The sequence below is a fragment of the Chitinophaga filiformis genome, from assembly GCF_900102545.1.
GTDB lineage: Bacteria > Bacteroidota > Bacteroidia > Chitinophagales > Chitinophagaceae > Chitinophaga > Chitinophaga filiformis.
Genome location: NZ_FNBN01000006.1, coordinates 403,701 through 461,371 on the forward strand (window position 1 = coordinate 403,701; position 57,671 = coordinate 461,371).

Consider the following 57,671-nt stretch of genomic DNA (forward strand, 5'->3'; position numbering starts at 1 on the left):
ATATTTCCTGATCCATCCTATTACGATGTCCAGTCCCTTCTGTGTCATCAGGTTGGTAAATACGAATGGTCTGCCCTGACGCATCTTACGGGCATCCCGCTCCATCACTTCAAGACTGGCGCCTACATAAGGCGCGAGGTCGATTTTGTTGATGACCAGCAGGTCTGAACGGGTAATGCCCGGTCCCCCTTTGCGGGGTATCTTGTCACCCTCTGCTACATCTATGACGAAGATGGTCAGATCTGCCAGATCCGGACTGAAAGTGGCAGACAGATTATCCCCACCGCTTTCGATAAAGATGATCTGCACATCCGGAAACCTGGTGGCTATTTCTTCCACGGCTTCCAGGTTCATGCTGGCATCTTCGCGTATGGCAGTATGCGGACAACCGCCTGTTTCCACACCAATGATCCTTTCTGCAGGCAGTAAGCTGTTCTTCACCAGGAATTCAGCATCCTCTCTTGTGTAGATATCATTAGTGATCACTGCCAGGCTATACTGCTCATGCAGCTGCCTGGAAAGCCTTTCTATCAGTGCTGTTTTACCAGCGCCTACAGGGCCGGCTACACCTATCTTTATGTATGTGCGCGATTGCATCTTCAATCTGTTTACGTAAATCAATTCATATGAAATACACACTAAGACATATACAATCTTGAATATAGTCTTTCGTGCTGCATACTCCTGATGTCAAATCCAACACTGCAACGTCCGGCCAGTTCGCGAGGTATGTTGAATGTCTGCTCAACTAATGCAGGCAGTTCAGGCAAGAGCTCAAACAGGATCTGCTGCCCCTGTTGCTGACCCAGTGGCACCAGCTTTACGCTATTGGTCACCATACCGGTAGCCGCATTATAATAGAATGCAGTAAGTGCTTCTGATAAGGGGATGCCTGAGAGATAAGCATACGCCCCGAATACCAGGCAGTAATGCCCTGTCGCTTCGCCTGATCTGATATGCGCCATATAGGCATTGCCGGTAGCATGTATGACCAGCGGAGACAACAACTTCAACAGACGCATACCTAATTTCTGACTTGCCATCCTCCCTTCCTGTGGTGCTTTCAGTGCTGTGCATTCCTGGTCCAGTTGCAGCAATTGCTGTATATCTCCTGCTGCTGCTGCACGATATGCGAGTACAGCAAAAAGAGCATCATTGTATGGCAGGTTATGCATCAGCATATTCCTGATAAAGGCAGCTGCATCTCCGGCATCTTTTATCAGCCCCTGCTGCACATAGGTTTCCAGTCCGCCGGAATGCGTATAAGCGCCTATCGGCAATGTAGGATCACTCAGGTGTAACAGGTATGGTAGCCAGGTATGCATCATGGTTTATTTGGAGGCGAGCTGCATGATCTTACTGAAAAGCGATCCTGAGCTGCCATGTTCATGTGGTATAATATTGCTCCGCAGCATATTGGTCAGTATACGCTGTTCTTTCGCAGGCTGGTATCCCTTTGCTTCCAGCCAGCGGAACAAGGGCTCTTCGTATGGCACCAGTACTTCGTCTCCGGCAAGGAATAATGGCAGGTGTTTATTGCCGATCTCGTAACAAACGGTGGCCATATCTTTCATAGTAGCTGGCTTCAGCACGATCGCCGCCGCAGGTATTATATCGATCACGATGGCTTTTTTATCATCCATCCACACGATATCCCCCTGTTGTAACATAGGCGCTTCGCGCATGAAGCGCAGCGCTACTTCCTGTCCGCCCTGCGTATGCCGGCGCAACAAGCGCTTGCCTGTTTCAAACCATTCCAGCAGCATGGGGTCTATGCCCCTGTTTGCAGCGGAACCGTTTACAACATTGCCTTCTATCTTTTCTACGATGATCATATCTATGATTAAAACAGGAAATACCGTTGTGCCAATGGCAATACCGCCGCAGGTTCACAGGTCAGCACCTTCCCGTCTATGCTTACTTCATATGTTTCCGGGTTGACAATTATTTCCGGTGTACTGTTGTTATGCACCATATCCTTCTTCCCGATATTCCGGCAGTTCTTTACCGGCAGTATGGTCTTCTGCAAGCCATATTCCTGTGCGATATTTTTCCCTGCTGCGGCCTGTGATACGAAGGTCACACAGGTCTTGTGCAATGCACCGCCAAAAGCACCGAACATCTCCCTGTACATCACAGGCTGTGGTGTGGGAATAGAGGCATTAGGATCGCCCATACGGCTACAGATGATCATACCTCCTTTGATGATCATTTCCGGCTTAGCCCCAAATAAGGCTGGTTTCCATAGCACAATATCTGCCAGCTTACCCGGTTCCAGCGAACCCACATGTGTGGCAATACCATGTGTGATGGCAGGATTGATCGTGTATTTGGCCACATAACGTTTAGCCCTGAAATTATCATTGCCTTTGTCATTATCCTCTGTTAATGCACCGCGTTGCTTCTTCATCTTGTCCGCCGTTTGCCAGGTGCGGATGATCACTTCTCCAACACGGCCCATGGCCTGTGAATCGGAGCTCATCATACTGAACACACCCATATCATGCAGGATGTCTTCCGCAGCAATTGTTTCCGGGCGAATGCGGGAGTCAGCGAAAGCAACATCTTCAGGTACACTTTTATCCAGGTGATGACATACCATCAGCATGTCCAGGTGTTCATCAATAGTATTGACAGTATATGGTCTGGTAGGATTGGTAGAGGAAGGCAGGATATTCGGATACATAGCCGCTTTAATAATATCGGGCGCATGCCCTCCGCCAGCGCCTTCCGTATGATAGGTATGGATCACACGACCATCGATCGCCTTGATAGTATCTTCCAGGAAGCCGGATTCATTCAGTGTATCTGTGTGTATAGCTACCTGTACATCGTATTTGTCTGCCGCCTTCAGTGAAGCATCGATAACAGCAGGAGAAGCGCCCCAGTCTTCATGGATCTTTAATCCCAACGCGCCGGCTTCTATCTGCTCCCACAGAGGTGCTTCAGTAGCGCAATTTCCCTTGCCAAGAAAGCCCAGGTTCATAGGGAAAGCATCTGCTGCCTGCAGCATTCTGCGTATGAACCATTTACCGGGTGTGACAGTAGTTGCATTGGTGCCATCTGCCGGACCAGTACCACCACCGATCATCGTGGTAATACCACTATGCAAGGCATGAGTGATCTGCTGCGGACTGATAAAATGGATATGTGTATCAATACCACCAGCGGTAGCTATTAATCCGGCGCCGCCATGCACTTCTGTGCTCGCGCCGATAATCATATCGGGGTCTACACCGTCCATGGTATCAGGATTACCAGCTTTACCTATCTTCACGATCTTCCCGTCTTTAATACCGATATCCGCTTTCACAATCCCCCAGTGGTCGATGATCATGACGCTGGTGATGACCATATCCAGTACCCCCTGATCGCGGGTGGCAGTGGAAGACTGCGACATACCATCGCGGATGGTCTTGCCGCCGCCGAATTTGGCTTCATCACCATATACAGTATGATCGTGTTCTATTTCGATGATGATATCTGTATCTCCCAGGCGTATTTTATCGCCCGTGGTAGGACCATACATCGCCGCATAGCGGTCGCGGTTTATCTGAAGACTCATTCCGGCTGATATTTAAATTGTTGTGCTTTTACCTGTTCCATGGCTTTACGACGGGCTTCTTCCCCAATGGTGGCGCCATTCACCAGGTTGTTCATGCCGAAGGCTTTTCTGTTACCGCCCAGCGTTACCAGGGTGACTGTCTTTTCTTCTCCGGGTTCGAAACGCACAGCAGTACCAGCTGCAATGTTCAGGCGCATGCCAAAGGCTGCTTCCCTGTTGAAAGACAGCATACGGTTCACCTCAAAAAAGTGGCAATGAGAACCAATCTGCACGGGTCTGTCGCCGGTGTTGACCACCTTTACCTGTGCAACAGCCCTGCCTTTGTTAGCGTCAATCACACCGGGAGTAATAAAATATTCACCTGGGATCATAATTGAAGAGGATTTGGATTTTGGTTGATAAGCCGTCGTTATCTGATAGGATGATGTACTGTTACCAGTTTGGAACCATCCGGGAAAGTAGCTTCTATCTGTATCTCATCGATCATTTCAGGAATGCCCTCCATCACATCTTCCCGGGTCAGGATAGTAGCACCATACTGCATCAGCTGCGCAACTGTCTGTCCGTCTCTGGCAGCCTCCTGCAAGCGGCTGCTGATCAGCGCTATTGCTTCCGGATAATTGAGTTTGAGTCCCCTGGCCTTTCTCTTCTCAGCAAGTTCTCCCGCCAGGTATAACAATAGTTTTTCAGTTTCCCTTGCCGTTAAATGCATAATATCTTGGTTTAAATGTGTCTTATAGCTCCTGACAGCTTATTACAGGAAATGGGTTAATGATGTTAAGTGTGCTCTTCCCTTGCGTTAATTTACGCAAAAAATACAGAAAGTAAAACGCTCAATGCGGAATGCATTGAGCGTTTGTATAACAAGTGTAAGTAATCGTATTAAGCGGAGTTCCTGCCGGCATTGATAATACCGAAAGAGCAACGTACAACCAGTTTCTCATACGTTTCTTTCAGCCCATCACCATTACCTGCTTCATTGAGCTCACGTATACGGGCCAGTGCTCCCTGCTGAACAGTCAGCAGTGGCAATACGATACGTTCACGCATCTGGATAGACAACTGGTCTACAGGCGATGCGCTCATCAGCTCTGTTTGTCCGGTCAGGCGCACTATATAGTCGCGGGTACGTTTGTACTCGTCATGTATCATATTCCATACCTCTCCAAAACGGGGATGTTTCCCGTAGGCAGCGGTCAGCGGGAAATAACTCTTCTTCATCGCCATCTGGCAGTTGTCCAGCAGTGTGCGGAAGAACAGTGAGTTTTTATACAGTTTCTCCACTGCATCCCATTTACCTGCTTTATCCAGCGCTTCCAATGCTGCCCCTACGCCATAGTAACCAGGCACGTTCTGTTTCAGCTGACTCCATGCACCCACATAAGGCACTGCTCTCAGGTCATTGAGGTTCAGTTTAGCGGCGGCATTTCGCTTGGATGGACGGCTGCCGATATTGGTTTCTGCATAGTAGCGCAGCGGACTTGCAAAGTCCAGGTAATCCAGGAAGTCAGGATGTAACTTCAGTTTATTGAATGACTTAAAGCCTTCATCTGCCAGTTCCTGCAATATTGCATCCTCTTCATCTGTAAGGGTCACCTCACGGGAAGAGAATATCTCATTGGCAATACCTGCATGTACCAGTTGCTCTATGTTGAACTGTGCCGAATCCACTGTTCCGAAGTTAGAACTGATGGTCTGCCCCTGTATGGTCAGCTGAATTTCTTCATTGGCAATATCGTGCCCCATGGATGCATAGAACTGGTGTGTTTTACCACCACCTCTTGCAGGAGGACCTCCACGGCCATCGAAGAAGACAACATCTATATCATATTCCCTGGAAATGCGGGTTAATTCCTGTTTAGCCTTGTGGATACTCCAGTTGGCCATCAGGTAACCACCATCTTTGGTACCGTCAGAAAAGCCCAGCATGATGGTTTGTTTATTGGAACGCTGACGCAGATGTTCCCTGTAAGCAGCATTATCATACAACTCGCGCATTACGTTGCCCGCCTGGCGGAGATCGTCTATTGTTTCAAACAAAGGCACAATGTCAATGCTCATAGACTCTTTCTGCCAGCCAGCCAGCAGGAACATGCCATACACTTCTATCACATTCAGCGCGTTCATACTATGGCTGATAATATAGCGATGGCAACCAAACTCACCATTGTTCTGCTGTATCTCTTTTACACCAGCGATCGTAGCGATAGTGTCCTTATGCAGCGGATCTTTCAGCACATCCGGATTCAATGCACCTTTTATGTTCAGCAGACTATTTATTTTCTCTGCCTCAGAGAGTGATGCATAGTTAGATGGTAACAGATCTGAGTTGGCAGCCACTGCATCCAGCAATGGTCCATGTACTGAGCTATCCTGCCGGATATCCAGTGTGGCAAAGAACAGCCCGAACAGCTCTACGCGGCTTACCAGGTCATCAAGCAGGTTCAGGAAGAGGGCATTGTTTTCTTCAATGAGTACAATGCGGATACGTGCCAGTGTGTCCAGGATATCTTTCTGAGAGATATTGGTTTTATGGCCCGGAATAAACAGGTTGTTGTACAGCTGCTGTTCCAGTGCAGCCAGTTCCTGCTCAATTCCTTTAAAGGTGAGACGGCGCTTCAGCCTGCGTACATCCAGGTAATAACACTTCAGGATACCTCCGCGCAGCGCTTCCGCCACCCGTAAGGTAATGTCAGCATTCACGAAGGGATTACCATCGCGGTCACCACCGGGCCAGAATCCCATTCTGATCACCGGGTTACTGCTGTTGATGGAGGAAGGGAACTGTGCTTTTAATTTAGAGATAATACGTCCGGCAGCAGGATAGAATGTATTCTCCAGGAACCATAACAGGCTGATAGCCTCGTCGTATGGCGTTGGTTTTTCCTTTTTGAAGAATGGTGTTTTACCCAACTGCTGCAGATAAGAGTTCACCTGGGCGGTATTGTCGTTGATCAGCGCCCTAGACAGGTCATTGATGATGGTGAGTACACTACCCGGGTAGAACTGGGTAGGATGAGCTGTTAATACCAGTCTCACTGAAAAATCCTGCAGCTTCTTGGCCAATTTCTCTTCTGCCTGTTCTGCAATAATCTCTGACTGCAGGTGACTGAGGGAGCCGGTGCCATGCATGTCATGAATATTGCGGAAAGCCGCATCTTCCAGTGCGTCAAACAACACTACCTGTCTTTCGGCATACTGCACAAAGCGGAACATGAGGTCCAGCTTTTGCTGTTCATTACTACATGAAGTGTATTGCTGAAAATAAGAGTTGAGAATTTCCTGGGGACTCTTTTCCTTTTCATACCCCTCTTCACAATGGATCAGGAACAATGACAGAAATACGCCGGTTCTTTCTACCTTATGAAAAGGCAATGCCGTAAAGAGACTATTGTATAACTGGAACTTGGTACCAACCAGGTTCTTGAATAACTGCAAGGTATTATTAACCGGTGCTTCCATAACTAAATTTCGTAATTTAAAAGAGCCTTTGCCAACCGGGAGCTAAAAATAATATAAAATAGTTACAAAGTAGAATGGAAAGTTCCTGAAAAAAGTAAGGCCGCAGCTACTAGCCACGGCCTTTTGCAAGTCCCCCCTCAGTTTGAGAGTGTTGAGAGAATGAATCTGTTAATTGAGTAATATGATCTGGTAAAAAGAAATCAGCATTTTTTATTGAGCCAGGAAGAAGCCAATAGGCAGGTTATATCTTACGCTCACATTGCGTCCGCTTTGTCTGCCAGGTTTCCAGTTTGGCATTAACTTCACCACTCTTATTGCTTCTTCTTCAAGACCACCGCCTTTATGGGCACCTACCGTCTGCACTTCGCTTACTTTTCCTTCAGGATCTATAATAAACTGTACAAATACTCTTCCTTCAATCCCGTTTTCCTGTGCCATATGCGGATAGCGGATATTCCTCTGCAGGAACCTTGATAAGGCATCTTCACCACCAGGGAATGATGGCATAATTTCCACAGTAACAAATGGCTCATCCCTTACCTCAGCTTTAGGCGGTTCTATCACATTATTACCGCCTTTTAAACCGTTCTCAAAAGGATTGTCAGCACCATCTACGTCGTCCCCCTGAATATTGGCAACGCCAATACTTTTGTTACCTATGCTGTCAATCTTCGGCACTTCATCTTCTGTGCGTACAAGTTCGTCATCGGTGATAACAGGTGGAACCAATCTAATGGATGAAGCGGCCGGCGGAGGTGGTGTTGTTACCGGAGGAGGTGGTGGGGTTAACGGTTTCTCCTCCGGAATTTCAAGTTCTTTTAAAATAGTTTCTTTCACTGCTACATCTTTTCGTGTATGCATGTCCGCAGCCATCAATTTATTACTGAGTACATATCCACCGATGATGACCAATGCGATGGAAGTCGTACCAATAATGGCGTTGCGCACACGCTTATCTTCGCTTCTCCTTAAGTCATAGGCGCCGTAGTCTTTATTACGACCATCAAAAAGAATGTCGAGAAAGTCTGATTTAATAATGTTCGTTGCATTCATGGGATAAACATTTACAATATAGATGCGACGTCATTATTTTTCCATAAGAGATTTTAAAAAAACTTTAAGAGGAGATTAAATTTACCAGCCCAGATTGAAATCCGGATCGGGATCACCTATTTGCTAAAGGAAGTATTCACTATCTTTTAATGATAACGATCGTTATCATTACCATGCAGGTATAGTAATGTTGTAATAAATCAATTTGGTAGATAAAAGGTAAGGAGGTTTAATGCCAGGGGGCGCGGGAGGTATATTACATTATAATTTACCACCAATAAATCTGCAACACACCTTCCCCGCTAGCCTGACCGGGCATTTTATTTACAGCTTATAGCAACACAATATCTTTTAGTGATCAGCAACAGCTGTTGCAAACAGCCGCACTATAGCATTGAGTATGATAAATCTTTACCACTACACCCATTTTCCTATGTCTCAATAATCCATTATGCTGATGCATATAATAATCAGTTTTTGATTTTTACGTTGCTGATAATATTGTTTTGCAGGTGGGACAAAACAAGGAGAATACTCAGCGCTCATCTCCGGTAGTGGCAAATCCTATTAGTCTACTGAATCTGTAGACAAATATACAGCATGAAATCATATTTCCAAATTCACGGCCATACTTTTTTTTCAGGCAACATTATTGTACAGATTTTATATGTAGCAAATAGCTGATTATCACATTGGAAAAAACTGTTGGCAATGATATTGAACAGACCATCTTTATCGTATAATAAAGCATGCGATAACATCCTTTAACGTTATAATGAATAACAGTAGCAGTAACAGGTAATACCGGTGATCCCAATTAGCCTGTCAGATAAGGAAAATACAAGTAGATTTGAAATAACAGAAGACACTATCTGATGAAAAAAATTTTACTGGCCCTTAGTATATTACCGCTGGCCGTTTATGCACAATCATCATCTGACACTACCCGCCGTCTCCGGGAAGTAGTGATACAGGCATACCCCGGCAAACAATTTACCCTGCTCCAGGTGCCTACCAGCAGTACTGTACTTACCGCCCGCCAGTTACAACTGCAACAGGGCGTTACATTATTACCTGCATTGAATACCGTACCCGGTGTGCGCATGGAAGAACGTTCTCCCGGCAGTTACCGCCTGTCTTTAAGAGGTAGCCTCTTACGCTCTCCTTTTGGTATCCGGAACGTAAAACTGTACCTGGATGAGATTCCGCTGACAGACGCCGGTGGCAATTCTTACCTCAATCTTACTGACCCTGGAAGTTTTCAGGGGATCGAAGTATTAAAAGGTCCTGATGGCAGCCAGTTCGGCGCCAACTCAGGAGGTGTGGTACTGCTCCATCCGGCAGGCACACTACCTGATAGCAGTCGCCTGAAAGCAGATATACAGGGTGGCAGCTATGGCCTGTTTCGCGAGCAAGTCGGCTGGCAGCAACAGTGGGGAAATTATAAACTGCACATCTACGAAGCCATACACCACTCCGACGGCTACAGGGATAACAGCGCTATGAAAAGGTATTATGTGCAGACAGCCCAGGAATGGCAGTATACTCCTCGCAACCAGCTCAAACTGATCGCATTTTACAGTGATCTTGATTACCGCACGCCCGGCGGTCTGACGGCAGCACAGGCAGCAGCTAATCCTAAAGGCGCACGCCCTGCTACTCCTACATTGCCCGGCGCTATCACCCAGAAGGCCGGCATCCGGAATAAAACAGCATTCGGCGGACTGGTACATACCTCACAGCTTGCTACTCACTGGCAGCATGTGATCACCGTATTTGGCAGCAATACCCACTTCGAAAATCCATTCATAACCAACTTCGAAGCAAGGGACGAAAATACCTTCGGCGCCCGTACTTATATCGCCCTGCAGGACCAACCACTGGGTAACAGCAATATGCGACTGGATTGGACAACAGGCATAGAATGGCAGCAGACCGGCTCCAATATTGATAACTATGGCAACAGGGCCGGCGTAAGAGATACCTTACAGGCAGCCAGCGACATTACCGCACGGCAATACTTCTACTTTACCGGTGTGACCTTACGTCCTGGCAAGCAATGGGTGGCAGAAGCAGCAGTCAGCGTGAACTATTACCGCTACCACTTCAATGATGTAGCAGCCAATGTGGATGGTAAAAAGAAATTCAGCGCAGAACTAATGCCCCGCTTCTCCCTTTCATATCTGATCACACCCGACCTGTCGGCACGCGCTACTGTAAGCAGGGGCTACTCCCCTCCTTCCATCGCGGAAGTACGCGCTTCAGACAATATCATCAATACTGCCCTGCAGGCAGAAACCGGCTGGAACTATGAAACAGGCCTGCGCTTCAATAGCCGGAATAACCGTTTTCAGGCCGATGCAGCTGTATTCTATTATGAGCTGCAGGATGCCATCGTCCGTAAGCTGCATGACAACGGTACAGAGTTCTTTACCAATGCAGGCGGCACACATCAGACAGGTGTGGAATTCCAGGGATCTGCATGGTTGCAGTCGCCCAGGCATCAGGGCTTTACCCGTGGTATACAACTCCAGGGAAGTTACACCTACAGTCATTTCCTCTTCAGCAACTATATCAGCGCAGGCAAAGACCTTTCCGGGAATACCATAACAGGTGTTCCGAAAAATATTGCTACAGCGTCACTGCTGATTGAATTCCCTGCACATGTGTCGCTGTATGGTCAATATACCTACACCGACCGTCTACCGCTGGATGATGCCAATACTGCTTTTGCAAAGGAATACCACCTGGTGCAGGCAAAGGTCAGCTGGGGTGTCAACAAGTGGCTGGCATTATATGCAGGCGCCGATAATCTGCTGAACCAGCGTTATAGCCTGGGGAATGACCTGAATGCAGTAGGCGCGAGGTATTATAATCCGGCGCCGGGAAGGAATTATTACGGAGGACTAAGAGTAAGCTTATAGTAAACGCTAATACCTGATCATACTCAGTTAAATATATTAACAAAGAAGGGGGCCGCTAAAAAGCGGCCCCTGCACATTTTGGTTCAAAAAAAGAATAAACAAAAAACAAGTCTATGCAGGCACCCCTGCTTTCTTATAATGCACTACCGGCAACTCTCTCAAGCGTGCGGCAGCGTATTCTGGTGTAATATCCCTTTGAGGATGCGCCAGCATTTCATATCCTACCATAAACTTCTTCACGGTAGCAGAGCGCAGCAATGGCGGATAGAAGTGCATATGCCAGTGCCATTCAGGATGACTGTCGCCATCATTAAAAGGCATCTGGTGCATACCCGCTGAATAAGGGAATGATGTTTCAAACAGATTGTCGTATTTGGTGGTCAGCTCTTTCAGGATAGCCGCCAGTCCATCACGTTCTGCAGGTGTAAACTGTAACAGGTGCTGTACATGACGACGGCTGATGATCATCGCCTCATAAGGCCATACTGCCCAGAAAGGCACCACTGCCACAAAATGTTCATTCTGTGCGATGATACGCTCCTCCTGTTTCAATTCCTTCTCCAGGTAAGCAGACAACAGGCTGCGGCCATGCTGCTGATAATAGTTACGTTGCTGGCGTGTTTCCTTCTCTATTTCCATCGGCACATCTTCAGACGCCCATATCTGTCCATGCGGATGCGGATTACTGCATCCCATGATCTCTCCCTTATTTTCGAAGATCTGTATATACTTGATGAAAGGTACTGCTGCCAGCGATTCCAGTTCGGTATGCCAGAGGTCTACCACTTTACGGATATCCGGCAGTTCCATTTCAGGTAATGTAAGGTCATGACGCGGACTGAAGCAGATCACACGACAGATACCCTTTTGTGAACGGGCTACCAGTAGTCCGTCTTCATTCTCGCCTCCCTGTGGCGTATCAGCCAGTAGGGCAGAAAAATCATTTGTAAAAGCGATAGGACCGGTATAGGCCGGATTCTTAGTACCGTCAGCACGGGTATTCCCCGGACATAAATAACAATCCTCCACATAAGCCGGACGCTGTACCAGCGAAGGTGATTCCACCTTACCCTGCCATGGACGTTTAGAGCGGTGTGGAGATACCAATACCCATTCTCCGGTCAGGATATTTAAACGGGTATGAGGATGAGCTGTAAGATCAAAGGTATTTTCAGACATTCTCTCAGAACATTTATCAGAACACTTAATGAAGGACTGCCCCTGGATATGGTAGGGCCAGTCCCTTATAATATCGGCGTTTAATTTGCTTAATTGTTTACAAGATTATTGACAGTACGGCATCCATCTTCAATACTGGTAACGTATGCCTTCAGCGGAGTCTTAAACTGCTGCTCATAACCCGCAGCTGCTTTCTCCAGCAAAGCCGGCACCGCTGATTTCTTCACGATATTGATAGTACAACCACCAAAACCGCCTCCCATCATACGGGCGCCCAGCACTCCCTGCTGACCTGCGGCAAATTCTGCCAGCCAGTTCAGTTCAGGACAGCTCACATTATACAGCTTATCCAGCCCTTCATGTGTAGCGAACACTTTCTGACCGAATGCATGCAGGTCATTACGCTGCAGATCTTCACATGCATCCTGCAGGCGCTGTATTTCTTCCACCACATAGCGACAACGGTTATATACAGTCGCATCATGTCCTTTCACATAAGCGTCCAGCATATCCATGTTGGCGTCGCGGAGGCTATTCACATGCGGGTGATGCTTTTTGATCAGCGCCACACCGGTTTCACATTCTTCTCGGCGGGTATTATATTCTGATGACGCCAGGGAGTGTTTTACCTGTGTATCCAGCAGTACCAGGCTTACATCATCAAAGTTGAAAGGAATATATTCATAGTCCAGCGAAGCGCAATCCAGTTTGATGAGCTGTTGTTTTTTACCGAACATGCTCGCAAACTGGTCCATGATACCACAACGCACACCCACAAAATGGTTTTCCGCAGCCTGTGCCAGCAGCGTCATATCCTTACGGCCTATTTCCAGTCCGAAGAGTTCATTCAGGGCAAAAATAGTAGCGCATTCTACTGCAGCAGAGGATGAAAGGCCAGCGCCCAGGGGAACGTTACCACAGAAAGCACATTCAAAACCGCCAATAATATGCCCTGCCTGTTGCAGTTGCTGTACTACTCCCAGCAGGTAATCCGGCCATCCTTTGGGGGAACGTACCAGGCTATCCAGTGTACCTTCATAGCGGTCATTTACATCCAGTGCATGTAAGACGATCTTCCTGTCATTACGTTTCACAATAGCCAGGTAAATGGCTTTGTCTATAGCTGCGGGCAATACAAACCCGTTATTATAGTCGGTATGCTCTCCGATCAGGTTAATACGCCCTGCCGCTCTTACCATAATTGGTTCCTGGTCAAAATGCTGCTGTGAAAAGGCGTTTAATTTAGCTTGCTCCACTGTGTATTTTTTTAATTGTTGATATACTGGGAAAGGTTATTACGCTTTCCTCAAAGATTTAACTGTATTGACTGTATTTAACTTTATTAGTTTATGATGAAGACACCCTTGTTGACATTAAAATCTAACCGTGGATATACTCATGGAATTCTATTTATGTGGAATAATACTCAAAGTTAAAAGATTTACGTAAACGATTACAATACTTCTCTCTAAAATCCGGTTCAGTACGCTTAACCTATTGGCATTTATTACAATAAATTATTGATAAACAACGCAGTATAGAAAAAAGGATGTGGAATAGACATTAAATGTAATCGTTTACTTTCAATTTTGCAAGCGTCAGGGTGCTTGGATTTCCTTTCCGAGGACTTTCTGAATGCCTCGAATGGGGATACGCGGCTTTCAGGTGGTATCCCCGGCTGAGTTCTTTGAAGTTTCCTGCTACGGAGCATAGGAATGGCGTATGAGACTTTATATACCTATTAAACCCCTGGCGGGTCGCATCAGCTACTTCAAAGAACTTAGGCCGGGGATATCCACCTGAAACCGCCGGCACCTCAGCTGTTCCACTTAATTCATGAAGTGTTATTTCTATGAGGTATTGGTATCCTTCCTTTTGGCAATTATTTAAGCGGAAGTCCTGAACCACGGCAGCAGCAGATGGAGCTTGCTGGCCTAAGTTCTTTGAAGTATGCTGACGCGACCTCCCAGGGGTTTAATAAACATTCAAAAGCTAAATACGCCTATAACCGTCCCATAGAAAAGGAACTTCAAAGAACTCAGCCAGCAAGCTTCATCTGCTGCTGCCGGTACGCCCTTCGCAATAATTATTGAACGTTAAAAAGAAAGCGGAACTCCTGAACCTCGGCAGCAGCAGATGGAGCTTGCTGGCCTAAGTTCTTTGAAGTATGCTGACGCGACCTCCCAGGGGTTTAATAAACATTCAAAAGCTAAATACGCCTATAACCGTCCCATAGTAAGGAACTTCGAAGAACTCAGCCAGCAAGCCCATACTGCCAGCTGCCGGTATGCCCCTCTCAATAATTATTGAACGTTAAAAAGAAAGCAGTATAAAGAGAAAGAAAAATCACTGTTTCTGAGAAGACTGCCTGAACCTCGGCACCGGCTTAAGCACAACTTTCGTCCGCGTCTGCTGACTAACAACCCCATTCCCCTCAATCAATTCCATGAGCAACCGGAACGCCTCCTTCCCCATCTCCACGGTCTGCTGATCAATACTGGACAAACTCGGCGTAATATGCTCATCAAAAGACTCATTCGCAAAACCTACAACCCCAAACGCCCCAGGTATATCTATATGCTTATCTTTCAACTCTTTCACCGCACCCAAAGCCGTAAAATCCTCCACTGCAAAGACAGCATCCGGCGGCTGGGGCAAAGAAAGTAAATACTGAATCGCCTGACGACCAGCATGAATAGAAACATCCCCGAAATACACCAACTCCTCCTCAACAGGAACACCATTATCTGTCAACGCAGCCTTATACCCCTCCAAACGATCCTTGAAGATCTTGAGATGTTGCTGCCCCGCAATATGCGCAACCCGCTTATACCCTTGCTTTAGGAGATGCTCCGTTGCATAATACGCCCCCTTAAAGTCATCCACTACGACGGATGGAATATTGAGACTATCATTCGCACGGTCAAAGAACACCAGCGGCACCCCTCGCTCCTTGATCTCCAGGTAGTGACTAAACTCCATGGTCTCTTTGGCAATAGACGCCAGAATACCATCTACACGGGTACTCAGGAAGGTCTCGATCGCCTTCTTCTCATACTCCGGCTGCTCATTAGACTGGTAAATCAGCACATTGTAGCCGTGCTGGTTCGCCATGGTCTCAATACCATGAACAACGGATCCGAAAAAGTTAATTTCTGCACTGGGAATGATCACACCGATGATATTGGTGCGTCCCGATCTGAGCGACCAGGCGATCCTATCCCGCCTGTAATTCATTTTTTCCGCAGCAGCCTGCACCAGTTTACGTGTTTCCTCACTGGTACCTTTGCGGTTGTTCAGTGCGCGGGATACGGTAGCACCCGTTAAATTCAGCTCTTTAGCGATGTCTGCTATGGTGACTTTGTTATTCAACAAGGGGTAGCTTTGCCACTAAAGTTAAAAATTCATTCCGGATACGCCAAAATTTCTGGCTATGCGTAGTAAAATGGTTGTATTATATTTATAGACAACATATTTTACAGGCAACCAATTTCTATTTTCCAGGCAACTAATTATGACTATGAGCAAAGCTACACCACAGCGCTTTTTACCGCTGGACGTTTTCAGGGGATTAACCGTATGTTTTATGATCATTGTGAATACGCCGGGATGGGACACGGCCTATTCCATTCTCAACCACGCCAAATGGCATGGCTGTACACCGACCGATATGGTATTCCCTTCCTTTCTGTTTGCCGTGGGAAATGCCATGAGCTTCAGTATGCGCAAGTTCGCAGAACTGGATAACACCACCGTATTGGCCAAAATTTTCCGCCGTACCATTCTCATTTTCCTGCTGGGTTACCTGATGTACTGGTTGCCCTTTGTACGGCATACGGATACCGGCCTGGAATTTATCCCTATTTCAGACACCCGTATCCTGGGTGTACTACAACGCATTGCCCTCTGCTATTGCTTTGGCTCTCTGCTGATCCACTACCTGCCTAAAAAGGCGGTATGGATAGTAAGCGCGGTGCTGCTGCTGGGTTATTGGGCTATTATGTATGCCTTCGGCCAGCCAGGCGATCCTTACAGCCTGACAGGTAATGCTGCCATAAGCTTTGATAAACTGGTACTGGGCGACAGCCACCTCTATCATGGTGAAGGCATCGCATTCGACCCTGAGGGACTGCTAAGCACCCTTCCTGCAATTGTGAATGTCATTGCCGGTTATTACACCGGTCTGTTTATCCAGGAACATGGTAAAACAGCCCTGGGCCGCACCCGCCTGTTACAAATGGGCGGATTGCTGATACTGGTGGCACTGGTGTGGAATACGGTATTCCCGATCAACAAAAAGCTCTGGACCAGCTCTTATGTGCTCTTTACCGTGGGAATAGACCTCTGGATCCTCGCGATACTGATCTATGTGATCGACTATAAAAAACAGGAACGCTGGACCAGCTTCTTCACCGTTTTTGGCAAGAATCCGCTGTTCCTCTATTTGCTGTCTGAAGTACTGGTTATTTTCCTCTATTTCTTCCAGGTGGGCGACATGAGCGTGCACCGCTGGATCAATACCTACATTTTCCAGGCGATACTTCCGGGTAAACCAGGCTCCCTGCTGTTTGCCCTGGTGTATATGTTACTTTGCTGGTCGGTGGGCAAGATACTTGATAAAAAGCGTATATACATACGTGTTTAAGTCAGGATGTCCTATCTTAGCTAATAATAAGACAACGGCTTTTGCAGATCATTGTGTAATTATTAGTTATCTATTAGTATGGAACTATCTTTAAAGGGGAAAACCGCCGTTATCTGTGGAAGCACTCAGGGAATAGGATTGGCAACAGCCAGGGAACTGGCAGCGTTGGGAGCAGAATGCATTCTGCTGGCCCGGAACAGAGAAACACTGAAAGCCGTTGTGCCCACACTAGCAACCGATCACTTACAGGAGCACAGTTACAAGGTAGCTGACTTCCGCGATACACAGCAGGTAGAACAGACCATCCAGCATATTGCTGAAAGTAAAACAGTACATATCCTGGTGAACAATACCAGCGGCCCTAAGACAGGCCCAGTAATGGAAGCCGATATACACGAATTTACTGATGCCTTTCAGCAACATCTGATCATCAATCACATACTTGTACAAGCTGTCATAGCCGGCATGACCGCCGCCGGCTATGGCCGCATTATCAATATCATTTCAACATCGGTAAAAGCACCGCTCAGAAACCTGGGCGTCTCTAATACCATCAGGGCAGCAGTGGCCAACTGGGCAAAGACGATGGCCAGCGAACTGGCGCCTTATGGCATTACTGTAAACAATGTCCTGCCTGGCACTACCAATACGGCCCGCCTGCAGACCATCCTGGAACAGAATGCCGCCCGGCGCAATACCGCCATCACCACCATAGAAGAAGAACTGCTGAACGAGATACCCATGAAACGCTTTGCTGACCCGAAAGAGATTGCTGCAGCTGTTGCTTTTCTGGCCACACCGGCCGCAGGATATATTACCGGCACCAACCTCTGTGTAGATGGAGGGAAAACACCGGTGTTATAACAACGCTATCCCCGTCCTCACATCAAAAGAAGTCGGTTCCACCTGATAACATACAAACCAATTAAGATATTCTCAAAAAGTAAAGGCCCCGGCAAAAACCGGGGCCTAATTCATCACTTTTTACTATTACAAATTGAACAAGTGTGTATCTGATCTTACAAAACTCCACAATCCTGTCCCAACCTGTAAAGCAAAAACGGAAATTCATTTACGCAAGCGGGAAAACTGTCCCGCTTTTATATTACTCCTTGTCAAACCATAAACGGGTAACCAGTTGGTCCGGGCCCTGATTGGCTACGGCTTTCTTGTAGTTAACTCCGTTCAATGCCTGCTCGGAAGATGGATAAGTCAGTCTCAGTGGCATCTTACCTGCTCCAAGTGCACCGGAATATGCAGGTGCCAGTTTAGGATAGTCCAGTCTGCGCCATTCCGCAAAACCTTCCAACCCTTCTCCAAACAACGCCAGCCATTTCTGGTCACCGATGGATTGTTTGTAATTAGCAGGATTGTATACTACAGAAGGTTGCGCCACGTAAGTCGCTACATTCACGTCACTTACATTGTACTGCTTCAGTGAAGTTGTCACCGCTTTTGTATACAGTGTAGCTGCATCACCTGATAATAATCCGACCTGCGCCGCTTCTGCCTTGATGAACCACAGTTCAGCCGCATTGAATAACACTGCCGGAGCTGCAGTAGCAGTGAACACTGCTCCTACATCAGAAGTCTTGTTCAGGCCCAGACGGGATGCAGAATCAGTACGCAGACCATTCGTAACACCCACGATCTTATTAGTATCTCTTGGCAGTGCACCATAGATAGACAAGCGTGGATCATTCAATGCATTCAGTTTATCTACCACACTCTTACTGATCCTGTAGTCGTTACGGGTTTCCCTGTTCTTTGCTACCGGGTTCTGGTTAGGAGATGCCTGGTAGATCAGTTGTGCGTTATCTAAGTTGTCAGTGATCAGGTTATTGTCGTCAGCACCTATTTCATCAAATACTGCTTTCGCCGCGGCAAACTCTTTATCAGATATACGCAAAGCGATACGCAGTCTTAAAGAGTTGGCAAATTTCTTCCAGCGCAGCATGCTTCCATTATACAGGATATCGCCGGCAATAGGATTATCTGACGGAGAGATCAGTCCTACAGCTGTTTTCAGCTCAGCCAGCAGTCCCAGGTAAATATCACGCTGTGCATCATATTCAGGTGTCAGGTACTGTTCAATCTGGGAAGTCTGTTTATAAGGCACATCACCATACAGGTCTGTCAACACCTGGAAGATCCATGAACGCATGATGATACCCACTGCCTTGTAGTTTGGATTGTGCAGGGTATCGCCCAGCTCTATCAGTTTGGTAAAATCAGATACGCCCTGTGCATAGAAGTTATTCCATACAGTCTGGATACTGGTAGCAGCAGGAATATACCTGTCGGGATCAGTGTACTGGATCTTAGCCCAGTACTGCACATACAGCAGACTGGTTTCCATAGAAGCATCAGTACCCCAGTAAGTGTCCACATTGGTTTTGATACCATTGGTCAGCAGGTAGTCCGGCTGTACTGATTCAGATTCATTTGGGTTCTTGTTGATGTCTTCCAGTTGTTTCGTGCAACTGCTCAGTATCACTGCTGCACCCGCCAGACCCAATATATATTTAACTAATTTCATGATTGCTACGTTTAATCTGTTCAATTAAAAGGATACCCTCAGGTTAAGACCTACACTACGCACTGTCGGGATCTGTAAGGTTTCAAGACCTTGTCCGTTACCAGTGTTGAATGCTGTTTCAGGATCAATGTTAGGTACCTTCTTGTCTATATACCAGAGGTTACGTGCAGTTACCGTCAGATTAACTGCCTGCAGGCCCCATCTGTGGATCAGCTCCTGTGGCAATGCATATCCCAGTCTTACTTCACGCAGTTTGATGAAAGAAGCATTGTATACACTGCTCTCATTCAGGGAAGAGCTATACACAGATTTGTAATAAGTCTGTGCTGACACGATCTGCTCATTCTTTTTACCATCTGCAGTTACACCATCGAAGACCATACCATCATGGTATACAGTTTCTCCACCAGGAGCTGCTGCATTGTGGTCTGCCAGGCGGATTGCTTTGGTAGCACCGTTATTGCCGGCATAGTAATAAGGAAGACCTCCATGTTCTGCATCACGGCCAGGCAGGCTCGCTGCCAGTACACCTGTATAGATACCGGTGTAATTAGTACCGGACCAGATCTGGCCACCCTGTCTTGTATCGATCAGGAAGCCTAATGTGAATCCTTTAAAGGAGAAGTTGTTGTTCACACTTCCCGTCCATTTCGGTGTATAGTAACCCAGTACTTTTTTGTCGTCAGCGATCTGCGGCGTACCTGCTGCAGTACCTGTTTCATTTACCAGGATACGTCCCTGTGCATCGCGTTTGAAGGCTTTACCATACAGTGCACCATAACGTTTTCCTTTGCTGGCCAGTACCTGTATATTACCAGAGCTACCCAGCACATAATCATTCAGGAATCCTTCTTTATCCAGCTCTACAACCTTACTGATGTTCTTCGCATAGTTGAAGTTGATATCCCAGCGGAAACCGGAAGCAGTAGTGATTGGCGTACCACCTAAGGTTACTTCCACACCATGGTTGTTGATCTTACCTGCGTTCAGCAGTTTTTTCAGATAACCGGTAGTGGCACTTACGTCAGCCAGCAGGATCTGGTTGTAACTGCTGGATGTATAATAGGTCACATCAGTACGGATACGGTCATCGAAGAAACTTGCTTCCAGACCTACTTCTGATGCTTTGGTGATCTCTGGTTTCAGATCTTTCTTCAGGAACTTATCATTCACGGTCAGCATTGGATTGCTACCGAAAGGCTGACTGAATGGATAAGTATTGATCAGCTGATAAGGAACTGCATCATTACCAACCTGCGCCCATCCACCTCTGATCTTCAGGAGAGACAATACATCACCTTTGACACCAAGCGCATCGCTCAACACCACAGACGCATTCACAGAAGGATAGAAATAAGAGTTGTTTGCAGCAGGCAGTGTAGAAGAGCGGTCGTTACGTGCAGTAACGTTCAGGAAAGCCCAGTCCCTGAAGCTCAGCTGAGCAGATGCAAATGCACTGTATACTCTCAGTTTGGTGAATAAACTGGTAGAGATTAACGGATCCCTGGAGTTGTTCAGGGTATACACATCTTTTACAGCCAATTTAGGCGCCTGCTGATAGTTCTGTTCGAACTGATTGGTACGCTCGTTGGCACCGATCAATCCATCAATAGAGAAGTCGCTGTTAAGTTTCTTCTTTGCATTCAATGTAAACTCAATGTTGGTTTCTGTTACGAGGTAGTTATCTTCTGTATAGGAACCAAATGGAGTACCATTAGTATAGTATGCAACTTTGTATTTACGCTTGTCATTGTAAGTATCTGTACCCACGCGCAGATTAGCAGAGAGCCAGTTGGTGATTTCGTAAGAGAGACGGGCATTTCCGAAGAAACGGTTACGTACCTGTCCTACTGTATTTTCGTTCTGGATCCAGTAAGGATTGCTGTAATAGCTGTGGTTCCAGTTGTAATCTGTACCATCTGCATTCTTGTAATTGCGCAGCAGTTTGGTATCTACCTGGCGGCCAAACCAGATGAACTGCAGGGTCACACTGTTGCCTCGACGACCATCCACACCCGGCAGGTTGTCTGCACCGCCCCTGGTATAGTTGGCAAATGTACTCAGGGTCAGTTTAGGCGCGATACGGTAAGTACTGTTCAGTGTAAATGAGTTACGGGTGATACCTGTATTAGGCAGGATACCGGTCTGTTTGGTATTATTGTAAGAGAAACGGTAATCGAGTTTCTCATTGCTGCCACCTACTGATAAACCATTATTCAGTGTATAACCTGTTTCATAGAAATCTCTTACGTTATCAGGATGCGGCACAAAAGGAGCCGGCTGACCATTAGAGAAGAACTGGGGAATGAGGCGGCCATCCATTTTCGGGCCCCAGCTTTCATCTGTACCATCATTCAATCCACCACCTTTACCATCTACATAAGAGAACTGTCCGCCAGAACCCTGTCCATATACATCCTGGAACTTAGGCAGTACCAGCAGGCTCTCGAAGGTAGCGCTGGAATTTACAGTAATACCCAGGCCTTTGGCGCCTTTACCGGTCTTGGTTTTGATCACCAGTACACCGGCGGCTGCGCGTGAACCGTACAAAGCCGCAGCGTTAGGGCCTTTCAGTACGCTCAGCGATTCGATATCGTCGGGGTTCAGATCGGAGATGGCATTAGCGAAGTCACGACCAGTACCCACACCCAGCTGACTGTTATCTACCGGCACACCATCTATAATGAACAGTGGCTGGTTGTTACCCGCGATAGAAGTTTCACCACGGATGATGATACGGGAAGAACCCAGGTTACCCTGGCTGTTGGTCACCGTTACACCGGCGATCTTACCTGCCAGTGCATTTACCAGGTTGGTTTCTTTGGCTTCCGCGATATCTTTCGACTTCAGTTCCTGTACGGCATAACCGAGGGAACGTTTTTCTCTGGAAATGCCCAGCGCAGTTACCACTACTTCATTCAGCTTGCTTTCAGCGCTTTCCAGTGCAATATTGATCACCTTACCAGTACCCACTACCTGGTCTACCGGACTATAACCTATGAAAGAGAAACGAAGTGTGTCGGTTGGTTTTGCTGTGATAGAGAACTTACCATCAGCATCAGTGGTTGTACCACGGTTGGTTCCCTTGATAGTAACGATCGCACCCGGAATACGTTGTGCATCGGAGCGGGAGGTAACAACACCGGATACTTTGTTATCCTGCGCCTGTGCCCATTGCAGACCCAGTACCAGGAACAGCAGTATGCCAGCTGTTGCTTTTAAATGTTTGATCATTGTATCAGATTTACGAAGTGTTTTAAGATGATTGCTGGTCTGTCCGGGCAATGAAATGTCCCTCTGCCGGACGACCCGCAGTTACGACGATTAGATGGTTTCTGTTAATTAATTATCTGAAACAGGTTTTACATGCACATGTAAGAGGAACAATGCATGCCGGTACAACACCGGGACATGGTTTCGGCTGATTTACTACAGACTCCTGCTGCTGTACCCTGATTGAACATATAGGCTATGACCATTTAACTGTTGGCTTTAATACTGCGCCAAAATTAACATATATTTAGTAACCTACAAAACAAGTAGACTTAATAGGCTGAATAATATTTATATTCGTTTAAATACTATCAATAGCGGGAGAAATAAGTATCTATTGGTCCTCTCCGGGCAATAATCCTGCATCCTGCAACTGTTTTTTCACCGCCGGATTAGCACTGTACTTAGAAATGGGGCCCTTCAGATTCTTTGCATCGAGGGTTAAGGGATTGAATTTATCGCGGAATGCACCAGCAAAAGCGTTACCATATATCAGGTTCATCCAGGTGTAATAAGGCTCATATCGGCCATATCCCCGGTATTGCCAGAACTGGTCCATCTGTTTGGTAAACTGCTCCAGGCCGGCGCTGAACTCCTGTTCCGTAGCCTTTGTAACAGGAGGCTTCCGCTTCAGCGCATCCAGTTGTTCCTGTTTATAGAGGGTGATACTGAAATGAGAACCAGTATCTTTTTTAATTGCGGCCAGCGCTTCCTGCATAGTCTTATATCCATTATCCACACCATCTGCACAGAACATCACCAGGGAATCCTGTCGCTTGAAGTACTGGAATGTAGTGCAGAAATAGATGTTATCGTCCGACAGATGGATCGTATACATTCTGCCATTATCAAAGACCCGCTTTACTTCCAGGTGCTGCTCCCCGCCTCCCCTGCCAGACGCCCCTGCTAACTTTACCTGCCGGGAAGGACCGCCTGTGTTTCCTATCACCAGTTCATCATCATCGATCTTCAGATGACAAACCGGTGTATTTCCGGTAGTAAATGTATACCAGTCCCCTTTCTGTGCGAATACGGGAGAGATCTGTGTACACAATGCAAAAAGACAGCAGAGGCTAATAGACAAGGATCGCATAACGTTATTTAAAAAGGTTATTCACTTTGTTGCATGAGACTGAATAGTATCTTCTTCTCCCCTTCATCAAGATCAATACCAGTTGTGGAATCAGCAGGAATAAAATGCCTTTTGAAGGCTTTTATAGCAGCCACTGAATCCCTGGTGTCATAGCCAACAATACGCAGTGCCTGTTTGCTGTTGAAATCTCCCGGCAGGATGATCTTTGCGGTGTCGCCATACCACAAGCCAAAACCCTTCTCTGCCAGCTGCTGCCAGGGGAAATAAGCGCTGGGATCTACCTTACGGCTGGGAGCAATATCTCCGTGACCAATGAAATTGGCTGCCGGAATATTATACCGGTGCTTCAGGGAATCCAGCAACACCATCAGACTGTTAATCTGCTGTGGCTGAAACGGCACAAGCCCGTTGTTGTCCAGCTCAATTCCGATAGAGCAGGAGTTCATATCGGTTACATTGCCCCATTTGGACAAGCCGGCATGCCATGCACGCAGATAATCGTTCAGCATATGATTGATCGTTCCGTCGCCACAGATCACATAATGTGCGCTTACCTGTGTACGGGGAAGAGTGAAGGTGCGGAAGGTGGAATCGCAGGAGCCCTGCGCTGTATGATGAATGATAACATAGTTAGGCTTCCGCATATTAAAATTCGTGGTGCCGATCCAGTTCACTGCTGCAGGGGCGCCTTCTGCTGGTACCTGTGAAGGCTGTGCTCTCAGTACACTGGCATATTGTTTTGCCTGCTGACGGTACGCCTTATTGGTCGTTGCATAAGGTTTAGGCGCACAACTGTATATTGTTGCGGCCATTACCCATAATATTAAACGTGGATATTGCTTCATTGTATTCATCTTTGGTATCTTAATTTAATGATTATCCGTTAATTAACAAGCCCGGCTCTATTAAAACGAGCCGGGCTTGTTGTTAGTATTATTGATGTCAGTCTACGGACCGATCAACCTATTTCAGTTCCTGTGACAGGGAATAAGGCGCATCCTTGTCAGCGGTACCTCTTGTCTTGTTAGGCACTGCATCCATATCGAAATTGATGGTAGCACCTTTCATGAGCGCATTGTGATCGAGCCAGTTATTGGTATATGGCTTGCCGTTGAAGGTCATGCCTTTTACATAACGGTTTGCTTCGCTGTTCTTAGGAGCGGAGATGATCACCTGTTTGCCATTTTCCAGGGTCACGGTGGTCTTTTTAAATAAAGGCGCACCTACTACATACTGTTGTGTACCCGGACATACAGGATAGAAGCCCATCGCCGTAAATACATACCAGGCAGAAGTCTGACCATTATCCTCATCACCACAATATCCTTCAGGAGTAGCAGAATACAGGCGGTTCATTACCTCTCTCAGCCAGTACTGTGCCTTCCATGGCTCACCACCATAGTTGTACAGGTAGATCATGTGCTGGATAGGCTGGTTACCATGTGCATACTGTCCCATGTTCATGATCTGCATTTCGCGGATCTCATGGATAGTACCACCATAGTAGCTGTCGTCATATACCGGAGCCATAGCAAATACAGAGTCCAGCATAGCTGTGAAAGTCTTTTTACCACCCATCAGGTCAATCAGGCCCTGTACGTCGTGGAATACAGACCAGGTATAGTGCCAGCTGTTACCTTCAGTGAAGGCATCACCCCATTTGAAAGGGTTGAAAGGAGTCTGGAACTTGCCATCTTTGTTCTTACCACGCATCAGTTTTGTTTCAGGATCGAATACATTGCGGTAGTTGCGGGCCTGTTTTGCGAACCTTTCTACTTCAGCAGCCGGGCGTTTCAGCGCCTTCGCCAGTTTGTAGATGGTGAAGTCGTCATATGAATATTCGAGTGTACGGGCAGTGTTCTCGTTCACGTTCACGTCATAAGGCACATATCCCAGCTCATTGTAATATTTCACACCAGCGCGGCCCACAGAGGTCAGCGGACCAGCATTATCTGCATTTTTCAGGATCGCTTCATAAGCAGTGTTCACATCAAAACCAGTCACACCTTTTAAATAAGCGTCTGCGATCAGGGATGCAGAGTTAGAACCGATCATACAATCACGGTGACCAGGACTTGCCCACTCAGGTAACCAGCCACTTTCTTTGTAAGCATTCACCATGCCTTCCATGATGTGCGCATTCATAGATGGGTACATCAGGTTGAAGAATGGGAACACAGCACGGAAAGTATCCCAGAAACCATTGTCGGTGAACATGTAACCCGGCAGTACCTGGCCATTGTAAGGGCTGTAGTGTACTACGGCGCCTTTAGCGTCATATTCATAGAATTTGCGTGGGAACAGCATCGCACGATACAGGCAGGAGTAGAAGGTGCGTGTCTGGTCGGAAGTACCGCCTTCTACCTTGATGCGGCTCAGCTCTTTGTTCCAGGCAGCCTTTGCCTTGTCTTTAACAGCGTCAAAACTACTGCTACCGATCTCCTTCTGCAGGTTCAGCTCCGCCTGTTCAGGACTTATAAAGGAAGATGCTACTTTTACGTTCACCTTCTCCCCTTTTACAGTGGCAAAACCGATTACAGCGCCAACGTGTTTGTCCTGGGCTTCTGCTTCACCGGCTTTCAGTTCGCCGTTTTTGAAGGTAGCCACATAAGTGAATGGCTTATCGAAAGTCAGTACGAAGTAGTTCTTAAAGTTAGCAGGCACGCCACCGCTATTTTTGGTGGTATAACCAACTATCTTATGTTCAGCCTGTAATACCTTGATATAAGAACCTTTATCCAGGGCGTCGATCACCAGAAAGGCGCTGTCAGTCTTAGGATAGGTAAGACGGATAGCCGCTGCCCTTTCGGTGGGCGTGATCTCAGTGGTCACGTCATGGTCGGCCAGGTATACGCTATAATAATATGGTTTGGATACTTCTGCTTTATGAGAGAACCAGCTGGCCCTGTCATCTTCTTTGAATTTTACCTTCCCGGTTACCGGCATGATGGCAAACTGACCATAGTCGTTGATCCACGGACTGGGCTGGTGGGTCTGTTTAAAACCGCGCAGTTTATCAGAATCATAGGTATAAGCCCAACCGTCTCCCATTTTACCGGTTTGCGGCATCCAGAAGTTCATACCCCATGGAGTGGCGATAGCGGGATAGGTGTTACCAGTAGACAGGGATCCTTTGGAATCGGTACCCATTAGCGGGTTGACCCATTCTACCGGATCGGTTACGCTGTTGACGGTTTGCGCCTTTACCCAGCAGGAGGCAAGCATAAGGGCGGAAAAAATAACTCTTTTCATGTTGAGACGGATGGAATTTTAGCTTTTTATAGTCTGTAAAAATAGCTTTTCAGGCGAAAAATAAGAGTCTATTTTTTAAAATTGCGAAACCGTGACTGATAGCGAGGCTTAAATGATTTAGCTTTGCACGTCGGAATGCCATCTTTATTTTAAAACTTAATATGTTTTAACCACAGGAATAAACCTGCCCCAACTTTTAAAGTCAAACGATAGATTTTGTCGTTTGACAGACGAAAAGAGGCCATGTGATGTTTCTTTATACGACAAGATGCCAATCTGCCGTTTAAAATTCAAATCAAATCACTGCGAATGTTCGCAATTCCCATTTCAAGTCAACTACCTAAAAGAACATGAACATATGAACAAACATTTTACGCTAGCCATGAAAATGGTTGTAGCGGGTGTTGTTTTCAGCGCTGTATTCAGCGCCTGTCGTAAGAAAGACAGTACCAAGGTGGACAATACTACGCCAACATCCTCAACAGTCGTAACAGATGAAGATTCCCTCAAATATCTTATGTACCGCATTATGCAGGTAACATATGTGGATGGGGGCCGTAACAAAACGACCGACCTGCCAACTTATTTCTGGTATACCCAGGTTCCGCAACTGGATCCTTCCAGCAGCACTTACGCCACTGCTGATGATCTGTTGAGTACGATGAAAACGTATTCCAAGAATAGCGCCGGCACCGTACTGGACCGCTATAGCTTCCTGGACCGTACGGGTTCATTGTCCAGTTCATTACAGAATGGTCTTTCCGAAACCTTTAATAAAGTAAGCGCTACCGGCAACTATGGGATGGAGGTCAGCTATGCTTCTGATGGCTCCAAATCTTACCTGTATATTGTCTATGCGGATAAAAACTCTCCTGCCGGCCAGAAAGGTCTGACCCGGGGGGATGAGATCACTGCCGTAAACGGAGACAGCAATATCAGTTACGACGGAGCCAACGGCGCTAATGTCTCCAAAGTAACCAATGCCATCTATTACTCCACCTCGGTGACCTTAAAGGTAAAAAAGGCAGTAACAGGCGCCGAGGCTAACTATACGCTTACTTCCGGCACTTTCACCATCAACCCCGTGTTGTTTGACACTGTTTACACGGTGAATAGTCAGAAGGTAGGCTACTTTGTCTTTTACACCTTCACCAGCACCTACAATACGCAGGGAGCCGCTACTTTGACGAAAACCAAACTGGACGCCCTTTTCGCCAAGTACAAAGCAGCAGGCATCACCAACCTGATAGTAGACCTGCGTTACAACCAGGGTGGTTCTGTTACCACGGCCGAATACCTGGACAGTGCCATCGCTCCTGCTTCTGCAGCCGGCAAAACGATGTACTACTACCAGTATAATGATAAGCTAACAGCTAACCTTGACGGTACGGGACTGGAAACCAGTGTGAAGTTTCCGAATGTCACCGGCGGACTGAATCTCAACAATGTGTTCTTCATCACAGGCTCACACACGGCTTCTGCCAGTGAGCTGACGCTGAATAACCTGCTGCCTTACATGAATGTGAAACTGGTTGGAGATACTACTTATGGTAAGCCGGTAGGTTTTATCACTTTCAACATCTCAAAGTATGACAGCACACATACCAAGCAATACCTTGCCGACCTGTATGCTATCAACTTTGCTACGGAGAATGCCAGCCACGTAGGCGGTTATTATACAGGGATAGCGCCCGACCAGGTAGCGAACGACTATGTCAATGTTCCCTGGGGATACAGGAATGATGATGAGAACCTGGACAGGATCTTCAGTTATATCACTACCGGCAGCTTTGCCAGGACATCCGCCAACGCCCGTGTGCTGACAGAAACCGCTGTCAACCAGCGTGCCGCTATCCCATCGTCTATCGCTTCTCCCCGCTTCAACGGGATGGTGGATTATCGTATAGGTAAACGGATTCAATAATATTACCGGTGCTGGTCGTAATAATTTGCGGCCAGCTCAAATCCCAATAGAACTCTGTCCGCTGACGTAAGCGGAGTGGTAGCAGGTAAGCCCGCAGCCTCTTCCAATTGCGTCAGCGTTCTTATTCCTACTACGGCTGCTCTTACAGCAGGTTCTCCCAATACATAACAAATAGCGGTTTGCGCCGGAGTACGTTTATCTTCGGAGAATTTAGCTACTATTTTCGCGATTCTGCTCACTTCTTCGGCGCTATAGTTCAGATAGGGCTCTGCCGGCTTTCCTGCCAGTAATCCTTTAGCTACGCTGCCTCTTGCCAGTACGCCAATGTTGTTCTTGTCCAACAGCTGGAACACTTCTTCTTCTGGTCTTCTGTCCAGCAGGCTATACTGCATCATGACACTGCTAATGCGTGATCTTTTCACATATTCCCTGATCACATTAGGCCTGATGGAAGAGATGCCATAATACCGGATCTTCCCCTGGCGTTGCAACTGCTCGAAAGTTTCAATAATGTCATCAATAGGATCATCCAGGGTACCGCCATGCAACTGGTACAGGTCGATATAATCCGTGTCCAGGCGGCGCAGACTGTCGTCTACGGCTTTCTTAATATATTCCGGTGAGGGGTTCCAATCCCACCCGCTGCCATCGCTCCGCCATTGATTACCAACCTTGGTGGCTATGATGGCATCATTACGGCGTTCTTTCAATGCCCTACCCAGTTGTTTTTCATTTTCTCCCTGCTGATACAGATCGGCTGTATCAAAGAAGTTAATTCCCTTGTCCAGCGCCTGGTTGATCAGGGTTTCATTTTCCGCAACATTATTGCCTAAGGACATACAGCCGAAAGCTATCTCGGAGATGTCAAGTGTAGAGTTCCCAAGAATATTGTAATTCATGGTTCTAATTTAAGCAATTCTGCTTAGGAAGCAGACGCCGGATCTCTACGCCCGGGCAATGGGATATCTTTCTCAGGGATAGTTTTGATGAAGCTATCCACGGGATTGAGGAGGTACTTTACCTGTGTATATCTCCTGTTGCCGGCCATTCCTTTGATCCGTACATAGTCGTCCAGCATCTCCTTCTCCGTTAGTTTTAATACCATGTGCTTATGACCACTATCAAAGAATAAGGGATGTCCGGGTGGATATACCTTTCTGCGGGGCTGGTGGTCATGACCTGTAACCTCATAAAAACAAGGGATACCCTTTCCTTCTATATAAGGAGCGAAATAACGCACTATCCCCGACCCTACCCCCCGATCAAATTTCCTGCAGATATAATCAGTTGCATTGCCTGCCACAAGATCATCATACAGCGCACTATCCTTCGTCGCCACAAACTCTACCAGTACGAAAGCATCCGCAACCTTGTAGCTCCGTCCCTTTTGCGGCAGCGCTTTTTCCAGCAGCCGGGCAGAATCTTTTGTTATAATATGCATCAGGTGTTTCTCCAGCAAAGCCAGCCCTACTGCATTACCCGGCAGGAATGGAAAGCCTCCGAGATTTTCTTCATGAATGATCTGCCGGTAATAGCGATCATGATATTCTGCCTTACCAACCCCGGGAAACAATACATAGGCTCCCAGGACCTCCCTGGAATGCTCATACCGGCTTCCCTTCTTCCTCCTGCTGACAATAGCATCCCTGTATACCCGCATCTTGTCCAGATCTTCCTGCAGCGGCTCATCCATCTTTTCCAGCATATTATACCTGTCTGATTCCATAAGGCGATATTTGGCATCAAACAGGTAAGTCAGATACAGGTTTCTCGGCTGATCTTTTTTCCCTATCCGCAGGATAATATCCGGGCATTTATTTCCATTGATTGTTCCGGCATCATCCGCATCGAAATTATTCGTGTACCACAGTTCCTGGTAAAGCTCAATATTTATACCGCCGGCACACTCGAAAAGCAGTTTGGAATGCATGTTCTTATCTGGTGAAAGACGGAACGTGTTGCCCTTTATCGTTGGCATTTTTTTAACCTCCGGTGCTACTCCCGTAATCTTCTGTATCATATCAGTCATGGCAAAGAAGCTCCAGAGCTGGTAGAGATAAGCAATATCTTTCAGCTCTATTTCATACAGTCCTTCCTGTAATTCAAATCCCATCTTCAGGGTTTCCCAGTCTTTCATTAGTCCGGCATATCCAGGCTGTTTAGCTAACACTGGCGAAAATCTTTTTCTGTCCTGCAGTTTTCCTACACCTTTGAAAAAAGGGCGGGCTAGTAAGTGAGCGATCGCTTCTCCCGCAAATTCCAGCTGCATGCGGTATTCCTTGTCCATTCGTGCATTACTGCCATCTTTTTGAACTAACTTATAAATGCGTTTAAAGTGTTCAAGTATGTCTGTTATGACATATTTCACATACCTGTTCTCGTAATTGTCTTCCACAAGAACTTTGGTGTCCACTTCAAAGTATTTGTCCGGATGCCCATCGAATCGGACCAGCTTATCTGCCAGCCGGCCTTCAGCCCTTTTTATCTTGTCTTCACGCATGAATCCTTTCCCCGTGGATAACGTTTTATAAGGATCCTTCACAATGACATCCAGGTGCCGTAAAATGCTTCTGAAAATATTTCCGAAAATGGTCCACCAAAGGATATCACTTTCACCACTGTCCCTAACCTCAAAATAATGATAGGTTTTCCTCAGATAATCGATCGCCAACCGGGGATATATCCTTTCTATCTGCTTCACCATGGCAGGATGGTCTTTCTGGATGTCAAGTTTCGACGGGAATATAGTGAACTGGAACAGGACACTGTGTGAAACCGTTTTATGCTGATAATCGATGATCAGGTCAAACTCTCCCGGTTCATTATTAAATTTTAGTTCCGCCGAAGCAAACTGGGTATCTCCTTTTGTGGTCCTCACCTTAAACATATTCTTCACATTTTTCACTCGGGAATAGATGGAAGCCGATACTACCTCCGGACGAAAATCGATGCTTACTGAATAGGCTATATTCTCGAAGAATACCGGATGCTTCACAGTATAGATATCGGAGCTTTCCACCTCCTTCGAGGCAGGCTGCCAGATCTCGAATTTCCTGAGCGGACCTGTAAAAAGATAGGTTGTTTCAAAGTTCTCAGGCGCATGCCTCTTCTTCGAGGTTTCAAATGCATTTTCAAAGTCTTCTATTCCTGCGGGATTCAGCAGGTCAAATTCGATAGAGAAGTCTTTATGGTGGATAGTTAGTATATTCATGATCACCAGAATGATGTGAGGCCGGTTTTTCTTAATTGACGCTGTATCCTTGATAATTTCCGCTGGCAGGCAGGATACTGCCTGGTAGCCGCCTGTAATCCTTCAATAATATCTTCGCACTCGGCAGCATCGCCCGCGATCCTTGTCAGGATTTTCATACAGATCGCCTCATCGATACAGATATCCAGCCAGTTTCCGGGTACAGGCCCGTTAGCGGCCAATGCCTCATTATAAGCACAGTATAACAGTACGTCATTTCTTACACGAAGAGAAAGTGCAAACGGAGAATCTTTCAGTATGTCATTCAGCTTTGTCAGTTCGCTGATGATCCGATTCCTTTTTTTAGAGTTGTTACTATATACTTCCGGCCCTTTTAATATGCCTGTTGTAAGCGCTGCCGCAGCTTCATATGTATCAGGGTATTCCCATGTTTCTGCCCATGAAGTCAAGCCATATTCCATATCAACGTTATGCATTTCGATCACCATCGTTCTATCCAATACGCGCTGACTGATGGTATGGGTTGTTTCATCCATGTTAATGGTTCCGATCACGGCCAGATTAGCAGGCATCACGATCCCTCTTTCGAGAAAATAAGCCTGAAGGCGGGTATCGTCTGCTATCCCCAGTTTAGCCCAGAAACCGGGATCTCCTGTGCTATATACGGACACGTCATCGCTGCTGATGAAAGCATCATAGGCCGTAACGTCATCTGCCTGCCGGGCAGTTTCGAGTATACTCAGGAAGTCGGGAAAATAGTGTTCAATCTTTGCCAGGTTCATTTCATCCAGGCAGGCGAAGAATGGGATATGTGGATACCGGCATGCTTTAACAATAAAACGGAGCAGGCCAGTGCAATGATATCTTGAGGTGCCTTCCCGGGTCACCAGGTATCCCAGCAGGTCGTCAGTGTCATGCCAGTCCGGCCTTACCCTGATCATCTCAAAATTACCGGGCTGTCTTGCATTTCTCAGTGCGGCATCAGCACAAGTGATGTAAGCCAGTTTTCTGACCGTCCAGGATTTTCCTGTTCCGCTCACCCCACTCAGCAAAACAAAAGGCTTCGTTTTAACAGCCATGAGCAATTGCCGGTAAGGATGCGTAAACTCAATTCCCGTTTTTTCATTTTTAAGCCCTTTTACGGCCTTTTTCGATCCGGAAGGGCTAATGAGCTTCATTTCTATTTCCCGCTCGTTAACGGTCAGGTTTACCGCCTCTACGTGCATGTTACATTCTTCCAACACCTCCAGTGCCGGTCCGGAAGGAAATAACTGTTTCAGATCATGCATCCGGGTTAACCGGGCAGTGTTATCAGCAGCTCCGGATATCGAAAGGTCAGCTATGCCGTTGTGCCGAAGGGGTTTGGTCCACTTCCAGCCTGCGGGAATAGTCGCCGCCTGCCGTATTTTGTACATCCTGAACTCATCCCCTTCCCCCGCGCCGTATACCTTGCCTTTATACTCAAATTCCTTCAGCCAGGAGCGCTTGTTCCGAATGCCAGTCCGTAATGTGTTGGTAGCTACCGTATACAAGACCTCCTTTTGCTCCCGGTTCACGAAAAAGACCACATCCCCCAACCGGGTATCTTTCAGTATATCCTCATCCCAGAAAATGAAATCTCTGTTGTCAGACAACAGGTTGTGATAGTCGGTATTTCCGTTCCTGACGTCATAGATCCTTGCAGGTTTCATACAATGCAATTTCATCTCAATATCACATCAAAAAATAACATAAACAACTAAATGCCAATTAATTATCAATACAATAATCTCATTATCATATTGATTCTATCAACTCCATTACACCTGTCCTGGTTTTATTTCTAAGTCCCAAGCGAAGTCAATACTGCACCGGATTTGGGGCATATGTTCGTCTTTATCCCCTTCATTGTTCGCTCTTTTCCCTATGCTTCCATATCGCGTTACCGTCATTTCCATATCATTTCAGGCTCATTTCTATATCGATTAGATATATATATGAGCCTAAAGTGATATCCAGATGACGATAAAGTGATATGGAGATATAGGAACTCAATGCTACACAGAGCGGGATCTGAATGAAAAAAAACCGTCGGTATCCAGGTCCTGGCCTTATCCATGGCCGAACAACGACGTTTATCCTGTCCCGTTCATTCAGAAAATCAGTATTTCTCAAAAAAATTCAACAATTTGCGTTGGTAACCAGCGTAGCGGAAAAGAAGAAAGTTTGTCATTACAACACCCATGAACTAAATCATCCGATGGAGCAAGTACAGATCGGTAAGTGCGTTTACATTATAAACACAGGAAAAAACCTCTATAAGATCGGCAAGACGCAGGATCTGCAGAAGCGTTTGGCTTCCTACCATACCCATCTGCCCGTTATGTTCCGGGTGATCAGACAGTACGCTTCCGCTAATATGACCGAACTGGAAGAATGCCTGCATATCATTTTCCAGCATAAACGCGTTAAGGGTGAATGGTTTGAACTGAGCAAAGACGACCTTGTCATTTGTGACAATATCGCCCGTAATTATGCCCTTACAGAACTACATAAACAGGCCAGGAAGTATGCCGTCATCCGCTACAGTGATAATCCGCTGCTGCAGGTGATGGAAGCCAATGAAAAGTACCTGCAGGACTACTCCAGGGTAGCACAGGATGTGGAACTAGGCCTCAGCACCGACGAGATCTTCGAACTGAACGAGGGCCAGGTCAGCAAAGCCGTCATCGAAACTGTAAGGCGCCTCCTGAAATACCGTACCCCCAACTCCGAATTCCTCAGCAAATGGCTCCGGGTGGTGAACGACCTCGGGGAAGGCCTGAGCGAAAACGCCATCCTCGACCGGTACAAAGGTCAGATCAGCCGTACCACTATCCAGATGATCAAGAGAATACTCCGTAACCAGCTCTATTAGCAACAGCCCTGCTCCAATCAGCTGATTATCAAATGTTAATTATTTGGTATAGGAATTGTTAAAGTAGAATAAATGTTAAACCCTGACGTTTAGTAATAGTCTAATTACTATAAACAGGGAGACAATCTCTCTTTTTTTAAATCATCTATCAACATGAAAAACAGGATATATTTACTGTTCTCACTCATTCTCCTGGCCGGGATGAGTACAGTAAACAGCGCGTATGCACAGCGGGGACGTTTTGGAGGAGGACACGGCGGGTATAGAGGGGCCGGGAGCAGAATCGTTTCGTCACCACGCGTGTCAGCCAGAGTTGGAGTAGGATTCGGATATGGCGGAGGCTATTATCACTACCGCGCCCCTGTCCGTTATTACCACGGATATGGCGGCTACTATTATCGCCCGCATTACTACCCTTACCGTTATTACGGTCCGGCCATTGGTTTCCGTGTCAACTTCCTGCCTTATGGCTTCCTGACATTTAACACCGGATGGGGACCTTACTATTACTACGATGGTTTCTTCTACCGTCCGTATGCCAACACACAAACACAGACCGAACAGTATGAGGTAGTAGACCCTCCGATGGGCGTCGTAGTACCTACCCTGCCAAGTGGTGCGAAGCAAGTGAAGATAGACGGTAACATTTATTACCAAAAGAATGGTACCTTCTACCAGGAAATAGAACAGGACAATCAGACAAAATACGTAGTAGTTGGTAAGAATGGCGAGCTGAATACGGGTAGTGGTGAAGACAACCAGGATCAGAGTACTGAACCTGCTTCCGGAGATGTGATGGCTACATTACCTGAAGGTAGCCGCGGTGTAGAAATCAACGGTCAGCAACTGTATGTTTCTCCGGATGGCATGTATTATCAGGAAGTAACCAATCCCGATAATTCACGGGGTTATAAAATAGTCGGAAAAACATCAGCAGATAACTAAGATTCACGCTAAGTGAATGAACAAGTGGCACATAGTAGCTCAGCTATCATGTGCCACTTATTTTTTTTATTTACATAAGTACATACACGCTATATTAAGTTCACGTTACGCGCCTACATAATTCCATTTGCCTCTTCTTTTATAAAAATTATTTTGTTAGTTTTAGCATAGATTCATGCTTTGCTCAAATAACCATAACACCATATTTGTTTTTTATGAAAACTATAACCCGACTTGAAGACACTCCCCGTGAGGGGAAACCATTAGCACAATCCGCCGATACTGTTGAATGTCCATTAGAATAAGAAGGAGAATGTTTGATCTTGTCGTAAACACTGAACAGTGACTACAACACATGTCGTGTTGCTCATGTGAGAGATTCGGGCCGTTTAGCCTATATTAATTCTGCGCTATGAAATCATCCTATTCGAAAAACAGGAGGGTTATGCCTTGTCCATGACGTCCCTCAGGGCATAACCGGGAATTACAGCCAGATATCTAAATTAATACGTGCGGTATAGCATTAATCGATGATTGTAAATCATGGTCAGGACTAGTCATGCCTGTAACCTACTAAACGTCCAGGAATGGAAACACCTACTATTATCGGGCTCACTCCCATGGAGTACCCTGACGTACTATTGGCCCTCGCATTGGCCAAAGCAAATGCGTTCCCTGTATTACATCTCGGACGCAATAAAGACACCGCAATTAAAGCCCTTGAAGAACTATCACAACATGGTTATCCCTTTGGTGTCTGCTATGCGGAGAAAGAAATGACAGATATCCCGTTACCCGAACAGGTTACACTGATCATCGCTCCCTATCATATTAAAGTAAGCACGCGTAAGCGTACACGTATCCTGTACCAGGTCCATACCTTATTCGAAGCACAACAGGCGGTACAGGATAAAGCAGATGGTATTATTATAAAAGGAAATGAAGGCGCAGGTAAGGTAGGTGATGAATCATCCTTCATCCTTTTTCAACAGATCGTTAAAGCACTCCCTGATACAAAGATATGGGTACAGGGTGGTGCCGGCATCCATACTACAGCAGCACTGATGGCCACTGGCGCCACTGGTGTGGTACTGGACAGTCAGCTGATATTATTCCCTGAATGCAAGGCTCCTGCTGCCATCAAGAACGTATGTGAAAAACTGAATGGCAACGAAGCCCGTGTGATAGATGGATACCGTATACTGGTACGGCCTAATTCACCTGCACTACCAGAGAACGCTACACGCGAAGACATACAACCATATCTCGGCATTTTAGATCTGGACAAAGGCCTCCTGCCGATAGGGCAGGACGTTGCAATATCCGTTGATCTTGTAAAACGCTACAGGAAACTGGGTAGGATGATCGACGGCATGCATGAAGCCATTCGTGGTCACCTCTTACAGGCTAAGACCGTGAATGTGATCAGTCCCAATAATGCACTGGCAAAAGAGCTGAACATCACCTATCCTATTGCACAAGGCCCTATGACGCGCGTCAGCGACGTACCTGCATTTGCAGCTGCTGTTGCCAATGCGGGCGCATTGCCATTTGTGGCCCTTTCACTGTTGAAAGGCGCCGCTGCACAGGACCTCGTAAAACAAACAAAAGAACTCGCGAAAGATAATACCTGGGGTGTCGGTATTCTTGGATTTGCACCACAGGAATTGCGTGATGAGCAGATTGAGATCATCAAGGAAGCCAGGCCTCCACTGGTTTTAATTGCCGGTGGTCGTCCTTCGCAGGCGAAAGCACTGGAAGATATGGGCATCAAATCTTTCCTCCACGTACCATCAGCCTCCCTGCTGGATATGTTCATTAAAGAAGGCGCCAGGAGATTTGTATTTGAAGGACGTGAATGTGGTGGTCACGTAGGGCCATTGTCCAGTCTCGTGTTGTGGGAGAAACAGATTGAGCGTTTGTTGCAGGAAGAACAGGCATCACAGCTGAACATCTTCTTTGCGGGTGGTATACATGATGCATTGTCTACTGCCTTCATTGCAGTAATGGCGGCCTCTCTGGCTACCAAAGGTGCGAAGATTGGTGTACTGATGGGTACTGCTTATATCTATACAAAAGAGGCAGTGGAAACAGGCGCTATCCTGCAGCAATTCCAGGATCAGGCGATTGCGCATACAGGTACGGTGTTGCTGGAAACAGCTCCCGGACATGAAACACGTTGCCTGCAATCGCCATTTGCTGATTTCTTCCAGGAAGAAAAAAGTAAACTCAATGCGGAACAGCTGGATAAAAAAGAGATCTGGAGCAGGCTAGAGGCCCTGAATGTAGGCCGGCTACGCATGGCTGCAAAGGGAGTAGACAGAACAGAGAACGGGCTGGTGAACATTGATACTATGCAACAACTGCAGGAAGGTATGTATATGATAGGTCAGGTGGCTGCTTTGCGCAATGAAAAAGTGAGCATGGTTGATCTGCATAAAGATGTCGCTGAAAATAATTTTACATATATCCGAAATGCGGAACTGCCTGCTCCGGTTACGCATCCTGAAAAGGCGCTGGACATTGCCATCATTGGTATGGCCTGCATCTATCCGGGCGCGCGTAACATAGAAGAGTTCTGGAGCAATATACTGGCGGGTAAGGACTGTGTGACGGAAGTACCGGATGAGCGTTGGAATAAGGAATTATATTATGATGGCAACTCTCCTGATGGGGATAAGTCACCTTCCAAATGGGGCGGTTTTATTCCTAAGATAGATTTCGACCCGGTGGCTTTTGGCATTCCGCCACAATCGCTGGCAGCGATTGATCCTACACAGTTACTGGCATTACTGGTGGCTAAACAGGCACTGGAAAATGCGGGTTATGCTAACCCGGATCATAATACAGAAGATATCTCTGTGATCATTGGCGCTGAAGGTGGTAATGATCTCGCCAATAACTACGGCTTCCGTTCACTCTATCGCCAGTTCCTGGGAGAGATGCCGGAAGAACTGGATGCTGCATTGCCTAAGCTGACGGAAGATTCCTTCCCCGGTGTACTGGCCAATGTGATCTCAGGCCGTATCACCAACCGTCTGAATCTGGGCGGCAGGAACTATACCGTAGATGCTGCCTGCGCATCCTCTCTGGCGGCTATCGACCTGGCCTGCCAGGAACTGATACTGGGTAAATCAGAGATGGTGCTGGCCGGCGCTGCCGACCTGCATAACGGCATTAACGACTACCTTATGTTTGCCAGCACACATGCACTGTCGCGCAAAGGACGCTGTATGACCTTCGATTCCGGCGCTGATGGTATTGCACTGGGTGAAGGTGTGGCAATGGTGGTATTGAAAAGATATGATGATGCTAAACGCGACGGAGACCATGTTTATGCTGTTATTAAGGGTGTGGGGGGCTCCAGTGATGGCAAGAGCCTCGGACTGACTGCTCCCCGTAAAGCAGGACAGATAAAAGCACTGGAAAGAGCATATGAGCAGAGCGGTGTATCACCGGCTGCACTGGGATTGGTGGAAGCACATGGTACCGGCACAGTAGTGGGTGATAAAACAGAACTGAGCGCCTTATCAGATATGCTGATACAGTCAGGCGCTATCGCCGGACAAACACACCTGGGCTCTGTAAAAACACAGATCGGGCATACCAAATGTGCGGCAGGATTGGCTGGACTGATCAAGGCCGCCCTCTCAGTATATCATGGTGTTAAGCCTCCTACCCTGCATATCAAGGCGCCTAATGCTTTCTATAATGAGGCTACCAGTCCCTTCCTGTTCAATACACAGGCAGGTATATGGCTGGATGAGCACAGGCTGGCAGGGATCAGCGCCTTCGGCTTTGGAGGTACCAACTTCCATGCGGTGATAGAGAATGATCCCGCAGGAAAAGAAAAACCAGTTGCCATTACATCCTGGCCTGCAGAACTCTTTGTGTTCCGCGGAGAAAATGATGCAGATGTAAAACGGCTGATGCAGGCGGTACACACTATCCTGGAGTATAACGACCAGGTACCATTGAGAGATATTGCTTACAGTCTTTATCATTACAGCGATGCACCTATCCGCCTGTCAATAGTGGCTTCCGGCCGTGAAGACCTGATGCTGAAAACAGACCTGGCACTGTCTGGCGCTACTTCGAAAGAGATCCATGTCACCAATAAAGTGGAAGGTAAAGTAGCCTTTATGTTCCCCGGACAGGGCAGTCAGCGTGTCAATATGGCGAGAGAACTGTTTGTCGCTTTTCCGCAGATGCGTAAGCTGTTGAAAGCATATCCACAGTATGAAAAAATACTCTTCCCTGCTGCTGCTTTCAGCGACAGCGCTTTGCAACAGCAAAAAGAGAAGATCAAAGATACCCGCATCACTCAACCACTGTTAGGCATTGTAGACCTGGCGATGGCATCCTTCCTGAAAGACCTGGGCATACTGCCGGATATGGTAGCAGGACATAGTTACGGCGAATTACCTGCGCTCTGCTTTGCAGGTGCATTTGCCGAAGAACAACTGGTACCCCTCAGTGAGAAAAGAGCAAAAGCCATTATGGATGCAGTAGAAGGAGATAAAGGTGTGATGGTGGCGGTGAATATTACAGAAGATGCACTGGCCCCCTTCACCCAAAAAGGAAGCGGCGTTTATGCAGTGAATCATAACTCTCCGCAGCAATGGGTACTGGCTGGTGCAACGAAAGACATGGAACAACTCATGGCGCAACTGAAGGAACAAAAGATCTCCTTCAAACAAATGGAAGTGGCTTGTGCGTTTCATAGTCCGCTGATTGCAAAATCGGCTACCCTGTATAAAACAGCGATCGGTAAAACATCTTTCAGCAAACCAGCTATCCCGGTATGGTCCAACACCACGGCAGCATTATATCCTGATACGGCAAGCGCTATTAAGGAAAGGATGGCTGAGCACCTGACAAGTCCAGTGTTGTTCTCTGAAGAAGTGGAAAAGATGTATTCAGCAGGCGCCAGGATATTTATTGAGGTAGGTCCGGGTAAGGTATTGACTGGTCTGACTCATTCCATCATTGGCAAAGACGGTGTGGTAATGCACTCAGAAGATAGTGAACCGAATGCTATCGCACATCTGCTGAATACTATCGCGAAATATATCGCCAGCGGCAGGAATGTACAGCTGGATAAACTGTTTAATGGTCGGAATACACAAACCATCCAGCTGGATGCACCAAACCAATACAAGAAAAGTGCTACCATCTGGCACGTGAATGGTCAGCTGGCGGTACCGACTACCGGTAAACTGCCTGCACATGGCGCACTGCCGGTTTTGACGCCAATACAACTGAAAACCGCTGTTGCGGCGCAACCTGTTATCGTGAATGGGAATGCGGAGCACATGGTACAGGAATACCTGAACAGCGTGAAATACCTGGTACAGGCGCAGCGGGATGTGATATTAAGTTACCTGGGACAAAACCCTGCTAATATCAGTCGCCTGGAAATACCTGAAACACCGGTTGCCAGACCTGCAATTCCTGCAAAGAAGGAACAGGAGCCAACAACTACACAGGTAAAAGTATCCGTGAGTGCCCAACCGGCAAGGGGTAAACAGGATGTGAAGAAGATCCTGATAGAAGTAGTCAGCGCCAAGACCGGTTATCCACATGAAATGCTGGGCATGGAGATGGATATGGAAGCAGATCTAAGCATCGATTCCATCAAGAGAATGGAGATCATCGGTGAATTGAGAACACAGATGGGCGGCTTTAATGCAGGCGGCAAGAGTGATGAAACAGCTGTAGAACAACTGGCAGGTATCAAAACCCTGAACGGACTGCTGGAGTGGATCGCCAACAATGTAGGCGATGCCCAGGCGGAAACAGGAGGTATCTCCTTACAACATGCCATTGAAAAACCAACTAATACAACGCCCGCCAGTCAAGGCTGGACGGAAAACGACATCAGAAGCACCATATTACTGACTGTCAGCGAAAAAACAGGTTATCCGCAGGAGATGCTGGGCATGGACCTGGATCTGGAAGCGGATCTAAGCATTGATTCCATCAAACGTATGGAAATACTGGGCGAGCTGCGGGTTAAAATAGGAGGATTAGCAGAATCGGACGAGAAAACAGAAGCACTGACCGGCATTAAGACACTGAATGGTCTGGTGAGCTGGATCTCCGCTAATATGCCTGCTACGACCGCTCCTGCACCAGCGTCTTCTGAGGAACCTGCAACCGTATCAACAACTGCACCGGCAGCCCTGTCGAGGATACGATTTTCATTAGTACCCTCCGGCTTCGATGAGAAAGAAACAGTGAGTCTTGCCGGTAAAAGCCTGGCCGTAACTGACGATGGCAGCCACCTGCCACTGGCCGTTAAAAAACTGCTGGAGCAACAGGGCGCAAAAGTGGACATTGTTACAGAAAAGGACTTACTCGAAAATTACCACGGTCTGATCATCCTGGATATGGTATCTGCTCCGGAACGGCCTGACATTCTCAGCACTTTTGCCACTATCAAAAAACTGCATCCTGATAATGTAAAATGGGTATATGCCATCTCAGGATCAAGTAACAACGATCCCCGCCAATTGCGTGAACTACAGGGATATCCTGGGTTCCTGAAAAGCCTGGACAAAGAATGGGACCATGCAAAATGCAGAAGTATCAGCCTGACCGGTTATGTTTCACCAGAAAAGATCCCTGCTATCATACTCGGTGAATTAATGCACCCCGATACGCCTGCTGAAGTGATCTATCATGATGGTGTAAGACACATCTTCGATCTGATTCCTACACAACTGAGCGCAGGACAGACATCAGATATCAAACTGAACAAGGATTCTCTTGTACTCGTACTGGGTGGTGCGCAAGGCATCACAGCAGAACTGATGGTACGCTTCTCGAAAGAGTATCCATGTCATTATGTACTGGTAGGCAGATCACCCGATCCAAGGGAGGAAGACATGCCTAACTATACCGGGCTTACAACCAAAGATGAGATCCGCCAGCAGCTGATCATGGAAGGAAAGCTAACAACGCCGGCAGCTATCGAAAAACATGCATCAGATATTCACAAGTCCAACCAGATACTGCAAACCATCCGCTCACTGGAAAGCCACGGATCAACCGTTACCTACCAGGCGCTTGACCTGAGGAATGAAAGTGAACTGGCCTCCTTCATTGATAAACTCTATGAACAGTATGGAAAGATAGACGGTGTGGTGCATGGCGCAGGATTGCTGGAAGATAAACTGTTCCGGCAGAAGACGTCTGACTCTTTCGAGAGAGTGTTCACTACTAAAGTAACACCCCTTAGGATACTGGCGGAAAAACTGAGGCCGGATACACAATTCATAGTGCTCTTTTCCAGTGTCGCTTCTGTATATGGCAACCGCGGACAAACCGACTATGCAGCCGCCAACAGTGTATTAGACCGTTATGCCTGGGAATTGAAAAATGTGATCAAAGGGAAAGTGACGACTATCAACTGGGGCCCATGGAAAGGCACCGGCATGGTATCGCCCACGCTGGAGAAGGAATATGAGAGAAGAGGAATAGCGCTGATACCATTACAGGCAGGCATGGAAACATTCGTAAACGAGCTGAAATACGGCAATGAAAGCCAGGTGCTGATCATGGCAGAATAATCATCATTAAAGTCATGACAATGAAAAAACAGGCTGATGCTGCTATTATAGGTATGTCCGGAATATTCCCGGGAGCTGGCGACATACACTCGTTCTGGCAGAATATTATCAATAAAAGAGACGCTATACAAACTGTGCCCGGCAACAGGCTGGACGCCAGTTTCTTTGATACACGCTCCAATGCGGTAGACCGTTTCTACTGCAGAAAGGGCGGATTCATTGACGATTATGCCTGGTTTGATCCTATCCAGTTTGGCATTCTGCCCCTGGCTGTGGAAGGTACGGAACCGGAACAACTCCTAACCCTTTCACTTGCCCGGCAGGCATTACAGGATGCCGGCGTGCCAGACAGCACGCCGCTGGAGAGGACGGGCATTATCATCGGAAAAGGTAACTATACCGGTCCGGGGGCTACCCGCGCTATTGAGATCGTGCGCACCGGCGAACAGATCGTGCAGATTTTACAATCAGCGCTGCCGGGGCTCACAGAAGAAGAACTGGATAAAGTGAAGAAAGAGTTCCAGGTAAAGAAAGGACGCTTTGGCCCTGATACCGCTATGGGCCTTATTCCTAACCTGGTGGCTTCACTGGTGGCCAACAGACTTAATCTTGGCGGGGCAGCCTACACCATAGATGCCGCCTGCGCCAGTTCTCTCATAGCAGTAGATCATGCCATCGGGGAATTGAGTACCGGAAGAGCTGATATGATCATTGCGGGAGGTGTACATGTTTCACAGAATGCGCCTTTCTGGAGCATCTTTACTCAACTGGGAGCACTCTCCCGGCGTCAGCAGATCCGTCCCTTCGATCAACATGCGGACGGCCTGCTGATAGGAGAAGGCTGCGGTTTTGTAGTGCTGAAAAGACTGGAAGATGCTGTCAGGGATCAGGACAGGATATATGCTGTCATCAAAGGCACCGGCGTATCCAGCGATGGCGCAGGTACGAGTGTAATGAGCCCCTCTGCAAAAGGGCAGGCTAAAGCCATCAGACAAGCCTGGGAGTCGGCAGGCATTGATGTACAGCAGGTAGGTTATATCGAAGCACACGGCACAGGCACTCCCTTGGGTGATAAGACGGAACTGGAAACACTGGCCGCTATATTCGGTCAGCCGGGCAATCTGCCCAAAGCAGGTATTGGTACGGTGAAGTCCATGATAGGACACGCCATGCCTGCGGCTGGTATAGCAGGTCTCATTAAAACAGCGCTGGCGCTGTATCATAGTCAACTACCCCCTACCCTTCATTGTGATACACCGCTGGATATCATGCAGCAGACACGCTTTGAACCGGTGAGAGAAACGCAGGACTGGAATCTGCTGGACCTGCCCAAACGGGCAGGTGTGAATGCTTTCGGTTTTGGTGGTATAAATGCACATGTGGTGGTGGAAGGCTTTAGTGAAAGTAATCTCGTTCCAAGGAAAGTATTTAATGGCATCGCACCCGGCAAACCGCAGGTACTGTTGTTAGCAAGAGATAGTCAGCAGGCATTGATACAGGCGCTGGAACAAAAAGACAGCCAACCGGGACAGGGCGACTACCGCATTGCGCTCTTCGATCCTACGCCTGAACGTATCCGCAAAGCCATTAAGATCGTAGAGAGAAATACCTCCTGGAGGAATAAGCAGGATATCTGGTTTACCAATGAACCACTTGTAAGCAAAGGCGGTAAAGTAGCATTCCTGTTCCCCGGTCTGGATGGTCTGGCAGGTGGAGAGATTGATTCTGTAGCTGCGCATTTCGGCTTGCAGTTATCTGGTCAGTCGACCGCTAATAAAGAAGGCGTCTGGGATTCCGCTATACAGTTATTAGAGAAAAGCCATGTATTGGACACTGCGCTCAAAGTACTGGGCGTGTATCCTGATATGAATGCCGGGCATAGTCTTGGGGAATGGCTGGCAGGCCGTTCATCTGGTCTGGCGGCAGAAAGCTCTGTACTGATGTTGCTGCAGGAGTTAAACCCGGCAGCCTTTGAGCAAAAGAATACCCGCTTCCTGGTAGTAGGTTGCGGATATGATCGTCTGGCTCCCCTGCTGAACGGTATACCCGATATTCATCTCTCAATGGATAACTGTCCGCAGCAGGTCATCCTCTGCGGTACCAATGAAGCCGTTGACCAGCTGATACCTATCCTGAGAACAGAGCAGATCTTCCACCAGGTGCTGCCTTTCCAGTCAGGTTTCCACTCCCCTTTTGTAGCTAATAAACTCGACCTGTTGCTGGATGGGATCAACAAGGTGCAGTTCCAGGATACAAGGATCCCTCTATGGTCTGCCACTACCCTGGATACCTATCCACGGGAGTTTGAAGCCATCAGGCAATTGAGTATCGATCATCTTATTAAACCGGTACGTTTCCGGGAACTGATTAAAAAGCTATATGCAGAAGGTGTGAGTGTGTTCATACAGGCAGGATCAGGCGGATTGACAGGCTTTGTGGATGATACACTGAAAGGCAAGTCCTACAGCGCTGTTTCTGCGAATATCCCTACCCGCTCAGGACTGGATCAGTTGCAAAGAGTACTGGCTGCCTTGTTTGTGGAAGGAAAGGATATCAACCTGTCGTTCCTGGGTATAACACCGGGAAAAGAAGCGCCTAAAGGCATACCAGTGAAACTGGAATTAGGCTCTCCTATCGTCAGGGATATTACCGCACTGAAATCAATCCGCCCGATACCGGCAAAGGTGAGTGTAATGGAAGAAGAGGCACCGGTGATGCGTGCGTTCCTGGACAATTGTGATGAGATCTCCGCTATACAGGAAGAGATCATCGCCTTGTTCAATCAACGTGGCACTGCACTACCAAAAAGGCTCCCTGTATCAAAGGATCTGGATATCTCCCTGGAGAATACCCCCTATCTCATCGATCATGCCTTATTAAGACAGAAGCCGGGATGGCACTGTGCGGATGATATGGACCCGGTAATTCCCATGACCATGATCTTTGAACTGCTGGCAGATATAGCCGCAGCCAATGCACCGGGTACAAAAGTGAAGAGCATCTCCCAGATACAGGTATTCCAGTGGATGAATGTGGCCGCGCCTTTCCAGGCAACGGTAAAAGGAGATTGGCAGGACCCGTACAATGTTTACATGAGCATTGACAAATATGCCAATGCATTGGTCACTTTGTCTGAGGAGTACTCCATCCCTCCTCAACGCTCATTACAAAGTGGGAAGTCTTTAGGGATTACCAGATCACGCGAAGAAATATACGAACAACATATGTTCCATGGCCCTGCCTACCAGGGCATCCGGAAGATCGTAGCTGTAGGTGATAAGGGTATTACGGGCATTATTGAAAGCAGTTCCGGTAAAGGGTCTTTACTGGATAATGCGGGACAATTGTTCGGTCTGTGGTTGCAACTCACCTTAGAGAAAGACAGGATCGCATTCCCGGTGAAGATACAGGAGGTGGCTTTCTACGGAGATATGGAAGATCAGCGTGGCGTGTTTGAATGCACCTGTGAACTGACAGACATCAATGATGATACGGCTACGGCAGATTTCATACTGAAGCGGGATAATAGAATATGGGCTATTATCACCGGCTGGCAGAATGCGCGACTGGAAATAGATGAACCACTGTGGAAAGTGTCTATGGCGCCGTTGCATAACAGTCTTTCGGAAGAGATCGTGCCGGGTGTATTCCTGTTCCGCAATACCTATCAGCGCGTGGTGTCCTGGGATTTCATCATGAAGCGCTACTTCAATCAGACAGAGAAAGCTGATCTCCGGGCGATGTTACCCAATAAACGCAAGGAGCGTATCATCAGTCGTGTAGCAGCAAAAGATGCAATAAGGGCATTGTTGAAAAAAGAAACACAGGAAGCGTATTACCCCATAGAATTTGAGATGAGGAATGATGATGCCGGCAAACCAATCCCCGAAGGAACAATGACCAACGGCATTCAGGTATCTCTTGCACATAAGGACAAAGAAGCAGTGGCCATAGCCCGCAACGGCGCGCCAGTAGGTATCGACATAGAAGTGATCAGTGAAAAGAATGAGGGCTTTACAGAACTGGTCTTCCACCCCGAAGAGCTGGCGCTTATTCCTTCTGCTGACAGAACCGAATGGATCATCCGCTGCTGGGTGGCAAAAGAAGCCTATGGCAAATACCTGGGCAAAGGATTGCAGGGCAACCCTAAGAAATATAAGATAGATGCAATAAACGGCGATAGACTCACGATAGGCGATGTTACAATTCAAACTATTAAACACAATAACTATATCATAGGATGGACGCTATAACTACCAAACACAAATTGAGCAATGAAGAAATCTTTACTATTCTGAAATCATTCATCACAGAAGTAATAGGCGAAGAGTTTGTGGAAGACATGGACATCTCCCGTGAAAGCTCATTCGCCAGAGATCTTGAAATGGATAGTATTGAAATTGTTTCCTTCTCTGAGAAAGTGAAGTCACATTTTGGCGAGAACATCGACTTCACCGGCTGGCTATCCAGCATGGACCTCGACCAGTTGATCAACCTTAAACTCGATGACATTATAAACTACATAGAAACATGCCAGTCATCCAAGTAAAAAACAAAAGCGTGCATATCCAGGAACTAAACAAAGGTGCAAGAGAAACCATTGTGCTGGTGCATGGTATGTTCAGCAACCTCTCTGTTTATTATTTCAATATTGCGCCGGTACTCGCCCAGTCTTTCCATGTAGTGATGTATGATATGAAGAGCCATGGCATGAGTGAACGCTGCGAATATGGATATGACCTCCTTTCTATGACAGACGACTTGCGGGATCTGCTGGATGCACTTCACCTTAAATCAGTACACCTGGCGGGATATAGTTATGGTGGATTGGTAGCTATGAAAATGGCCATGCGTTACCCGTCAAGAGTGAAGAAGCTGGCTGTCATAGAAGCCCCTGATCCCAGTGATAATGAGACGCTGAGCATCATTGATATTTACAGCAAGGAATTCCTGGTAGATTATATCAACAACTACACAGACACAACGCGTATGCGGATGGGTAAAAGGCAGCTGGATAAAAATCACCGGATGTATGAATACCTGTTCTATGAAACAAGTATAAAGGAAGATATGCACAATGAGCGCTTCTTCTTTTCTGATGATACTATTGGCAACATCGCCCAGGATACGCTGCTGATATATGGCAAGAGCTCCAATTGTCTGCCATCCGGCCGTAAGCTGTATCATACTGTGCCACGTTCCAAAATGACGCTGATAGAAGGAGATCACAATCTGCCTATCCAGCAGCCGCTGGAAACCGCCAATAAGCTGAAAGATTTCTTTATAGGCTGGCAGGTGAAATTCAAACAGATCAATCACAAATTATGGCAAGCTTTGCGTTTATCGTACCACCCCTGATGGGGCATATCAATCCCACGCTAAGTCTGGGTGCCGCGCTATTAGATCGTGGGCACCGCGTAGCATGGATCAGTCTTGATGGCTCACTGGCAGCCAGGTTGCCACAGGGAGGAGAATTACTTCTCGTACAATACGATCAGGATGATGTTGCTAAAAAGAACAGTGAACAATATCTTGATCAGATCACCAGGAAGAACGTGTCGGGCATAGAAAGTATCAAGTTCCTGTATGAGGAAGTACTGATCCCTTTGAACAGGTTTATGTATGATGGGATCATCACCATCCTGCAGGCATTCAAACCGGACGTCATTATTAACGATCATCAGTTATTTGCAGGCGCTATTGCCGCCTGCCATTTACAGATACCCTATGCTACTTCCGTTACGGCGCCGGCAGCCATCAAGATGATGGAAGACCTGCCAGGCATTCATGAATGGGAGATCAAACAGATCATCGGACTGCAGCAGGAACTGGGCATTCCCGGAGAAAGATCAGTAGCCACCTCCGAGGCCCTTACACTGGTGTATACTTCCAGGCACTTTTTCGGAGAGATGTCTTTACCGGATCATTACAAGTTTGTAGGCCCTGTCATCCAGAATAGGCAGGTCATGAACAGTTTTGACTGGGAGCGTTTTCGTGAGATGGATCAACACCCGAGGATCTTAGTATCTATCGGTACCACCTTTGACCACAGTTACAAAAAGGAATTCTTCGGGAAAGTGATTGAAGCACTGGCAAATGAACCTGTATCTGTTATTGTCGTGTCGGATACAGCGCTCTTTGAAGAGTGGCCGGACAATTTCCTGGTGCAGGAGAAAGTACCCCAGCTGGAGCTCCTACCTTACCTGGATGCAGTCGTGTGCCATGGCGGCCACAATACAGTATGTGAAACCTTATCTCATGGTCTGCCATTGGTGGTTATCCCTATAGCCTATGACCAATCGCATGTAGCGGGCAGAGTGATACATGCGGAAAGCGGGGTCAGGCTGAATTACAAGAGATTTAAGGCTATTCATTTGAAGGAGGCCGTAAAGGATGTGTTGTCTAATCCAGCCTACAAGGCAGCAGCGCAACGCGTAAGGCAGTCCTTTGAGCAGGCAGGAGGCGCCGCCACTGCTATTGGCCTCCTGGAAAAGCTGGCAGAACCGCCTTCACCGGGTGGTCTGGCATTTGACCGTAACCGTTTCTATCACTAATCAACATCAACGCATGTCTAAATTTATGTTCGTTGTGCCGCCATTCTTTGGGCACATTAGCCCCACCCTGAGCGTAGGAGGCAGTTTACTGGCAAAAGGCCATGAGGTGATATGGGTCGGTCTGAAAGAGCTGGCAGCAGAACATATTCCTGCCGGCGGACGATTTATTGTTCCCCATGCTGAGCTGGCGGAATATCAGCCAGCTATACAGACAATCCTGAGAATGCAGGACGATGGCCCTAACCTGTCGGGTGTGGAAACATTAAAGCTGGCGCTTGAAGGCACTTATATTCCCTTTGCGCGCTATATGCTGCCAGGTGTATCCAGGATAGCGGATGAATTCAGACCGGACGTTATTGTCAGTGACTGTATCACCTTTGCAGGTGCTATCTGCGCCCACCTGAAAGATATTCCCTGTGTGACCACCACCCCGGTGCCACCAGACGTTACCGGAGATGCCATGCAGTCGCCGAAGATCTTTGAATGGCAGCATAACCTCATCAGGAACCTCCAGTATGAACTGGGCGTCTATACAGATGAATATGTGATCCATTCCAGGGAGATGAATATGGTCTTCACTTCAGCAGAATTTGCAGGCAGTAAAGATCCGTTGCCACATTTGAAATTTGTAGGTCCTGTGAAGGGCCGTCCGAATAACACACCTTTTGACTGGGACAGGCTTTCCCGTGCTACATCGCCTAAAGTATTTGTATCACTGGGCACTCTGCTGGTAGATATCCGCAAGGAATTCTTCCAGAAACTGATAGATGCCTTTGCAGGTGAACCGCTCACGATTGTAGCAGCTACTGATCCGGCTATCTTTCCCGAATGGCCGGACAACTTCATTGTACAGGGTTTTGTACCACAATCACAGTTGATGCCGGAAATGAATGCGGTGATCTGTCATGGGGGCTTTAATACAGTGAATGACGCCTTCCTGAACGGACTGCCGATGTTGATCACGCCTATCGCCTATGACCATTTCCACACAGCCTCTCTTATAGAAAATGCAGGTTGTGGTATCAAGTTAAGATATAAACGCCTGCGCGTGCCTGACCTGAAGACAGCTATGTGGGAAGTACTGAATAACCCGAAATACAAACAGGCGGCACAACATATACGCAACACATTCATACAGGCCGGAGGTAATGACAAAGCAGTAGAGCTATTGGAAACATTTGCACAGGAAAGAACGCGCACTTTATCTGTTTAACAAATTATTCTCTGTAATGAAACGTAAACTACTCCTTCCCGAAAGGATAATGCTGGGAGATGGTGCTACGCCTTTCAACGGCGTATTTGTGGTCAGGATCAATGGTACGCTGGCGCCAGAAAGCCTATATAATGCACTATCGAAGGTACAGGCCAAACATCCGCTACTGCGGGCAGGCATTGTGCAGGATAAAAAAGGCACGCCTTATTTCACTATTCCTGAAGTCTATCGTGCTATCCCACTGAGCATTAAAGACCGCATTACAGCTGAGGACTGGCAACAGGAAACAAAAGCTGCCTGGGCTTCTGTTTTTGATATTCCCAACGGTCCGCTGATCCGGATGGTATGGTTAAAAGGTAGCCAGCAATCAGAACTACTGCTGGCATTTCATCACTGCATGTGCGACGGAGGAGGAGGGCTTATGCTGGTCAGGGAAATACTGGCGGTACTGGATGATCCTGATTATGATATTGGTATCCATCAAACTTTTACCACCCTGGAAGATATTGTGCCAAAGCACATCCTGACAGGTACCCGCCAGGTATTGAAAGCAAAACTGAAAGGAGCGTTCATACGAGGCGTACTGACCCTGTTATCTGCTTTCACTTCTACACGTAACAAACAGCCTGTCAGCCGGGAAGACGACTACCTCGTACACTGGAAGCTGGACCAGCAGACATCATCCGCCCTGTTCCAACATTGTAGCATGCAGATGGTGACTGTTAATACAGCGCTTTGTGTTGCTTTCCTGCAGGCCTTTCAACTAGTGAGAGGAGAAAAGGCTATGAACAAGATCACCTGCCCCGTGGATATCCGGAAGTTCATCCCGGAGATAAAGAAAGATGTGATCTTTTCTTTCGGACTTTCATTGGAACTCTCTATCAATAACGATCCTGCTATCGCTTTCTGGGAAAGGGTGCAACAGTTGCAGGCCATTTCCTCAGAGAAGATTTCAAAAATGGATCCATATGATTTTATGCTGCCTTTTGAACATGCACATGGCGGCATTAAACATATGCGGAAATTCCTGACATACGGGAAACCAGTGTATGACCTGATGTTTTCCAATATGGGCAAACTGGATGTGCGCGATAAATACCATTCTTTTGAAGTGGATACTATTTTCAGTCCTACTGTTGTAGGGCCGTTTGCTAATCCGACAACAATCATTACATCAACCTATAAAGGCCAGATTGACTTTTCATTTGTGTCTAACCATGCTGTCCTGGATCACCGGGATGCACTGGCCATTAAAGAGCTGGCAATGAAATTACTATTGGAAGACCTACATGTAGCAGCGCCCGCGCCGGCATTATCATCAATTATTTAACCATCTTATGAATAGAAAATTAATACTGGGCGAACGGATCATGTATGTAGATGCCGCAGCCACCGTAAACTGTATTTTCACGGCCAGGATACGCGGCGTCCTTACCCTGGAAGGTCTGATATATGCCCTGGGGAAGATACAGCAAAAACATCCCCTGCTGGGCGTTGTGATCAGGGAAGACGAGCATGGCAGGCCCTATTTTGTATCAGATATCAAGATCCCCCCTATTCCTGTGCAGATCGTTGAACGACAGGATGATGATCACTGGCAGGCCGTATCTGCCACTGAATGGCACCGCACCTTTGATGTACGTAAAGGACCGTTGGCAAGAGTGATATGGCTACGTTCAGATGAGGTGTCTGAATTGCTGTTAGTACTTCCGCATTGCATCTGCGATGGTACTTCCATTCTTACGCTGATGCGCGAATTGTTGCAGGTGCTGGACAAACCCGAAACAGTATTAATCCCCTACCCTTCTTTTGAGTCTATTCACAATTTTATCCCGGATGCTTTATCCTCCAACTGGAAGCTAAAACTGAAATTATGGTTGCTGTCGAAGGTGGCAGGCCTGGTATTAGCCTTAAAGACAAAGGGACCGCAACCTGTGCAGGGCAAACATTATATGATACGCTGGAAGCTGGATAAGACGGCTACGACGGACTTAATTACTATCTGTAAAATAGAAAACACCTCCCTGCATGCCGCTTTCTCCCTCGCCTTTATGGAGGCCCATCGCCATGTGATGGGAGCCGCATCCCATGGTAAGGTGATCTGTCCTGTAGACATCCGCCGGTTTATTCCGGAAATAAAACAGGACCAGCTGTTTGCCTTTGCACCTATTGCCGAACTGAGTATGAGCAATATAACCACCGACTTCTGGACAAAGGCCCGTCAACTGAAAACAGACCTGACTAAGGCCATAGAGAAGATGGATGTACGAAAACTCCTGCTGACCAGTGAATATTTTCATACAGCCGCTACCCGGATGGTTGATTTTCTGAAAAAGACCGATGGTACACATGATGTTACGTTGTCCAATATGGGCAAACTGGATATCCCGGACCAGTATGAAACCTTTGAACTGGAAACGCTCTACAGCCCCAGTGCGGCTTTCCCATGGAGGAACGCCAACACACTGGTGATCAGCACCTTCAGGGGACAGACAGACTTTTCTTTTATTTCCTGCGAGAGCTTCCTGGAAGAAACGAAAGCCCGGGCTATTGTCCGGAAAATGCAGGAGTTACTGCCTATAAACCCTGTTCATGAACCAGTCCATCAATAGCAATAGTATTTTAAAGAAGTTTACGCAGCGCCAGGTGCTTTTTTATTTCACTACCAATGTGATTATTAATGCACTGGTGCCTTATTTCGGTTTTGATGACCTCAATACCGTTTACCTGTTCCGGGGAGAGCATCCGGTGGCAAGATTCTTTCTGCCCATGGCTCTGCTGCTGCCTTTGTGTATCACCATTGACATATTAAACAAAACCACTACGCTATTGGAGAAGGAACAGCTGGTCACTTCTCCCCCGCCTAAAAAGGTCAAGATCCGTTTCATGCTAAAAACAGCGTCCCTGAACGCAATAATCACCCTGTTTCTGACGTTAGCCGCTATGCTTGGTATACATGCCTGTTTACCCGAGAATTACAGCTTTAATGGTATACTGCTGTCGGTTCTCTCAGGAGTGCTGGCCGGGGGTATGGCGATCTTCTTTACCCTTCAGCCGATCCACAAGGTAAAAAAGCTGTATCCGCACTAACAATCAGGAATATTACATAATTTAGTCATGGTAATTGCCTGATTGTTAGGAAGGACAATTCCCATTACTAAAACGACCATGCATGAAACGCATCATTGCAATATTAGCATTCCTCTTACCCCTCGCGATACATGCGCAGACAAAACTGGAAGATAAGCTCGCAGAAGATTTTTCCAACAAGTTCGCCAAGCGCTACGAGGTAAGGAACGATTCCCTTATCGTTTTTGTGACAGAGCAGATGTCAAGAAGCGGAGCTGCCGGACTGGATATCGATAAAACGATGACTGAGCTTCAAAAAGATCCTGCTGCGCTGGATGCCGCCCTGAAATTCATTTACCAGTACAGTAATGCCAACAGGCAGCAATTCATCGCCCACCTGCGTGCCATGAATCTGCAGAGCAATAGTGTATTCCCACTGGCTACTTATGCGGTGAATAAATTCAAGGGAGAGACCAAAGAGCTGCTGGAAGAAAAATCCAGCCTCTATACCACCGGCGCTATTCCTGCTACCCTGCCACCGCTGCAGATAACGCCGGCAGTAGCGGAGAACAATGCTACTACCTCCGATCCGAATAACACCACTACTTCCAGCTCCAATAGTGAAACGACTGCTTCCACAGCTGTTCCGGCAGAACCGGGTGCTACTCCAACAACGCCGGCAGCACCGGCTTCTCCAGCAGCAGACAATTTCAACTGGGATGTAAGACAGATCTTCAAACTGCGCCAGCCCGATCAGCTGTATGCCCTGTATGGTAAAGAGCATGTGGAAGCACGCCAGGCACAGGATTTTCAGGGAAATGATATCGGTACTGCCTATTATGTATTCCCGGATACTGACAATGAAATGATCGTGCAATTTGATGGAGAGAAAGGCACCAGCGTTTTCTTCACTAAAGAAAACTCCAAATGGAAACCTCCATTCGGTATCAAGGTAGGTGATCCACTGGATAAGGTAGTAAAAGTAAACGGCCGGGATTTCCGCATCCATGGTTTTGAATGGGAGAACGGTGGTGAAGTGGCTGACTGGGAAGGCGGCGCCTTCGCAGGTAAAGGTGTGAACATCGCCTTTAAAGCCAACAACTCGAGTGATCCCAAACTATACGACCAGGTAACCGGCGATAAGAAAGTAAAAACTGATGCTTCTGCTATGAAAAAGCTGGCAGTAGTGGTAGATAAAATTGCATTCAAAAGCAATTGATCACACCAGCAGTTTGTTGTCAACAGCATACTTGATCAGCATCGCGGTATTCTTTACTTCCAGTTTGGCCAGTAATTTTTTCCGGTGAGTGTTCACAGTATCTGCACTGATAAATAACTTCTCTGCAATTTCAACATTCGTATTTCCTTCTGAGATCAGACATAAAACTTCTTTTTCCCTTCTCGTAAGAGGAGGGAAATTTTTTTGTATGCCTATCCGTTCGCTGCTCATGGACTGTTTGACAGCGGGAGAGAGATAAATATCACCTGAGTATACGGTGTGAATAGCATATAATAATTCGTCCTTGTCGGCAGTGTTCAGAATATAACCGCTGGCGCCGCATTGCAGCAGTTCAGCGATATACCTTTCATCCCTGCAGGAACTCAGCACCAGTACAGATACTGTTGGGTATTCCATCCGGATGTTGGCGCATAGTTCAATGCTGTCTATGTCTGGCAGACAGGTATCTATAATGACAATATCAACAGAATTGTGCAGTAGAAATCTGAGACAGGCGCCGCCACTCCGGGCATGCCCTGTTAATAGCATATCATGTTCGGAACCAAGAAGTGAGCGTAGACCTTCCAGGATCAACGGGTGGTTGTTTACGAAATACAGGCGGATCATGGGTATCCAATTTAAGATGCCAATGTGGGCAGCAACGGGCTACAAGCTACTTACAGCAGGTTTTCGGCATTCCATGTAATATAACGAAAATATCAACATAACAATATACAACGGTCCCATAACGGATCAGTATCCTCATCAATGGCGGCCATCAGGGCAAGGCCGATACCGGCTACTCCTTCCAGGATGCCGTAACTGTTTTCATAGGCGTCTTTTCCATAAAACCGGAAGCCTGCAGGGGCATCCTTATGTGTATTCATTTGAAAAGTTTCTTGTAACCAATATGTTGCGCCTGTTAATAAAGAGGGGTCTTTTGTCTGTAGCCAGGCGCGCCTGTAGATATGTGCTATGCCTGCACTCCCATGACAAAGGCAGGCATCATGTACGTTGCTGTTTTTGCTGTTGCGGTGCGACAGTGTATGATGAAAAATTTGTAAGGCTTTCTCCTGATAAGTGTTGTCCTGCAATGAGACACCGGCATTCAACAGCATTGTGGCAATTCCCAGATCTCCATAACACCATCCCAGGCGACTCTGTTTCCCTGTCAAAGGTTGATGACTGACATCCGTCAGCACTGGATATAGTGCTGTCAGTCCTTCCTCCGGACTGTTTTCTGCTTTTAGTATCCAGGAAATGCCTTTGCGGATCAGGTCACTGGTGTGTGCGGGTGCGATTCCTTTATGATGGATCATAGCCAGGATGGAGATAATGGCGGGAACGCCGTGGGCAAGGCCCATATTGAAGGTAACCTCTCCTGCTGGCCTTCCTCCCAGTCCGGTCAGGTGATCCTGCCAGCTGATACCATCTGCTGTTTTTACGGCTGTAGACTCCAGGGTTGATACCAACGCTGTCAGGTAATGCTTTGCCTGTGGATGTGGGTCTCTTTCCAGGAAATACAGGGCGATACCCAATCCCTGGTGCAGGAAATCGTGTTGCCCTTCCTGCAGTGCATTGAGCATCTGTTGTCCCAGTACTTCATCCACCTCTTCAAAAACATCATCCATACCATCTTCATTCACAAAGCCGGCTTTGATAAGATGCTGAATATTCCATACCATACCGGCAATGCCACTACAGTGAGAGAGTGGCAGGGCTGTTTCGCCCATGTCCTGCACACTTCTTTCCAGTAGCTGGTGTACCTTCTGCAGGTATTTCTTTTTTCCTGTAAGCTGATAGTAGTAAGCGAAGAATAAGGCAGCGCCCGTATAACCTCCCAATAAGCCGGGGAAAGCTGTTTCTTTTGTAAAGGAGTCAAGGGATAGACTGATCTCCTGTAATATTTTTCCGGCGGTCTTTTTATCATCCATATTCATCTGATAGAAAAACATGGTGCGGCCAACAACCACAGCGATGCCGCACCATGTCAATTTAGAATCGGCAAGAGTCAACGCTGCAAATAGGCGCGCCCTGACTGATGTCATCCGTACAAACTTTGAAGGAAAGGATAGTGGTAG

The 57,671-nt window shown here is 47.1% G+C and carries 39 protein-coding genes (3 of these 39 running past the window's edge); 16 read left to right on the forward strand and 23 right to left on the reverse strand.

The features are described from left to right. Positions 1-16, reverse strand: the 5' end (the start) of a protein-coding gene (locus BLR32_RS24005) for an urease accessory protein UreD (protein ID WP_089835389.1). 821 nt of this gene lie to the left of the window's left edge; the window shows 16 of its 837 coding nt (coding positions 1-16); the start codon lies at positions 14-16; its stop codon lies off the left edge, out of view. Next, positions 1-597 carry the 5' portion of an urease accessory protein UreG gene (ureG, locus tag BLR32_RS24010; protein ID WP_089835390.1) on the reverse strand. Its footprint begins 42 nt before the window's first position, so only the first 597 of its 639 coding nucleotides appear in the window; its start codon is at positions 595-597; its stop codon lies off the left edge, out of view. Before ureG ends, BLR32_RS24005 begins: the two co-directional genes overlap by 58 nt. Positions 598-638: 41 nt before the next feature. Then, positions 639-1,325 (reverse strand): urease accessory protein UreF, encoded by a 687-nt coding sequence (locus BLR32_RS24015; RefSeq protein ID WP_176842420.1) that lies wholly within the window; start codon positions 1,323-1,325, stop codon positions 639-641. Positions 1,326-1,331: 6 nt separating this feature from the next. Then, complete coding sequence (ureE, locus tag BLR32_RS24020) at positions 1,332-1,835, reverse strand: urease accessory protein UreE (RefSeq protein ID WP_089835392.1); 504 nt, start codon at positions 1,833-1,835, stop codon at positions 1,332-1,334. 8 nt (positions 1,836-1,843) lie between these two features. Then, entirely contained in the window at positions 1,844-3,565 is a 1,722-nt protein-coding gene (gene ureC, locus BLR32_RS24025) for an urease subunit alpha (protein ID WP_089835393.1), read from the reverse strand. Continuing rightward, positions 3,562-3,936: an urease subunit beta gene (gene ureB, locus BLR32_RS24030; protein ID WP_089835394.1), complete on the reverse strand. Its 375-nt coding sequence runs from the start codon at positions 3,934-3,936 to the stop codon at positions 3,562-3,564. The genes ureC and ureB overlap by 4 nt, the downstream gene beginning before the upstream one ends. Positions 3,937-3,974: 38 nt before the next feature. Further along, positions 3,975-4,277 (reverse strand): urease subunit gamma, encoded by a 303-nt coding sequence (ureA, locus tag BLR32_RS24035; RefSeq protein ID WP_089809655.1) that lies wholly within the window; start codon positions 4,275-4,277, stop codon positions 3,975-3,977. A gap of 170 nt (positions 4,278-4,447) precedes the next feature. Further along, entirely contained in the window at positions 4,448-7,027 is a 2,580-nt protein-coding gene (locus BLR32_RS24040; RefSeq protein WP_089835395.1) for a phosphoenolpyruvate carboxylase, read from the reverse strand. 210 nt (positions 7,028-7,237) lie between these two features. Continuing rightward, positions 7,238-8,080, reverse strand: coding sequence for an energy transducer TonB (locus BLR32_RS24045; RefSeq protein WP_089835396.1), 843 nt, complete (start codon positions 8,078-8,080; stop codon positions 7,238-7,240). An 875-nt stretch (positions 8,081-8,955) separates the two neighbouring features. Between BLR32_RS24045 and BLR32_RS24050 the strand changes: the two genes are divergently transcribed. After that, positions 8,956-11,004 (forward strand): TonB-dependent receptor family protein, encoded by a 2,049-nt coding sequence (locus BLR32_RS24050; RefSeq protein ID WP_089835397.1) that lies wholly within the window; start codon positions 8,956-8,958, stop codon positions 11,002-11,004. A gap of 111 nt (positions 11,005-11,115) precedes the next feature. Here the strand turns inward: BLR32_RS24050 and BLR32_RS24055 are convergent, their stop codons facing one another. The 3 genes from BLR32_RS24055 to BLR32_RS24065 all read right to left on the reverse strand — a co-directional run bounded on the left by BLR32_RS24055 (position 11,116) and on the right by BLR32_RS24065 (position 15,555). Continuing rightward, on the reverse strand, positions 11,116-12,183 hold the full coding sequence (locus tag BLR32_RS24055) for a UDP-glucose--hexose-1-phosphate uridylyltransferase (RefSeq protein ID WP_089835398.1): 1,068 nt from the start codon (positions 12,181-12,183) through the stop codon (positions 11,116-11,118). Between the two features lie 89 nt (positions 12,184-12,272). After that, a complete protein-coding gene (gene galK, locus BLR32_RS24060) occupies positions 12,273-13,439 on the reverse strand; it encodes a galactokinase (RefSeq protein ID WP_089835399.1) in 1,167 nt (388 codons plus the stop codon). A 1,090-nt stretch (positions 13,440-14,529) separates the two neighbouring features. After that, positions 14,530-15,555, reverse strand: a complete 1,026-nt coding sequence (locus BLR32_RS24065) for a LacI family DNA-binding transcriptional regulator (RefSeq protein ID WP_089835458.1) — start codon at positions 15,553-15,555, stop codon at positions 14,530-14,532. Between the two features lie 148 nt (positions 15,556-15,703). Between BLR32_RS24065 and BLR32_RS24070 the strand changes: the two genes are divergently transcribed. Beyond that, a complete protein-coding gene (locus tag BLR32_RS24070) occupies positions 15,704-16,828 on the forward strand; it encodes an acyltransferase family protein (protein WP_089835460.1) in 1,125 nt (374 codons plus the stop codon). Between the two features lie 78 nt (positions 16,829-16,906). Beyond that, positions 16,907-17,692: an SDR family oxidoreductase gene (locus tag BLR32_RS24075; RefSeq protein WP_089835400.1), complete on the forward strand. Its 786-nt coding sequence runs from the start codon at positions 16,907-16,909 to the stop codon at positions 17,690-17,692. Positions 17,693-17,933: 241 nt separating this feature from the next. Here the strand turns inward: BLR32_RS24075 and BLR32_RS24080 are convergent, their stop codons facing one another. From BLR32_RS24080 to BLR32_RS24100, 5 genes are all read right to left on the reverse strand, one after another. Then, a complete protein-coding gene (locus BLR32_RS24080) occupies positions 17,934-19,367 on the reverse strand; it encodes a SusD/RagB family nutrient-binding outer membrane lipoprotein (RefSeq protein ID WP_089835401.1) in 1,434 nt (477 codons plus the stop codon). Positions 19,368-19,391: 24 nt separating this feature from the next. Further along, entirely contained in the window at positions 19,392-22,601 is a 3,210-nt protein-coding gene (locus BLR32_RS24085) for a SusC/RagA family TonB-linked outer membrane protein (protein ID WP_089835402.1), read from the reverse strand. A gap of 373 nt (positions 22,602-22,974) precedes the next feature. After that, entirely contained in the window at positions 22,975-23,733 is a 759-nt protein-coding gene (locus BLR32_RS24090; RefSeq protein ID WP_143011559.1) for a hypothetical protein, read from the reverse strand. A 17-nt stretch (positions 23,734-23,750) separates the two neighbouring features. Further along, positions 23,751-24,545, reverse strand: a complete 795-nt coding sequence (locus BLR32_RS24095; RefSeq protein WP_245705511.1) for an N-acetylmuramoyl-L-alanine amidase — start codon at positions 24,543-24,545, stop codon at positions 23,751-23,753. A 151-nt stretch (positions 24,546-24,696) separates the two neighbouring features. Then, positions 24,697-26,985: a GH92 family glycosyl hydrolase gene (locus BLR32_RS24100; protein ID WP_089835404.1), complete on the reverse strand. Its 2,289-nt coding sequence runs from the start codon at positions 26,983-26,985 to the stop codon at positions 24,697-24,699. 358 nt (positions 26,986-27,343) lie between these two features. Between BLR32_RS24100 and BLR32_RS24105 the strand changes: the two genes are divergently transcribed. Further along, entirely contained in the window at positions 27,344-28,909 is a 1,566-nt protein-coding gene (locus tag BLR32_RS24105; RefSeq protein ID WP_176842413.1) for a S41 family peptidase, read from the forward strand. 2 nt (positions 28,910-28,911) lie between these two features. Here the strand turns inward: BLR32_RS24105 and BLR32_RS24110 are convergent, their stop codons facing one another. From BLR32_RS24110 to BLR32_RS24120, 3 genes are read right to left on the reverse strand one after another with little or no spacing between them, the layout of a single operon-like run. Further along, complete coding sequence (locus tag BLR32_RS24110) at positions 28,912-29,808, reverse strand: aldo/keto reductase (RefSeq protein ID WP_089835406.1); 897 nt, start codon at positions 29,806-29,808, stop codon at positions 28,912-28,914. A 23-nt stretch (positions 29,809-29,831) separates the two neighbouring features. After that, positions 29,832-32,120, reverse strand: a complete 2,289-nt coding sequence (locus tag BLR32_RS24115) for a DUF2357 domain-containing protein (protein ID WP_089835407.1) — start codon at positions 32,118-32,120, stop codon at positions 29,832-29,834. A gap of 2 nt (positions 32,121-32,122) precedes the next feature. Then, positions 32,123-33,811 (reverse strand): McrB family protein, encoded by a 1,689-nt coding sequence (locus BLR32_RS24120; protein WP_089835408.1) that lies wholly within the window; start codon positions 33,809-33,811, stop codon positions 32,123-32,125. A gap of 548 nt (positions 33,812-34,359) precedes the next feature. On the opposite strand from BLR32_RS24120, the gene BLR32_RS24125 reads away from it, so the two are divergent. The 12 genes from BLR32_RS24125 to BLR32_RS24180 all read left to right on the forward strand — a co-directional run bounded on the left by BLR32_RS24125 (position 34,360) and on the right by BLR32_RS24180 (position 55,590). Continuing rightward, positions 34,360-35,016 carry a GIY-YIG nuclease family protein gene (locus BLR32_RS24125; protein ID WP_089835409.1) on the forward strand — a complete coding sequence of 219 codons (657 nt, stop codon included), beginning with the start codon at positions 34,360-34,362 and terminating at the stop codon, positions 35,014-35,016. Between the two features lie 153 nt (positions 35,017-35,169). Then, positions 35,170-35,961, forward strand: coding sequence for a DUF6515 family protein (locus BLR32_RS24130; RefSeq protein WP_089835410.1), 792 nt, complete (start codon positions 35,170-35,172; stop codon positions 35,959-35,961). A gap of 587 nt (positions 35,962-36,548) precedes the next feature. After that, complete coding sequence (locus tag BLR32_RS24135; protein WP_089835411.1) at positions 36,549-43,535, forward strand: type I polyketide synthase; 6,987 nt, start codon at positions 36,549-36,551, stop codon at positions 43,533-43,535. 20 nt (positions 43,536-43,555) lie between these two features. Then, positions 43,556-47,788 carry a type I polyketide synthase gene (locus tag BLR32_RS24140; RefSeq protein ID WP_089835464.1) on the forward strand — a complete coding sequence of 1,411 codons (4,233 nt, stop codon included), beginning with the start codon at positions 43,556-43,558 and terminating at the stop codon, positions 47,786-47,788. Beyond that, complete coding sequence (locus BLR32_RS24145; RefSeq protein WP_089835412.1) at positions 47,776-48,084, forward strand: acyl carrier protein; 309 nt, start codon at positions 47,776-47,778, stop codon at positions 48,082-48,084. Before BLR32_RS24140 ends, BLR32_RS24145 begins: the two co-directional genes overlap by 13 nt. Then, on the forward strand, positions 48,066-48,893 hold the full coding sequence (locus BLR32_RS24150) for an alpha/beta fold hydrolase (RefSeq protein WP_089835413.1): 828 nt from the start codon (positions 48,066-48,068) through the stop codon (positions 48,891-48,893). Before BLR32_RS24145 ends, BLR32_RS24150 begins: the two co-directional genes overlap by 19 nt. Further along, positions 48,860-50,089 (forward strand): glycosyltransferase, encoded by a 1,230-nt coding sequence (locus BLR32_RS24155; protein ID WP_089835414.1) that lies wholly within the window; start codon positions 48,860-48,862, stop codon positions 50,087-50,089. Before BLR32_RS24150 ends, BLR32_RS24155 begins: the two co-directional genes overlap by 34 nt. Before the next feature lie 13 nt (positions 50,090-50,102). Further along, a complete protein-coding gene (locus BLR32_RS24160; protein WP_089835415.1) occupies positions 50,103-51,302 on the forward strand; it encodes a glycosyltransferase in 1,200 nt (399 codons plus the stop codon). Between the two features lie 16 nt (positions 51,303-51,318). Further along, positions 51,319-52,632, forward strand: coding sequence for a condensation domain-containing protein (locus BLR32_RS24165; protein ID WP_089835416.1), 1,314 nt, complete (start codon positions 51,319-51,321; stop codon positions 52,630-52,632). Positions 52,633-52,639: 7 nt separating this feature from the next. Next, a complete protein-coding gene (locus tag BLR32_RS24170) occupies positions 52,640-53,914 on the forward strand; it encodes a condensation domain-containing protein (RefSeq protein WP_089835417.1) in 1,275 nt (424 codons plus the stop codon). Then, positions 53,895-54,392 (forward strand): hypothetical protein, encoded by a 498-nt coding sequence (locus BLR32_RS24175; protein WP_089835418.1) that lies wholly within the window; start codon positions 53,895-53,897, stop codon positions 54,390-54,392. The genes BLR32_RS24170 and BLR32_RS24175 overlap by 20 nt, the downstream gene beginning before the upstream one ends. Before the next feature lie 82 nt (positions 54,393-54,474). Continuing rightward, positions 54,475-55,590, forward strand: coding sequence for a hypothetical protein (locus BLR32_RS24180; protein ID WP_089835419.1), 1,116 nt, complete (start codon positions 54,475-54,477; stop codon positions 55,588-55,590). Here the strand turns inward: BLR32_RS24180 and BLR32_RS24185 are convergent, their stop codons facing one another. From BLR32_RS24185 to BLR32_RS34125, 3 genes are all read right to left on the reverse strand, one after another. Then, positions 55,591-56,217, reverse strand: a complete 627-nt coding sequence (locus BLR32_RS24185; RefSeq protein ID WP_089835420.1) for a LuxR C-terminal-related transcriptional regulator — start codon at positions 56,215-56,217, stop codon at positions 55,591-55,593. Between the two features lie 92 nt (positions 56,218-56,309). Beyond that, positions 56,310-57,524, reverse strand: a complete 1,215-nt coding sequence (locus BLR32_RS24190; RefSeq protein WP_176842414.1) for a lanthionine synthetase C family protein — start codon at positions 57,522-57,524, stop codon at positions 56,310-56,312. A 61-nt stretch (positions 57,525-57,585) separates the two neighbouring features. Continuing rightward, positions 57,586-57,671, reverse strand: partial view of a hypothetical protein gene (locus BLR32_RS34125; protein WP_176842415.1) — the final stretch only. The gene runs 103 nt beyond the window's last position; the window shows 86 of its 189 coding nt (coding positions 104-189); the start codon falls outside the window, past its right edge; its stop codon occupies positions 57,586-57,588.

Bases quoted from the DNA above. Each gene is read 5' to 3' on its own strand.
- ureA (WP_089809655.1), bottom strand. From the start codon at position 4,277: ATGCATTTAACGGCAAGGGAAACTGAAAAACTATTGTTATACCTGGCG.
- BLR32_RS24115 (WP_089835407.1), bottom strand. From the start codon at position 32,120: ATGAATATACTAACTATCCACCATAAAGACTTCTCTATCGAATTTGAC.
- BLR32_RS24015 (WP_176842420.1), bottom strand. From the start codon at position 1,325: ATGCATACCTGGCTACCATACCTGTTACACCTGAGTGATCCTACATTG.
- BLR32_RS24160 (WP_089835415.1), top strand. From the start codon at position 50,103: ATGTCTAAATTTATGTTCGTTGTGCCGCCATTCTTTGGGCACATTAGC.
- BLR32_RS24055 (WP_089835398.1), bottom strand. From the start codon at position 12,183: ATGTCTGAAAATACCTTTGATCTTACAGCTCATCCTCATACCCGTTTA.
- BLR32_RS24070 (WP_089835460.1), top strand. From the start codon at position 15,704: ATGAGCAAAGCTACACCACAGCGCTTTTTACCGCTGGACGTTTTCAGG.
- BLR32_RS24155 (WP_089835414.1), top strand. From the start codon at position 48,860: ATGGCAAGCTTTGCGTTTATCGTACCACCCCTGATGGGGCATATCAAT.
- BLR32_RS24175 (WP_089835418.1), top strand. From the start codon at position 53,895: ATGAACCAGTCCATCAATAGCAATAGTATTTTAAAGAAGTTTACGCAG.
- BLR32_RS24080 (WP_089835401.1), bottom strand. From the start codon at position 19,367: ATGAAATTAGTTAAATATATATTGGGTCTGGCGGGTGCAGCAGTGATA.
- BLR32_RS24105 (WP_176842413.1), top strand. From the start codon at position 27,344: ATGAACAAACATTTTACGCTAGCCATGAAAATGGTTGTAGCGGGTGTT.
- BLR32_RS24140 (WP_089835464.1), top strand. From the start codon at position 43,556: ATGAAAAAACAGGCTGATGCTGCTATTATAGGTATGTCCGGAATATTC.
- ureB (WP_089835394.1), bottom strand. From the start codon at position 3,936: ATGATCCCAGGTGAATATTTTATTACTCCCGGTGTGATTGACGCTAAC.
- BLR32_RS24130 (WP_089835410.1), top strand. From the start codon at position 35,170: ATGAAAAACAGGATATATTTACTGTTCTCACTCATTCTCCTGGCCGGG.
- BLR32_RS24050 (WP_089835397.1), top strand. From the start codon at position 8,956: ATGAAAAAAATTTTACTGGCCCTTAGTATATTACCGCTGGCCGTTTAT.
- ureC (WP_089835393.1), bottom strand. From the start codon at position 3,565: ATGAGTCTTCAGATAAACCGCGACCGCTATGCGGCGATGTATGGTCCT.
- BLR32_RS24090 (WP_143011559.1), bottom strand. From the start codon at position 23,733: ATGCGATCCTTGTCTATTAGCCTCTGCTGTCTTTTTGCATTGTGTACA.
- BLR32_RS24085 (WP_089835402.1), bottom strand. From the start codon at position 22,601: ATGATCAAACATTTAAAAGCAACAGCTGGCATACTGCTGTTCCTGGTA.
- BLR32_RS24100 (WP_089835404.1), bottom strand. From the start codon at position 26,985: ATGAAAAGAGTTATTTTTTCCGCCCTTATGCTTGCCTCCTGCTGGGTA.
- BLR32_RS24185 (WP_089835420.1), bottom strand. From the start codon at position 56,217: ATGATCCGCCTGTATTTCGTAAACAACCACCCGTTGATCCTGGAAGGT.
- ureE (WP_089835392.1), bottom strand. From the start codon at position 1,835: ATGATCATCGTAGAAAAGATAGAAGGCAATGTTGTAAACGGTTCCGCT.
- BLR32_RS24045 (WP_089835396.1), bottom strand. From the start codon at position 8,080: ATGAATGCAACGAACATTATTAAATCAGACTTTCTCGACATTCTTTTT.
- BLR32_RS24125 (WP_089835409.1), top strand. From the start codon at position 34,360: ATGGAGCAAGTACAGATCGGTAAGTGCGTTTACATTATAAACACAGGA.
- BLR32_RS24040 (WP_089835395.1), bottom strand. From the start codon at position 7,027: ATGGAAGCACCGGTTAATAATACCTTGCAGTTATTCAAGAACCTGGTT.
- BLR32_RS24165 (WP_089835416.1), top strand. From the start codon at position 51,319: ATGAAACGTAAACTACTCCTTCCCGAAAGGATAATGCTGGGAGATGGT.
- BLR32_RS24145 (WP_089835412.1), top strand. From the start codon at position 47,776: ATGGACGCTATAACTACCAAACACAAATTGAGCAATGAAGAAATCTTT.
- BLR32_RS24120 (WP_089835408.1), bottom strand. From the start codon at position 33,811: ATGAAACCTGCAAGGATCTATGACGTCAGGAACGGAAATACCGACTAT.
- BLR32_RS24095 (WP_245705511.1), bottom strand. From the start codon at position 24,545: ATGGCCGCAACAATATACAGTTGTGCGCCTAAACCTTATGCAACGACC.
- BLR32_RS24075 (WP_089835400.1), top strand. From the start codon at position 16,907: ATGGAACTATCTTTAAAGGGGAAAACCGCCGTTATCTGTGGAAGCACT.
- BLR32_RS24150 (WP_089835413.1), top strand. From the start codon at position 48,066: ATGCCAGTCATCCAAGTAAAAAACAAAAGCGTGCATATCCAGGAACTA.
- BLR32_RS24135 (WP_089835411.1), top strand. From the start codon at position 36,549: ATGGAAACACCTACTATTATCGGGCTCACTCCCATGGAGTACCCTGAC.
- BLR32_RS24180 (WP_089835419.1), top strand. From the start codon at position 54,475: ATGAAACGCATCATTGCAATATTAGCATTCCTCTTACCCCTCGCGATA.
- BLR32_RS24170 (WP_089835417.1), top strand. From the start codon at position 52,640: ATGAATAGAAAATTAATACTGGGCGAACGGATCATGTATGTAGATGCC.
- BLR32_RS24110 (WP_089835406.1), bottom strand. From the start codon at position 29,808: ATGAATTACAATATTCTTGGGAACTCTACACTTGACATCTCCGAGATA.
- BLR32_RS24190 (WP_176842414.1), bottom strand. From the start codon at position 57,524: ATGGATGATAAAAAGACCGCCGGAAAAATATTACAGGAGATCAGTCTA.